The 57,671-nt window shown below is 39.9% G+C and carries 59 protein-coding genes and 1 tRNA gene (2 of these 60 cut by a window edge); 18 read left to right on the top strand and 42 right to left on the bottom strand.

Annotated elements, in window-relative coordinates; all coding sequences use genetic code 11:
• The 11 genes from H5186_RS14720 to H5186_RS14670 all read right to left on the bottom strand — a co-directional run.
• Positions 1–1,868, bottom strand: partial view of an SLBB domain-containing protein gene (locus H5186_RS14720; protein WP_182718096.1) — the 5' portion only. It extends 217 nt beyond the left edge of the window; the window shows 1,868 of its 2,085 coding nt (coding positions 1–1,868); it begins with the start codon at positions 1,866–1,868; its stop codon lies off the left edge, out of view.
• 4 nt (positions 1,869–1,872) lie between these two features.
• On the bottom strand, positions 1,873–2,727 hold the full coding sequence (locus H5186_RS14715) for an OmpA family protein (RefSeq protein WP_182718095.1): 855 nt from the start codon (positions 2,725–2,727) through the stop codon (positions 1,873–1,875).
• A 20-nt stretch (positions 2,728–2,747) separates the two neighbouring features.
• Entirely contained in the window at positions 2,748–3,056 is a 309-nt protein-coding gene (locus H5186_RS14710; protein WP_149980667.1) for an STAS domain-containing protein, read from the bottom strand.
• A gap of 166 nt (positions 3,057–3,222) precedes the next feature.
• Positions 3,223–5,022, bottom strand: a complete 1,800-nt coding sequence (locus H5186_RS14705; RefSeq protein ID WP_182718094.1) for a sugar transferase — start codon at positions 5,020–5,022, stop codon at positions 3,223–3,225.
• A 10-nt stretch (positions 5,023–5,032) separates the two neighbouring features.
• Complete coding sequence (locus tag H5186_RS14700) at positions 5,033–6,109, bottom strand: glycosyltransferase (protein WP_182732252.1); 1,077 nt, start codon at positions 6,107–6,109, stop codon at positions 5,033–5,035.
• A gap of 1 nt (position 6,110) precedes the next feature.
• Positions 6,111–7,604, bottom strand: a complete 1,494-nt coding sequence (locus tag H5186_RS14695) for a GNVR domain-containing protein (protein WP_182718092.1) — start codon at positions 7,602–7,604, stop codon at positions 6,111–6,113.
• Between the two features lie 131 nt (positions 7,605–7,735).
• Positions 7,736–8,872, bottom strand: coding sequence for a glycosyltransferase (locus H5186_RS14690; protein WP_182794619.1), 1,137 nt, complete (start codon positions 8,870–8,872; stop codon positions 7,736–7,738).
• Between the two features lie 4 nt (positions 8,873–8,876).
• On the bottom strand, positions 8,877–9,581 hold the full coding sequence (locus tag H5186_RS14685; RefSeq protein ID WP_182718090.1) for an acyltransferase: 705 nt from the start codon (positions 9,579–9,581) through the stop codon (positions 8,877–8,879).
• A gap of 4 nt (positions 9,582–9,585) precedes the next feature.
• Positions 9,586–10,938: an O-antigen ligase gene (locus tag H5186_RS14680; protein WP_182718089.1), complete on the bottom strand. Its 1,353-nt coding sequence runs from the start codon at positions 10,936–10,938 to the stop codon at positions 9,586–9,588.
• Positions 10,931–12,343: a lipopolysaccharide biosynthesis protein gene (locus H5186_RS14675; RefSeq protein ID WP_182794618.1), complete on the bottom strand. Its 1,413-nt coding sequence runs from the start codon at positions 12,341–12,343 to the stop codon at positions 10,931–10,933. Before H5186_RS14675 ends, H5186_RS14680 begins: the two co-directional genes overlap by 8 nt.
• 9 nt (positions 12,344–12,352) lie before the next feature.
• A complete protein-coding gene (locus H5186_RS14670; RefSeq protein ID WP_149980659.1) occupies positions 12,353–13,504 on the bottom strand; it encodes a glycosyltransferase in 1,152 nt (383 codons plus the stop codon).
• Between the two features lie 210 nt (positions 13,505–13,714).
• On the opposite strand from H5186_RS14670, the gene H5186_RS14665 reads away from it, so the two are divergent.
• The gene (locus tag H5186_RS14665) at positions 13,715–14,641 is read left to right on the top strand and encodes a glycosyltransferase family 2 protein (protein ID WP_182718087.1); all 927 of its coding nucleotides are present in this window, start codon (positions 13,715–13,717) and stop codon (positions 14,639–14,641) included.
• 81 nt (positions 14,642–14,722) lie between these two features.
• On the opposite strand, the gene H5186_RS14660 is transcribed toward H5186_RS14665, so the two are convergent.
• The 3 genes from H5186_RS14660 to H5186_RS14650 all read right to left on the bottom strand — a co-directional run bounded on the left by H5186_RS14660 (position 14,723) and on the right by H5186_RS14650 (position 18,434).
• Positions 14,723–15,685: an endonuclease/exonuclease/phosphatase family protein gene (locus H5186_RS14660; protein WP_259398782.1), complete on the bottom strand. Its 963-nt coding sequence runs from the start codon at positions 15,683–15,685 to the stop codon at positions 14,723–14,725.
• Positions 15,686–15,774: 89 nt separating this feature from the next.
• Complete coding sequence (locus H5186_RS14655; RefSeq protein ID WP_182739705.1) at positions 15,775–16,239, bottom strand: hypothetical protein; 465 nt, start codon at positions 16,237–16,239, stop codon at positions 15,775–15,777.
• Positions 16,239–18,434, bottom strand: a complete 2,196-nt coding sequence (locus tag H5186_RS14650; protein WP_182718085.1) for an LruC domain-containing protein — start codon at positions 18,432–18,434, stop codon at positions 16,239–16,241. Before H5186_RS14650 ends, H5186_RS14655 begins: the two co-directional genes overlap by 1 nt.
• A 342-nt stretch (positions 18,435–18,776) precedes the next feature.
• On the opposite strand from H5186_RS14650, the gene gmk reads away from it, so the two are divergent.
• The 5 genes from gmk to H5186_RS14625 all read left to right on the top strand — a co-directional run bounded on the left by gmk (position 18,777) and on the right by H5186_RS14625 (position 24,187).
• Positions 18,777–19,397 carry a guanylate kinase gene (gmk, locus tag H5186_RS14645; RefSeq protein WP_182739703.1) on the top strand — a complete coding sequence of 207 codons (621 nt, stop codon included), beginning with the start codon at positions 18,777–18,779 and terminating at the stop codon, positions 19,395–19,397.
• A 117-nt stretch (positions 19,398–19,514) separates the two neighbouring features.
• Complete coding sequence (gene rpoZ / locus H5186_RS14640; protein WP_064667923.1) at positions 19,515–19,790, top strand: DNA-directed RNA polymerase subunit omega; 276 nt, start codon at positions 19,515–19,517, stop codon at positions 19,788–19,790.
• 128 nt (positions 19,791–19,918) lie between these two features.
• Positions 19,919–22,024, top strand: coding sequence for a bifunctional GTP diphosphokinase/guanosine-3',5'-bis pyrophosphate 3'-pyrophosphohydrolase (gene spoT, locus H5186_RS14635; protein ID WP_182718083.1), 2,106 nt, complete (start codon positions 19,919–19,921; stop codon positions 22,022–22,024).
• Between the two features lie 12 nt (positions 22,025–22,036).
• Complete coding sequence (locus tag H5186_RS14630; RefSeq protein ID WP_145237101.1) at positions 22,037–22,429, top strand: RidA family protein; 393 nt, start codon at positions 22,037–22,039, stop codon at positions 22,427–22,429.
• A 153-nt stretch (positions 22,430–22,582) separates the two neighbouring features.
• A complete protein-coding gene (locus H5186_RS14625; RefSeq protein WP_149980653.1) occupies positions 22,583–24,187 on the top strand; it encodes a DUF342 domain-containing protein in 1,605 nt (534 codons plus the stop codon).
• Positions 24,188–24,238: 51 nt separating this feature from the next.
• Here H5186_RS14625 and asnA read toward each other — a convergent pair whose 3' ends face one another.
• A complete protein-coding gene (gene asnA / locus H5186_RS14620; protein WP_145237095.1) occupies positions 24,239–25,234 on the bottom strand; it encodes an aspartate--ammonia ligase in 996 nt (331 codons plus the stop codon).
• Positions 25,235–25,432: 198 nt separating this feature from the next.
• On the opposite strand from asnA, the gene asnC reads away from it, so the two are divergent.
• Genes asnC through recG form a run of 3 tightly spaced genes read left to right on the top strand, consistent with a single transcriptional unit; the run spans position 25,433 to position 28,774 of the window.
• The gene (gene asnC / locus H5186_RS14615) at positions 25,433–25,891 is read left to right on the top strand and encodes a transcriptional regulator AsnC (protein ID WP_145237092.1); all 459 of its coding nucleotides are present in this window, start codon (positions 25,433–25,435) and stop codon (positions 25,889–25,891) included.
• A gap of 54 nt (positions 25,892–25,945) precedes the next feature.
• Positions 25,946–26,632 (top strand): tRNA (guanosine(18)-2'-O)-methyltransferase TrmH, encoded by a 687-nt coding sequence (gene trmH / locus H5186_RS14610; protein WP_182732244.1) that lies wholly within the window; start codon positions 25,946–25,948, stop codon positions 26,630–26,632.
• 60 nt (positions 26,633–26,692) lie between these two features.
• Positions 26,693–28,774, top strand: coding sequence for an ATP-dependent DNA helicase RecG (recG, locus tag H5186_RS14605; RefSeq protein ID WP_182718081.1), 2,082 nt, complete (start codon positions 26,693–26,695; stop codon positions 28,772–28,774).
• Positions 28,775–28,824: 50 nt separating this feature from the next.
• On the opposite strand, the gene H5186_RS14600 is transcribed toward recG, so the two are convergent.
• Both H5186_RS14600 and H5186_RS14595 read right to left on the bottom strand, forming a co-directional pair.
• The gene (locus H5186_RS14600) at positions 28,825–29,742 is read right to left on the bottom strand and encodes a porin (RefSeq protein ID WP_149980650.1); all 918 of its coding nucleotides are present in this window, start codon (positions 29,740–29,742) and stop codon (positions 28,825–28,827) included.
• A gap of 159 nt (positions 29,743–29,901) precedes the next feature.
• Positions 29,902–30,777, bottom strand: coding sequence for a LysR family transcriptional regulator (locus H5186_RS14595; RefSeq protein ID WP_149980649.1), 876 nt, complete (start codon positions 30,775–30,777; stop codon positions 29,902–29,904).
• 91 nt (positions 30,778–30,868) lie between these two features.
• Between H5186_RS14595 and H5186_RS14590 the strand changes: the two genes are divergently transcribed.
• Positions 30,869–31,243 (top strand): DUF413 domain-containing protein, encoded by a 375-nt coding sequence (locus H5186_RS14590; protein ID WP_145237075.1) that lies wholly within the window; start codon positions 30,869–30,871, stop codon positions 31,241–31,243.
• Positions 31,244–31,332: 89 nt separating this feature from the next.
• Entirely contained in the window at positions 31,333–32,568 is a 1,236-nt protein-coding gene (locus H5186_RS14585) for a response regulator (protein WP_182784534.1), read from the top strand.
• Here H5186_RS14585 and rarD read toward each other — a convergent pair.
• Together rarD and H5186_RS14575 are read right to left on the bottom strand one after the other, a co-directional pair.
• On the bottom strand, positions 32,565–33,488 hold the full coding sequence (gene rarD, locus H5186_RS14580; RefSeq protein ID WP_182794617.1) for an EamA family transporter RarD: 924 nt from the start codon (positions 33,486–33,488) through the stop codon (positions 32,565–32,567). The two genes, H5186_RS14585 and rarD, sit on opposite strands and share 4 nt — an antisense overlap.
• A 52-nt stretch (positions 33,489–33,540) precedes the next feature.
• Entirely contained in the window at positions 33,541–33,996 is a 456-nt protein-coding gene (locus tag H5186_RS14575; protein ID WP_182794616.1) for a thioesterase family protein, read from the bottom strand.
• Between the two features lie 110 nt (positions 33,997–34,106).
• On the opposite strand from H5186_RS14575, the gene recQ reads away from it, so the two are divergent.
• The 4 genes from recQ (at position 34,107) to H5186_RS14555 (ending at position 38,640) form a co-directional block, all read left to right on the top strand.
• Positions 34,107–35,930, top strand: coding sequence for a DNA helicase RecQ (gene recQ, locus H5186_RS14570; RefSeq protein WP_182718107.1), 1,824 nt, complete (start codon positions 34,107–34,109; stop codon positions 35,928–35,930).
• A gap of 15 nt (positions 35,931–35,945) precedes the next feature.
• Positions 35,946–36,245 carry a DUF3630 family protein gene (locus H5186_RS14565; protein ID WP_182718077.1) on the top strand — a complete coding sequence of 100 codons (300 nt, stop codon included), beginning with the start codon at positions 35,946–35,948 and terminating at the stop codon, positions 36,243–36,245.
• A gap of 66 nt (positions 36,246–36,311) precedes the next feature.
• Positions 36,312–38,021, top strand: a complete 1,710-nt coding sequence (locus H5186_RS14560; RefSeq protein WP_182718076.1) for a POTRA domain-containing protein — start codon at positions 36,312–36,314, stop codon at positions 38,019–38,021.
• A 52-nt stretch (positions 38,022–38,073) separates the two neighbouring features.
• Positions 38,074–38,640 (top strand): mechanosensitive ion channel domain-containing protein, encoded by a 567-nt coding sequence (locus H5186_RS14555; protein ID WP_149980644.1) that lies wholly within the window; start codon positions 38,074–38,076, stop codon positions 38,638–38,640.
• Positions 38,641–38,712: 72 nt separating this feature from the next.
• Here the strand turns inward: H5186_RS14555 and H5186_RS14550 are convergent, their stop codons facing one another.
• Genes H5186_RS14550 through H5186_RS14540 form a run of 3 tightly spaced genes read right to left on the bottom strand, consistent with a single transcriptional unit; the run spans position 38,713 to position 41,102 of the window.
• A complete protein-coding gene (locus H5186_RS14550) occupies positions 38,713–39,771 on the bottom strand; it encodes a succinylglutamate desuccinylase/aspartoacylase family protein (protein WP_145237048.1) in 1,059 nt (352 codons plus the stop codon).
• Positions 39,758–40,663: a 30S ribosomal protein S6--L-glutamate ligase gene (gene rimK / locus H5186_RS14545; protein WP_145237045.1), complete on the bottom strand. Its 906-nt coding sequence runs from the start codon at positions 40,661–40,663 to the stop codon at positions 39,758–39,760. The genes H5186_RS14550 and rimK overlap by 14 nt, the downstream gene beginning before the upstream one ends.
• Positions 40,664–40,673: 10 nt before the next feature.
• On the bottom strand, positions 40,674–41,102 hold the full coding sequence (locus H5186_RS14540) for an ATP-dependent zinc protease (RefSeq protein ID WP_145237042.1): 429 nt from the start codon (positions 41,100–41,102) through the stop codon (positions 40,674–40,676).
• Between the two features lie 149 nt (positions 41,103–41,251).
• Here H5186_RS14540 and H5186_RS14535 point away from each other — a divergent pair, with 149 nt between their 5' ends.
• Positions 41,252–42,223, top strand: a complete 972-nt coding sequence (locus tag H5186_RS14535) for a zinc transporter ZntB (RefSeq protein ID WP_145237039.1) — start codon at positions 41,252–41,254, stop codon at positions 42,221–42,223.
• A gap of 6 nt (positions 42,224–42,229) precedes the next feature.
• Here the strand turns inward: H5186_RS14535 and H5186_RS14530 are convergent, their stop codons facing one another.
• Complete coding sequence (locus H5186_RS14530; protein WP_182784532.1) at positions 42,230–44,335, bottom strand: ATP-binding protein; 2,106 nt, start codon at positions 44,333–44,335, stop codon at positions 42,230–42,232.
• A gap of 353 nt (positions 44,336–44,688) precedes the next feature.
• Positions 44,689–44,763 (bottom strand) — tRNA-Arg (locus tag H5186_RS14525).
• 256 nt (positions 44,764–45,019) lie between these two features.
• On the opposite strand from H5186_RS14525, the gene H5186_RS14520 reads away from it, so the two are divergent.
• Positions 45,020–45,202, top strand: a complete 183-nt coding sequence (locus H5186_RS14520) for a helix-turn-helix domain-containing protein (protein WP_145237033.1) — start codon at positions 45,020–45,022, stop codon at positions 45,200–45,202.
• On the opposite strand, the gene H5186_RS14515 is transcribed toward H5186_RS14520, so the two are convergent.
• The 3 genes from H5186_RS14515 to H5186_RS14505 are packed head-to-tail and all read right to left on the bottom strand — an operon-like array spanning position 45,199 to position 46,914.
• A complete protein-coding gene (locus tag H5186_RS14515) occupies positions 45,199–46,005 on the bottom strand; it encodes a phosphotransferase (protein WP_182784530.1) in 807 nt (268 codons plus the stop codon). The two genes, H5186_RS14520 and H5186_RS14515, sit on opposite strands and share 4 nt — an antisense overlap.
• 8 nt (positions 46,006–46,013) lie before the next feature.
• Complete coding sequence (gene pnuC / locus H5186_RS14510; RefSeq protein ID WP_149980641.1) at positions 46,014–46,637, bottom strand: nicotinamide riboside transporter PnuC; 624 nt, start codon at positions 46,635–46,637, stop codon at positions 46,014–46,016.
• A gap of 25 nt (positions 46,638–46,662) precedes the next feature.
• Entirely contained in the window at positions 46,663–46,914 is a 252-nt protein-coding gene (locus tag H5186_RS14505) for a hypothetical protein (RefSeq protein WP_145237024.1), read from the bottom strand.
• A gap of 131 nt (positions 46,915–47,045) precedes the next feature.
• Between H5186_RS14505 and H5186_RS14500 the strand changes: the two genes are divergently transcribed.
• On the top strand, positions 47,046–47,285 hold the full coding sequence (locus H5186_RS14500) for a DUF2960 domain-containing protein (protein ID WP_145237021.1): 240 nt from the start codon (positions 47,046–47,048) through the stop codon (positions 47,283–47,285).
• Between the two features lie 9 nt (positions 47,286–47,294).
• Here H5186_RS14500 and alr read toward each other — a convergent pair whose 3' ends face one another.
• The 15 genes from alr to rlmB form a co-directional block, all read right to left on the bottom strand.
• Complete coding sequence (alr, locus tag H5186_RS14495; RefSeq protein ID WP_182784528.1) at positions 47,295–48,374, bottom strand: alanine racemase; 1,080 nt, start codon at positions 48,372–48,374, stop codon at positions 47,295–47,297.
• Positions 48,374–49,753 carry a replicative DNA helicase gene (gene dnaB / locus H5186_RS14490; protein ID WP_145237015.1) on the bottom strand — a complete coding sequence of 460 codons (1,380 nt, stop codon included), beginning with the start codon at positions 49,751–49,753 and terminating at the stop codon, positions 48,374–48,376. The genes alr and dnaB overlap by 1 nt, the downstream gene beginning before the upstream one ends.
• 100 nt (positions 49,754–49,853) lie before the next feature.
• A complete protein-coding gene (locus H5186_RS14485) occupies positions 49,854–50,798 on the bottom strand; it encodes a DUF4097 family beta strand repeat-containing protein (protein WP_182718071.1) in 945 nt (314 codons plus the stop codon).
• An 11-nt stretch (positions 50,799–50,809) separates the two neighbouring features.
• Positions 50,810–51,292, bottom strand: a complete 483-nt coding sequence (locus H5186_RS14480) for a hypothetical protein (protein ID WP_182718070.1) — start codon at positions 51,290–51,292, stop codon at positions 50,810–50,812.
• Positions 51,279–51,830 carry an RNA polymerase sigma factor gene (locus H5186_RS14475; protein WP_182718069.1) on the bottom strand — a complete coding sequence of 184 codons (552 nt, stop codon included), beginning with the start codon at positions 51,828–51,830 and terminating at the stop codon, positions 51,279–51,281. Before H5186_RS14475 ends, H5186_RS14480 begins: the two co-directional genes overlap by 14 nt.
• Before the next feature lie 191 nt (positions 51,831–52,021).
• The gene (locus tag H5186_RS14470) at positions 52,022–53,854 is read right to left on the bottom strand and encodes a hypothetical protein (RefSeq protein WP_182784526.1); all 1,833 of its coding nucleotides are present in this window, start codon (positions 53,852–53,854) and stop codon (positions 52,022–52,024) included.
• Positions 53,854–54,378 carry a PilW family protein gene (locus tag H5186_RS14465; RefSeq protein WP_182784524.1) on the bottom strand — a complete coding sequence of 175 codons (525 nt, stop codon included), beginning with the start codon at positions 54,376–54,378 and terminating at the stop codon, positions 53,854–53,856. Before H5186_RS14465 ends, H5186_RS14470 begins: the two co-directional genes overlap by 1 nt.
• A complete protein-coding gene (locus H5186_RS14460) occupies positions 54,378–54,791 on the bottom strand; it encodes a prepilin-type N-terminal cleavage/methylation domain-containing protein (protein ID WP_145236995.1) in 414 nt (137 codons plus the stop codon). Before H5186_RS14460 ends, H5186_RS14465 begins: the two co-directional genes overlap by 1 nt.
• A complete protein-coding gene (locus H5186_RS14455; protein ID WP_145236992.1) occupies positions 54,791–55,240 on the bottom strand; it encodes a GspH/FimT family pseudopilin in 450 nt (149 codons plus the stop codon). Before H5186_RS14455 ends, H5186_RS14460 begins: the two co-directional genes overlap by 1 nt.
• A 2-nt stretch (positions 55,241–55,242) precedes the next feature.
• Complete coding sequence (locus tag H5186_RS14450) at positions 55,243–55,668, bottom strand: type IV pilin protein (protein ID WP_182784538.1); 426 nt, start codon at positions 55,666–55,668, stop codon at positions 55,243–55,245.
• A 289-nt stretch (positions 55,669–55,957) separates the two neighbouring features.
• The gene (rplI, locus tag H5186_RS14445; protein WP_145236982.1) at positions 55,958–56,410 is read right to left on the bottom strand and encodes a 50S ribosomal protein L9; all 453 of its coding nucleotides are present in this window, start codon (positions 56,408–56,410) and stop codon (positions 55,958–55,960) included.
• 36 nt (positions 56,411–56,446) lie between these two features.
• Positions 56,447–56,674 carry a 30S ribosomal protein S18 gene (rpsR, locus tag H5186_RS14440; RefSeq protein ID WP_002962753.1) on the bottom strand — a complete coding sequence of 76 codons (228 nt, stop codon included), beginning with the start codon at positions 56,672–56,674 and terminating at the stop codon, positions 56,447–56,449.
• 12 nt (positions 56,675–56,686) lie between these two features.
• Positions 56,687–57,004: a primosomal replication protein N gene (gene priB / locus H5186_RS14435; RefSeq protein ID WP_145236977.1), complete on the bottom strand. Its 318-nt coding sequence runs from the start codon at positions 57,002–57,004 to the stop codon at positions 56,687–56,689.
• Between the two features lie 54 nt (positions 57,005–57,058).
• Complete coding sequence (gene rpsF / locus H5186_RS14430; RefSeq protein WP_145236974.1) at positions 57,059–57,400, bottom strand: 30S ribosomal protein S6; 342 nt, start codon at positions 57,398–57,400, stop codon at positions 57,059–57,061.
• Positions 57,401–57,653: 253 nt separating this feature from the next.
• Positions 57,654–57,671 carry the end of a 23S rRNA (guanosine(2251)-2'-O)-methyltransferase RlmB gene (rlmB, locus tag H5186_RS14425; RefSeq protein ID WP_182794615.1) on the bottom strand. The gene runs 729 nt beyond the window's last position, so 18 of the gene's 747 nt are visible here — the last part of the coding sequence; its start codon lies off the right edge, out of view; the stop codon is at positions 57,654–57,656.

Below are 57,671 nucleotides of genomic sequence, written 5' to 3'. Positions count from 1 at the left end.
ATGAGTGCGGAACTTGATGGCCCACCCGCTTCAGCTAATACATCTAAAATAGACATAGTGTCATCAAAGTTATAGCGACCCGGCTTTTGCACTGCCCCCATAATACGAACCACTCTCTCTTTAGGTGTACGTAACCAGTCTTTATCTTTTTCAGGAATAAAAATAGTGTCTCCGGGCAACACATGTGGAAAGAGAGTTTCATCTCCGGTTTCAAAATACAGAGCTAAATCAAGCTTGCTAACCTTGGCACTATTACCATTACGGTGCGTTACTCTTATGTTGCGAATATCAGCATTGCCATTAGGGCCATCTGCAGCGGCTAAAATATCAATAAAATGCATATTATCATTAAACGCGTAGCGCCCAGGAGAGCCCACTTGACCCATAATATAAATAGACTTACTCGACGCTTGGCGTATCCATTGTGATTTATTATCGCCAGGGTCAACTGGCAACTCCTCTACAATCACTGTATCGCCTGCGATCAAATTTGGTAGCGCTGTTTTTCCATCAGTAATAGTGTACTTTTCGAGGTCGAAACGCTGAGTGACATCACCATTACGTAATATTTTAATATCATTAATATTGGCCCCTTTGGTTGGCCCGCCCGCATGAGCTAATAAATCGGTAAAATCCATTTCATCACTCCATTCATAACGTCCGGGAGATTGAATGGCACCAATAATTTTAATCGCACGTTTAGTCGGAATTTTTAACCAGCTTTTTTCGTTTACATCTGTTTTTTCGGGCACGAAAATAACATCACCAGGATTTAAATCAGGTACTTTTGTCGTAATGCTACCTTCACTGTAACCTTGTAAATCAAATAAAATACTTTCACCTTGCGGGGTTAATATTTTTATCTGTCGCGTTTCTGCAAAGCGTGTTGGCCCCCCTGCATTAGCTAAAATATCTAGAAAATTGGTACTATCTGCAGCCTCGTAAGCTCCAGGCTTTTGCACTTCCCCCATGATATAAACAGTCCGAGAAGTGGTGTTTACATCATCGACCATTATTGGCACATATATGGTTGAACCAGCTTTGAGAAGCGGCATATTCTTATCAGTGGGTTTATCTAAATATGCTTTTAAATCAAATATCACTGGGGACTTATCGACAATGACTCTAATTTTAGTCACATCAGCATAGCGTGTTACTCCCTCGGCACGCATTAATGCATCTAAGATGGTCATATTTTCTTTAAACGAAAAGCTACCAGGATTATGTACTTCGCCCAAAATTGTAATAGCGCTATTGTCACTGGCATCTCCCGTTGCGCTAAGTGTTTGTGCATCAAAGTCTATTTGTACATTACCAAGTAAAGGAGATACCGGTACAAACACCGTATCTTCACTTTTAAGGGTTGGAAGTAAGCTAATATTACCTGTATCTAAATAGGCTTTGTAATTAAACTCAATCACCTCATCGCCTCGTCTTATTTGCAAACGATCGAGCTGAGCGCCAGGCTTTAAACCATTCGCTTTAGCTATTACCATTTGAATATTACCATCATCAGGAATACTGACTTGGGAAGGCGTAATGACATAACCCATCACATTAATAAATATATCTCGGCTGCGGATCTCCACATAAAAGTCATCTATCGCAACAAACAACTCAGCCAAAACCGGTTTTAACTCAAGTTCGATTTGCGCCACTGTTTTATTGGCAACATTAAATTGCCCTACTTCAGGTATGTTGATCTGGCCTTTTTTATCTACTTCAAACGTGCCATCAAATTCAACCTCGCCAGGCACATATAAAAAGAGTTTATTACCCGCTTGCACAATTGAGTTATCCGCTTCATTTGCCGCAAAGCTGTTGGTCGCTAAAAAAAACAAAACAAATATTGTGAAAAAATATTTCATTATTTTACTCCTTTTTGCTTTGTATTATTTTAGTCCAGTTCATCAGCGCTTTAGCTTTATTGCTTTCTAAGCCTTGCGTGTTTGCGTCTAGAATTATTGCTTCAACTCTGCGGTCTGAATGACGTGTACTCTCAGTTTCTGCGGCATCACTGTAAGACTGCAAACTTCCTTGCGTTAGGGTTGTAATATTTTGCTGTGGCACGCCATAAACGCCAAGCCAATGCTTCACCGTATCGGCACGCTTAAGTGCCAACTCATAATTACTCCCTGAATCTCCAACCGCGTCAGTGTGACCCACAAGTAAAATATTAATACTGCCTAGTTGCTTCGCTAAATCTGCAGCTTGAGCAACTCGTACGGCATATTTAGGGGTTATTTCAAACGCATTAAATGCAAATTGATTATCGCTATTCAATAGCTGTGCAATTTGTTTTTTGATACTAAATGACGCAGGTTGCTCATTAGTCGTAGAGGCACAATCCGTAACTTTTCTAACCGTATCAAAGTGATTCGTTAACTGATTAAGCCCATGATAATGAATCAGTAAATCATGCTCAGCATCTTCCCACATTTGTCCAGCGATTAATCTACGAATACGATTTTCATAAATTTGTGCTTTTAATAGTTGCGCAGGCATACAAGCTTTAATATCTTGCGATTTTAATAACTCAAGTTTAAGTACAAGGTGTTCAAATTCACTCTTAACAACGTCCTCGGGCTGAGTGAAGTTTTCATCGTACTGCTCATCGGCTAATGGATAGTTTTGATACTTTTCAGCTAAGCCACCTTGGCCGTCATCAGGCCAAGAAGCACAGCCGCCTAAAAACATTATAATAACAATTACTATGCGTGCCTTCATTGTACTCTCCCTGATACCTTTTATATTGAGTCAATAAATGGAATGGTTTTATCGACTCTTAATAAGTTCATTAGCTTAAACGGCTGCCCCGTTACATTAAGTAAAGATAGCTTATTACTTTGTTTTTCAATTCTTTTGTATAGAAAAACAATAGCACCTATTCCTGAAGAGTCGATAAATTCGGTCTTAGTAAAATCGAGAATCACGAAGTGTGTGCCTTGCTCGACTAGCTGTTCAAACTGATCTTTTAACTCATCGACAGCAAAGCCGGAGAAATCATTAGGAAGTACGACAACTGTTTGTTCTACTTTATTGGCTAAATTTTTCATCTGAATCACCTATTAAAATATAAATACAAATAGACTATTACAAGAAGAATGCCAGAATTAACAAACTGATATTTAAGGGTTTTAAATTATTTGATACTATTTTTTAGAGGAGGGATGCATAATGCAATTGCTTTTTGAGTGCACAATTGCATTATGCGAAACAACGTTACTGACCTTTACCAGTGAATATAACAGCCAACGTTTTAAAGAAAATAGTAAACTCCATATAACACCAACTGCGTGCAGATGAAGTACTTAGCATATAGGCGTAATCCCAGCCTATTTTGTTGCGCGCATCGTCAATGCTCTCATCGTAACCATTCATTACCTGCGCGAGTCCCGATATACCGGGCTTGATCCCATAAGTACGCTGACAAAAGTACGGGATGTCTTTCTCAAGCTTTGAATAAAACACTGGTCGCTCAGGCCGTGGGCCAATAAGAGACATTTCACCGATCAATACATTCCAAAGTTGTGGTAATTCGTCCAAGCGTGTTTTGCGAATAAATCGTCCAACTGCAGTTATACGAGGATCATCTTTACTTGCCCACACCGCGCCATTTTTTGCTTCTGCATCAACAACCATAGAGCGAAATTTTAAAACATTGAATAAAGCGACAAAATCATCATCACTTTGTCCCACTCTCAGCTGTTTAAATAACACAGGGCCCTTTGAAGTCAGTTTAATCACTAATGCAACAGCTAACATAACTGGTGAAAGTAATATTAATCCAACCGCAGAGCCAACTACATCAATAGTGCGCTTAATGGTTTTGATGAATATTTTGTTTGATTCTTGGGTTTGATGAACGCGCTGCCAATGCTGGTTATAATCACCACGCTCAAACTTAACAATCCCCCACAGAGCCATAAAATAAGCGCTGATAATATAATTTACACTATCTACAATTGGTAACTTAGCCCTGATATTAAAAGCTTTTTTTGCTACTCCTAAGCCATGAGTACAGACTATCGCAACACATACCACTTTAGGTATTAACAAGCTTGAAGATAGTGCAAGTGAAAAAAGTAACGCGTAAATCAGCAGCAGAATAATTGGCATGACCCCACGCAATACTTTATGTGAAAAATAGTTAAAACTTACCCAGCCTAATTTCGGATTTAATAATTCAAACAACATTTTTATTTGCTGCCAGTTACCCGCACCTAATCTTACTCTTCTGGCATAATCATGACTTTGTTCATCACATTCACGCTCAACGATATTTATTTCACTGTTTACAACGGCTTTCCCACCTTGGTTTAACGCTTTCATAGAGATAATAAAATCGTCATTTATGGTGTTTTCATCTAATAAAGCCGCATGAGCTGAGCGTATAGCAAACATAGCACCTGGCACGCCAATAACAGCCCCTAAAGACGACTCCATACTCTTTACTTTGTTTTGATATTGCCAGTACTGTTGCTGCTCAGCAGTGGCTAAATCATCTAAAATATATACGCCGGTGATAACATTAATATTAGGATCTTTAAAATCGGCATCAATTTTATTGAGCACATCAATACTCAGTAGCGCACTAACATCGGTAAAGAGTAAAACATCATAATTTGGCTTACTCAGCTTTATCAGTTCATTGATGCCAAATGATTTGCCTTTATTCACTTTACTAAAATGCAAATGACAAACTACATTTTGCTTTGCAAGATGCGACTGCGCTAGCATCGCTTCGTCATAAGTTTTATCGGTGCAGCCATCAAGATAAACATGAATGGTGTATAGCTCAGTGCTATATAACATTGAGCCTAAGTTATAAAGCTTCTCTGCTATGTGTTCTTGTTCGTTATAAGCACACATTAAAATACCAAAGTGAGTACTGGGTTGAGTATTTTCAGTCATCTCAATCGGTTTACTGTTACTAAATAGCTTTAATAACAGTAAGTAACCAACATGATGATATAAAGCCAGTGTAATTAAAACAGCCAATGTGATCAGTAGAAAAGTCATTGCATTCCCCTTATGAAGCTAAGCCATTATAGAAGTGGTCATACGCTTCACTCATTTTGTTTGCATCTGCAATTGAGAGAATATGCTCTCGAATACACAGCCCATATTTCATGTCTAATGCTTTCAATAGCGCAATTTTTAGGCCAAAAGAGTCATTTGGCTTGACTAATATGCCTTGCTCTTCTGTAACGACCTCGCTGATACCGCCAACATCAGTCGCCACAATTACTTTGCCACACGCCATTGACTCTAAAATTGATAAGGGCAGTCCTTCTCTTTGTGAATAAAGACACATAACGTTAATAGCTGAGTAAAATAGCTGCATATGCTGTACATTTCCTAAAAAATGCACTCGTTCTACCACCCCAAGCGATACTGCCGCACTGAGTAACGAAAAGCGTAAGCTACCATTACCAGCAAACACTAATTCGATGTCTTTAGGCAGCAAAGGCAGTAGTTTAATGAGATCCAAATGCCCTTTCCCCGGCTCTAATCGTGCAGAGCAACCAATTAACTTTTTATCAGCAGGAAGATCAAGTTTGAGCCTTGCGGTTGCTTCATTGATGTGATTAAACTGCTGTAAGTCGATACCGTTCAGAATGGTTTTATCTGCCGTGATCGCTGTTTCATTATAAAATTCATTCGCGACCACTTGTGCATCTGCAACCCAGTGAATTTTAGTTAACTTATTAAGTGTTTTGGTAATTAAACGCTGTTTAAAGCTCTTTAAATACCAAGCATCATGAATAGTTGAGACATGCTTTACCTGAGTATTTGTAAGACAAGCTAGACTCGCGTACAACATGGGACCAATGTGATGACTATGAATCACTTTAATCTCGTGTGTTTTAATTATTTCAGTGAGCTTTTTGATAATACTTAGATCAAACCTAGGCGCTTTATCTAAGCTAATCAGTTTTTGTTCAAATAAAGCTAAAGCAGGCCACTCACTAACTGCTTCTTGCTCATTGCCCTCTAGCGAAACAATAATACTGGTGCTTGCGAATTGGCTTTTTTGCATTAAGGTCACAGCCATTTTTTCAAGGCCACCTATTTTAAAGTGCTGAACTAAATGTAGGACGTTCATGCTAACTCCCCTTATTAATAAAGTGCATTGATGGGCTAGCAGGAACATGTAATGAACCTTTGCCAACAATAGGTAAAATAGTAACTACTTCCAAAGCAGATAGTTTTTCAATGGTTTGAATATCTTTTAAGTGACTATCAAATAATGTCGCTACAAATACACAGGTGGTGCTTGTAAATATGCCTAAAACAATCCCCAAAATAATCGCCACTACTAAAGAGGTATTGATTGGCTGGGTTGGGCTGTAAGCTCGTTCTATGGTTTTTACTTTGTCAGGCCCTTCATATTTAACTAATTTACCCGTTACTTTTGCCATTTCGTAACGTCCCAGCATATCTTTATAAAGTGATTGCTTAACGTCGTAATCCCGCTCTAGCTTTCTTAATTGTTTCTCTATATCGCTTGTAACTAATAACCTTTCACTCACCGTATTAACTTGCTGCTCCAACATGGCAAACTCTTGTTGATGTTGGAGCACAGTGTTTTTTGCTTCTTCTAATGCAAGTATCTGTGAAACAAGCACATTACTTTCATTGTCTTTGCCATCAGGAAGTGTATTGGCCATTTGCCAAAGTTGATCTATGTTTGTTGCATCTAGATTTTTGCCACTTTCTATTAAAGCCTGTTGGCGAGCTCGAATACTCAGCAGTTCACGTTTTTTCGACACGACTTTACTGTGCTTTTCGGTATAACGGGTTTTTAAAAAGCTCAACTGTGATTCGGCATTAATGATTTTTTCTTCTATGCGTCCTAAAATTGGGTTTGCTTGGCCCATTTTTGTTGTTAGCGCTTCAAGCTTGGCTTTTGCACCTGATAAGACGATAGACTTTTGTTGTTGATCACTCAGTAACTTATCGAACGTTTGTCTATTGCTATGTAAAACAGCAGGTAAAGTGTTGCTATTTTTAGCTTTAAAATTAGCTAGCGACTCTTCAGAAACCTCGAGTTCTTCTCGTAAACTGACTAACTGTTGATAAAAAAATTGCTCAGACGTATCAAGCGAGGCCTTGGTTGGTGCTAATAAACTCTCTATAAATTTCTCAACCACTTTTTCTAATACTGCTTTCATTTGAGTTTGGTCATGCCAAGTAAAGTTAACTCGCACCAATTCATCACCAACCAGTGATAAAGAAAGCGCTTGTGAGAGTTCTTGATGAATTTTTTCAATAGCAGCAGGGCTTGCATCTTTAGCAACTAAGTTTGTTTCTTTAGCAACAGCTATCAACACTTTTCGACTTATTACAAGCGTGCGTAATGCAGCCATACGATTTGATAAATCAAACGAAAAAGACAAGTCATCTAAATATGGGTTTAGTAATGCAGATTCTTCTATTAAGATTGTTGCATGGTTTGTGTACTGCTTTTGCGCAGTTGCAGCGAGTAAAATAACCACAACAGGTACGATGAACAGAGGCAAAACAAATAGTTTCGCCCTTGTATAAACTGCATACAAAGCTAAATAAAGTAACCTTTTTATTTGCTCTCTAACTAACATAATCCCTACCTATTAATTTGCATATTGCAATGCGAAATTTAACGGCTATTTGCATAATAAAAATTTACACTGTAAATAGCCTAGTTTAATAAGGTAGTTGCACAGGGCGCGCCAAGATTACATTTTAATGCTCAATGTGGAGGATTTAGTCGCAGCAGGTCTTCGTTAACAATAAGCGCCTTTGCCTGCCAGCTGTGCGCTTTTGCTAGATTCTTTTGTACGCTGTTTAATAATGTTAATTGTGGCTGAGTTAACGAAAGCGCCTCATCGACCTTGTTAATAAAATCATGACTAGAGTGAGCAATAAAAATATGCGGCGTATAATTACTAACTGCAGGAAAATCAGTTGCGACAATCGGTTTACCTGTCGCTAAATATTCTTTAAGTTTTAGCGGATCGCACGCTCTGATTTGCTCATTATTCACAAAAGGTAAAATCGACACATCCCAATGAGCAGAAAACGATACTAAACGGTCGTGGCTAACTGCGCCAATATGCGTAACATTTTTAAACTGCAATAGCTGTGTAACAGGAGTCACAATATCTCCGATAAGCACGAGTTGATAATGCGGCCTTGCAGCCACCAAGGCGGTTAATAACGCAATATCTAACCAAGCATTAATACTGCCGTAAAAGCCAATAATAGGCTCTTTTATAGTTTGTATTTCATCGGCTTTTTCAACGTCGCTTGTAAATAGCTCATAACTTACGCCGTGGGTCAGCATTTTTGTTTTTGTAGCGGGCATCTTTGCCAGCAATAACTCACTGATCACATAGATAAGATCTGCGCTATTAATAAGCTGCTGCTCAAAGGGGGCAACGAGTTTAGCATCAACCCCTGCCAACGCAGAAAAATCATCGCCGCAATAATAAATTAATTTATCAGTGGTTTTTTTATCAAATAAATAGTGTGCAGTTGGCACACTTAACCAATACATAATCGGCTCACTACAAGTTAAGGGTGCAAGGTAACGAGAAAAAATCCAGCGGTTAAAACATCGAATGAGTCGATTATCGTGCCAAGGTAATACAGGCAGCTTATAAATAGTCATATTGTTGGGTGTGGCTATTGCAGCAGTTTTAGACTGTCGAAATAACTGCTTTAACTTGCTGAGCATACGTTTAATATCATGAAATTTAGCGCTTGGTTTTCGCATACCAATGGAGTTTATCCAATGTACTTCATGCTGCTTAGCAAGCTCTGAAAATAAATGTTGAGTACTGCTTGGATGACTCGCCCAGTCTTCACCAAATACAATAAATTTCATACACTTACTCCTTAATTTTTTTAACTACTTTGGCAGGGTTTCCCGCAGCAATAGTAAAATCAGGAATATCTTTAGTAACCACACTTCCCGCACCAATTATCGCTCCCTCACCGATTGTGACACCGCCCAGTACAGTCACTCCAGTGCCCAGCCAAGCACCGCGTTTTATTATAATGTCACCAATTTGAGATTCATCATCGCTTTCAGAGTTAGCGCGGCGATCACAGTCAATTGGATGCCCAGGAAAACCGGCTAAAAAAACTCGTCCTGCCAGCCTGACATCGTCTTCAAGAATAATGGTGCGCCCTACAGAAAAAGCATTTTGCCAACCAATGTCAACATTATTGCCAATACTTAGTAGCGGCTCTCGCTCATTACTCACCCGCCCACATAAGGTGCTGATCCCTGAAATTCTCACATCGTCTTTGCATTCAATTTTTAACTTGCCAAGTATTTGCGGCATACCTGAATATAAATATAAGCGCTTTTTACTGCCCTTAATTTGGCTTTTAAATAAAGGTGTATAATAAAAAATCCGAACTAGCTCATGGCATAACTCTTTTATAAAATAATGCAAATAGTAAAGTGAAGCATGTAGCACAGGGATTACGATGATTTGCGGATTGCGAAGCGACTTTGCAAATTGAAACAACCATGTCGCTAATGGATTATTACTATTTTTTAGCCAAAGTTTAAGCTGTATCAACATATTGTTATTCCTTATTACTTTCTATAGTAAGCTTTTCTAGTGCAATAGTCAGAGCCAGAATAATATACAGTGGCCATGTAAAAGCTTGAGTTAAAAAAGTGCCAGCAACCATAAAGCCAATTAAACCGGCCTTTAATGCGTTAGCGTTCACCATCACTTCAGGATTAAAACTACGTTTATTAATACAATAAACCCGCGACAGACTTCGATAAATACTGGCTATCACGAGTAAAAAAATACAAAAGCCAACAAAGCCAGTTTCACCTAACACCTGAAACCATGTGCTATGTACTGCATGATTCTTGCCATCCCAATGAGGACTGTAAAAATAGTAATTTACAAAAAAATTATTAACTCCAACGCCAGTTAATGGATTAGACAACGCCATATTGATTGCAGCCTGCCAAGCATAGAGCCTACCCATAGCTGATTCATCGACACCTCCTTCTGCCGCACCACCACTTTGTCGGTCAGAAATACCAGCAAAAATCATCATGGCAAGCATCGCGACACCACCGCACATAGCCACTACGAAGGGATTTTTGACTTTTTGATATAAAAAGAAACTTAAAATAGCGGCTATTCCTAATAAACCACCACGACTTTGAGTGGCAATAACACCGGAAATAGCCAAGATCAAACCAACTCCGGCAAAAGTACGTCGATACTTATTACTATTTGTATCAAAAAGTTCAGCTGCTAAAAATGAAACAGGAAACATCAACACCAAAGATAAATCATTGGGATCACCTAATTGCGAGCGATATTCCCGTGAAATAGTCACTCTAGTTCCTTCAACTAACCCCACACCATTTATTTTGTTATTCAACGCCACTAAAGCGATAGTGACACCTGAGATCATAATACCCAGCCTAATGTAACTAAAATGCGAAAACCGCGTTAACCACCAGCTAATAGCAAATACCATAATAAATACTTTAACCAACACACCAGACCAATACTCAATAGCAACGCCTCTATTTGAAGCTGAAAATACGCATACCGTGAGCCAAGCGAACCAAATTACAAAAATAAGATGCGTAGAGCTCCAATGTGGTTTTAAAGTTTTAGATACAAATAAATGCCATGCAATGGCCAGTAAAGATGCTAAAGCAAGTAATTTAGGAATTTTAAGCGGCATTAGAAAAACAAACGCCTCGTGGATTCTAAAATAGCTAAACAAAATAAATAATATAATAAACACGGTGCTAATACGTATCGCCAAAAAACCCGCAAACGGTAATAGCAACAAGGCAAAAGCGGCTATGGGGCCAAATAGCGAATACAAACCTAAAATGAGCACAGTAATCACCAAGCCATTTATTAAGTGGCAATGCGCTTTATACCAATTAACCATGTGCTTTCCTTGTTACATACTGATTCAGTATTGCCATTATTCTGTTTTGATACTTATTAAATAAAACGCCTATTAAGCAAACTAAAGCCGCGATTTGCCAAATTACATAATGAGTAATTTCACTTACGCCCAGAGCAAAAATACTAATAAAACAGAGCCAGCTAGGTACTAATCGCTGAATACTAAATGCCAGATTTTCGAGCTTTTGGCTAACAACAACAAACAACACTGTTTTAAGAGTTTGTGCAAATACTAAGCTGACCACTGCGCCAAGCACTCCCCATTTAGGCACTAGAATACCCAATGCTATTAGTACGCAAGCTGCACTAACAGCATTAATAATAGTGACAAATAGTGCGTTAAAATGAATATAACAACCAATATTGAGTAGATCGCTGTGATGCCTAAGTACAACAATAAATATTAAACTGGGTAAAAGCCAAGAATTTAGTAAGTAACCTTGTGGTAAAACCAAGATAAATAAATGAGGCGCAACAATAAGCATTACTGCACACAACGCAATTGCGATTTCTAAACTTAGCTCACATAAAGAAACATAACGAGTGCGACAAGAAGTTAATTCATTAAAACGACGAGAAAACCACCACATTCTGATCGGTTCAAAGGTAAACGAAGTCATAACTGCAAATTGCATTGCCACATAATATTGGGCAAGCTTTTCTTTTCCGACACTGGCTGCAATAAACCAGTTTTCAGCGCCATTATTTGCATACACAAACAGCGATGAAGCAATAATACTTAATAAAAACAAACTATTTTTATAACTTATATTCCAAGGAACATAGTTAAAACTAATCGTAATTGTGCGGCCAATGACGCATAACGAAATCATCAGCACAATAAAGCTCGACACAGCACCCGACACCATAACCCCCGTTACTCCATAGCCAAGGTAAAGTAATATAATGGTGAGTAGCGTTTGCCCCACTCCTTGTAAAATAGCTAAAAAGCAGAACTGCTTAGCCATTTCGTAATATCTTAAAAAGCAAAACACAATGGATAGCACAGCTGAAAATGCTAAATTAACCGCTAATAACTGCAGATCAAGTTTATTAATGGAGATGGGTAATAACACACTAAATGAGCTGGTAAATAACACCATAATAACAACAAACAACGCACTCAAAACGCTACATAAAATAATCGCGTCTCTAAACAAAGCTTGTTTATAAACCGCATTTTTCATTTGTTGCTTGAACAATAATTCGGGTAACCCTAAACACAACAACAAAGACATAATAGCGGAAATAGAAACTAAAAAGTTTAGTTCACCAAATTGAGCTTGGCTTAAAAGACGAGTAGATATAGGCAACAAAGCAAAGCCAAGCCCCTTAAGTAACAAGGTTGATAGTCCAAAATAGGCGATTTGCTTTAATCCATTCATCTTTATTCCTTAAGAGTTTTGCACCCAAGATGACAATTTTTTAGCTTGTGAGCTGGCGTTAAACTTATTTGCAACTAAGCGTTTGGCGTTAATTCCTTTGGCGTATCTCTCATAGGGATTTAATTCACAAAACTCCGTTAAAATTTTCTCCAACCCTGAAATACTCGACGGCTCACACTTAAAGCCCACCGAGTCATTAACAATTTCTTTGGCTCCCATTAATTGAGTTGTGAGCACTGGAATACCACTAGCCATAGCCTCTTTTAAAACCACCGGACCAGTATCTCTATCTCCGTTACTTGAAATGCAAAATGGCGCAACTAACGCAGAGTAATTACTGGTGTTTTTTGATAGCCACAGTGGCGTTTGCTTGCCTAAAAATCTAACTTCTTTTTCAATGCCTAACTTTTCACATAAAAACTTTAGGTCGTTCATCAAAGGGCCTTCACCAACAACATCTAAAAATATTGAGTATTTTTTATTTAATTTTTTTATTGCGGGTAGTAAAAATTGTAGTCCCTTTTTTTCAACTAAACGGCCAATAAATAATAGTTTCACAGACTCATTAAGTCGGTTAGGCGTTGCGTTAAATAAACTTAGATCAACTCCACAATGCAGCAACTCAACTTTACCCGCTTTGTATTTACCTAACTTTTCAGCCATATCTTTGCACACGGCCACGGAGAAATTACACAATGAGAGTTTCAGCCTAAGATCAGTATCATTAACGTATACGTCATGCCCGTGGCCAATCGAGGAGATACTAATGCCTGCAATTTTGCTGGCTATAATTGAGTACGCCAGAGGCGCATGCATAAAGTGGCAGTGTATGTGGGAAATACCATGTTGTTTGATTATGTCAGCAATATTTAATCCGTAGCCAAGCAGTGAAGTGACCGAGATTGAGGTAAACCTTGTTGCTGTTAATGCCGCTTTAAATGCTGCCAGCGGTTTTTTCATGGCAAACTTGGCCGCATATAACAACGATTTTTCAATAGTAATGACGTTTACACTGCTATCAAGATTGGTACAACTATTTAAATTTGCAAAGGTGATAACACTGACCTTGTGCCCAGCTCTTACTAATGCGTTTATCTCAGTTACCACAAAGGTTTCTGAGGGGATATGGAAACTCGGTACCACAATGCCAATATGTTTCATGCTCAACACTCCAAATATAACTTATGGTTATTTCGCAAGAAGCATGCCCAGTTAAAACACACCAAAAACATGATTAAAAAGTCAATTTGCGAACATCTGTTGCAAAATGCAAAGCATTAGACAAAAACCCCCTCGCAAACCTATTAAAATAATTGGCGCTGAACTTGCGTAGTACTTAGTTAGTTAATTTATAAAACTAGGATGCGGATCATGAGTATAGAAATAAGCGTTATTATCCCTAACTACAATTGTAAACAATATTTAGCCAAAGCCATTAGTAGTGTTGTTAAACAAAAAAACGTGAATTTAGAAATTATTGTGGTTGATGATGGTTCAACAGATGGTAGTGTTGAGTGGTTAAAAACCGCCCAAACAACAATTCCCCAGTTAATTGTTATAGAGCAAGAAAACACTGGCGTTGTCAATGTAAGAAATCGCGCTATTGCCGCAGCAAAAGGTGATTACATTGCTTTTTTAGACGCTGATGATTACTGGAGTGATGATAAGTTATACGAACAATTAAGCTATATGAAAGAGCACTCAGAGTGCGTTTTAAGTTTCACAAACTATATGCATATTAACGAAGAATATGAACCCATTGTCGATTGTTTTTCTTTTTGGCCTGAATTTTCAAAATTTGTTGATAAAAATAATATGGGTTATCAAAATTTAAAATGCCCAATGGATTTACTGATTTTTGCTAATGTAATTGGCACATCTTCGGTTGTGGTTAAGCGTTCAGCGATTAATTATATTGGCCGATTTGATAACCAATTAAATAGCGCTAGCGACTGGGATTGCTGGTTAAAACTTGCAAGGATCGGTGATGTTGCGTTTTCACCGCGTATCGCAATGGATTACTTGATGAGAGCGGGTTCTATTACTGCAAACCGTAAAAACAGACTCAATGCAATGAAAGAAATTGTCTCGCGTTGTAAACATGATGCTGGCTTTATGGCAAAAATAAAAGCACAAGCACGCATTTTAGAATGCTATGGTGAGTACTATCGAGAAATAGGTTCTAAATTTAAAGCCCTATCGATTGCAACTGCTGCATTCACACTTTTTCCACATAGGCGAAACCTACGTCATTTACTACATGACTTAAAAATGACCTTTGCCATTACAGTAAAATAAATCCGCATTGGTTTATTTAATCAAATAGCATGTGGTTAATCCTGCATGCTATTTTTATTAACTAACTAAGCTGAACTTTGGTTAATCATGAAGGCTCAAACTGTAACTAAGCATCTTATGATCACTTCCTGCAAAATTACTCACTATTAAGCTGTTTAACGTAAATTGCTCGTCAAAAACACAGTGATCTATGGGTAACCCGGTTAGCAGTGTCGGCTTAATATTTAAGGGCATAAAACTGCTATAAGGATTTGCTCCATAACAACTTTGTGTACTTTGCCAACTAAAATAACGTGACCAAGGGACAATATTTAAATCACCTGCAATTAGCCATAGTGTTTGCTCTTGTATTGTTGCTGCATGCAGCGCCGCGAGTAAAATATTTCTATTTTCCCAGTGCTGCTTGGTTCTTGGTGATGGTGGGTGGGCAATATACGTAGTGATAACTTCATTATTAAATAACAAGCGCAGTTTAATGTAACCTAACCTATCCCCTTGAAGTTTTACTTGTTGTCTATAAATTATAGGGAAACGCGAAATAACAACGATGCCGTAAGGGATCCCCTCTACTTCACGATAACCAAATAAACTAGCCTTGGTTAAAAAACGAGAGAGCAAATGCCGATTTAAATCACTAAACTCTTGCAGAATTAATACATCCCAAGATTGTTTTTGTAAGCTAACTAAGTGCGATTCAATAAACGGGTTACTATAATTTAAGTTTATTTGTTTTATCAAAATCGCATTTTTGGTTTGCTCACTTGGTAACGAATGCAATGGTAATAATGAACTCAAACTTATCAAGCATATAATTGATAGCGCCCCACCTAAATATGTTGCTTTTATAATTAAAAGCAACATGGCAAAGCATAAGGCAATAACTAGTAATGGCATACGCAATGATACTAAAAGATCAGCGTAATAATATTGCGAAGGATTATAGGCAATCGCAATTAGCATAAACGCAGCTGCTGCGACAAAAAATTTTACTAGCCTCTTTTTTTGCAAAAGATCGCCATTGTTATCATTAAGAAACTTCAACATAAATCACTACCCTAACTAGTATAAAGAATATACCTAGGTGTATTCTTTAGCTTGATCACTTTACCGTTACTGCTTGCCTTTGACTTTTACTACCTTATTTCAAACATCTGATGTTCTGCTTGTGTATCAAACTGCCATGCAAATGAAAGGGGTTGAGTGCTGGTATCGTAAAACCAAATTTCTGCAATCAGTTCGATATCTTGTCTACTCATTGCAAGCGTAGTTTTTATAGAGCCTTGCGATAAAGGAGCTCTAACTAAGCAGTTTCCATAATCAGCACGTAGGCTATTGGCCTTTTTTTGGCAAATATTTAAGTAAGCTCTTACGTCACCTATAGAGAGATCTACATCAATCTTTAGTTTAAATTTCGTTGATAAATCAAAACGATCATCTATCACTAAACTGGCCATTCCGGCTGAGTCGGTGGTGATAGGAACGACACTCGATGGTAGTGATTCAACAGCTGCAGGTACTGCCGCAGTACTTTCGCTTTCACCACCACCACACGCAACTAAAAATGATGATAAGCATAAAATTACAGTTAACTTTTTCATTACTGTTCCCCTCTAACTGCCACATTATTGCTGTTGTAGCGATTGAACCATTGTGGATTTTGCTTTCCTGACGACTGAGCAAAATTAGCAAAGCTATCGTAGGCATCGGTTATATCTACACCTTCAAGTGGATGTAACCATTGCACTCCTACTTCAATCGCCCATGGTAGGCCGTTTTCAGTTAAGAAAAACAAACCACTTTCTTGCTGGCTCACATCATCTGCACCACTGAGATCAAACAAAGTCGCGTCAAATACTTCTGTGGGCGCTTGATTTTTCATGTGTACTTCCCAGCTGCGCGCATTTTTACCAACTAAAAAATCGCCATGATAAAAGCCCTCTGTAGCAAAAATAAAAGGGTCTAATAATGTTCCGGGGGATAATATTTTCGCTTTAGGGACTTTTAATGGGATAGTCATACTAAAAGTTACTTTGCTGTTAACGTCGCAATTGCTTTCCGTTCTAAAATACTCGCACCCTGATTGCTTATTCACATGCAGCCAAGTGTCTTGCATAAAAATTAAAATAGCCTGCTCTGTGTTTGCTTCCAAAAATGAGCCTGTTTGTAGTTCGCCATTAATCACAAACCGAATATTATCGGCATCGACTTCTCTACTTAAAATTGAGTAAGTTGTATTATTTACCGTCTCTTTAAGGCTTACCGCAAAGCCATTATGATAGGTTGCTCCTACACCAATTAACTGGCCATCAATTTTATAACCAACAACATTAGTGCCCTCAATGAGCTGAGTAGTACGGTAATTTACGACCACGTCATTAAAGTCATAATCACCTGCAAACGGCCATTTATCTTCATAAGCAAGTGTCACCCAATCGTTTTCTCCTGGGTATACAGCACTAGCAAATGTTGTTATTTCATAATCTTCCACCTCACCACCTAAAACACCTCCAGTGGCAGTAATAAGCGAAGCTTCCGAGCCATCAGTTACCCTAAAACGAGCCCATGTCTGCCCAGCTTTAACATTACTAGGTACATTAATTAAAATACTGTTATCGCCTTGATTAAGTTGATATTTAGTTATTATGCGCTCACTTTCACTAAAGCCGCCATTTTGATCCCAATCAAACCATGCATATAAAAAGCTACTCGCAGAGGCGTTTACAATAATTTGGCTATCTTGACCCGCCGATATTGCCGTCACAAAGCTCACCCCATCATCTGATGCATCAACTGGGTTGTTGATTAAGTCGGCATCAGTATTGATATTTTCACCATCGACTGTATCGCCTAAATAAATCAGGTTACTGCCAGTGCTGTTAGGATCGAATAAATGCCTGGCTCCGCTTTGCTCTAAACTGGTGTTATAAGGTAGAGGAGCATCACCAAAATCAATCGAACTATCTGTTACCTCAACTTCGGCAATAGCACAACGAGCCCCATCGTTCTGACTTGACTTAGGGCCCGATGTAAACACATTAGCAACAGGCGTATAACCAACAACAGGACTAATACTTAAATCAACTTTGTGAATTTTTCCGCTTTTATTATTACTAAAATAAAACTGACCATTGATATCAAAATAGGCAGCACCAAATGCGCCCGTATCATCACCAATATCAACTTGAGTAATAAACTTGGTAGTATTTTCTGCAACGTTAATTTCATGCAAATCACCATTTGATTCAACTGCGTATAACAGGTTACTTTGCGGATGAAATGCAAAATCAAATATACCTAAGTTCCATGTGTCGGTTGCAGGTAGTAGCCGAGCAGTTATGGGGGCATCTAGATCATCCTCTAGATTGATTTCATATAAACCAAAATTGGGAGTATATACATAATACATCGCACTTTGATTTGCTTGCTCACCAGTCACTTGAATATCACCTACATAAAAATTAGTATCGGGTAGGCCAGTAACATTTAACCGCTTCATTTCGTAGTTGCTACCAATTTGCACCACGCTTTTAGGCGATTGTCGGCTAAAACCGTATAAGTATTGGTCTTTGTAATTAAAACCGACGGCATTCACACTTTCATTATTTGCCTCGCTAGCAAACGTCAAAGCCGATGATAAAATCGTAGGTTTAGCCGACACTAAATCTATACCGTAAAGCTGTGCCTTTGCATCCTGCATCAAAAATGCCTGACTAGGGCAATTATCGAATGGCTGGCTAAATACAGCACAAGGAAGTGAAACTAAACACGCTATGGCTAAATGGGTTAATCTCATTAGTAAGCCCTCAATCATTAAGTAACTGTACCAATGCAGGCATCATTCCAAAAAATAAAGCATTGAAATAAAACAAAATAAAATAAAGTTGAAGATGAAAGATGCAACTTGCAACGACCATTTTTGCATTATGCAACTAAGTACAAATAATCGTTAAAATGCGGGAGTTTTTTAAACAGTCATCATTGCCGTAACAAAAATACGGTTATTAATACGTTAAAATTTAATCACCTCACTAGGATACTTTCGGCAGTTGAGTAAACTTCACTAAATAAAGTACAATACCAAAATTAAGGCGGAGCTTATTAGCAGCTCTAGTCGGTTTATTTTAGGTAAAAACCCATGGCACACTCTCGCGGAAACTTATTTATTTTATCGGCACCATCTGGTGCGGGTAAATCCAGCTTAATCAATGCATTGTTAACTAAGTATAATGATATGAAAGTATCTGTATCGCATACTACTCGCTCGCCTCGTCCGGGCGAAGCAAATGGCGTGCATTACCACTTTGTAAATGTTGATGAATTCAAATCATTAATTGAAAAGAATGATTTTTTTGAATGGGCGCAAGTGTTCGATAATTACTACGGTACATCAAAGCAAGCAATTGAAGAGCAGCTTGCAGCAGGTATTGATGTATTTTTAGATATTGATTGGCAAGGTGCACGTCAAGTTCGTGATCTGGTCGCTGATGTTGAAACCATTTTTATCCTACCACCGTCAAAATTTGAGCTTGAAGCGCGCTTAAATAATCGCGGCCAAGATTCACAAGAAATCATTGCTGGTCGCATGGCAAAAGCACAATCTGAAACGTCTCATTACAATGAATATGACTATGTCGTGGTTAACGATGATTTTGCAACTGCGCTGAAGGAAATTGAGACGATCGTATTGGCAAAACGCTTATCGCTACAAAGCCAAGCTATTCGCCATCAAGATTTACTCGTAGACTTACTGCGTTAAATCCTAATTTGGGTTCAGTAAGTATTTTATTTGTTTAAATTAACCACAAGCTATTGGCGAATCTGACTCGGTGCAGTAAACTACGTCTTTGCTTAAAAATTTATTTGGAGTGCTAAGATGGCTCGCGTAACTGTTGAAGATGCAGTAGATGCAATTGGTAATCGTTTTGATTTAATTTTAGTTGCGGCCCGTCGTGCCCGTCAAATCGCGGTCGGTGGTAAAAAGCCACTGGTTGATCCTGAAAACGATAAACCAACGGTTGTTGCTTTACGTGAAATTGAACTTGGTTTAGTAGATAGCTCATCAATGGATCTTATTGATCGTGAAGAGCAACAACATCAAGAGGCGGCTGAAATGGCTGCAGTTGCAGCTATTGTAGGCGGCAACCAATAATCTGACTTCCTTGTCTGATTTAGCCAACGGTATAGTATTTCTATTCTAGCCGTTGGCAATCCCTTCTTTTCATCGTATATTCTTAACATACCGTTACCTATTTGCTTCACGAGAACATTGGAGTGTGAATGTATCTTTTTGAAGGTCTAAAAAAGAAAATATCAGAATACTTACCTGCTGCTGATGTAGAGCTGGTACAAAAAGCCTATGTGGTAGCCCGAGAGGCCCATGAGGGTCAAACTCGCTCAAGTGGCGAACCTTACATTACTCACCCTGTTGAAGTAAGCCAAATTCTGGCTGGTATGCATTTAGATCACGAAACGTTAATGGCTGCATTAATGCATGATGTGATTGAAGACACCGACTTTAGCCAACAAGATTTAGCCGAAATTTTTGGCGAGACAGTCGCAGAATTAGTTGAGGGCGTAAGCAAACTTGATAAGCTCAGCTTTAAAGATAAAAAAGAATTCCAAGCTGAAAACTATCGAAAAATGATTATGGCAATGACACAAGATATTCGTGTTATTTTAATCAAACTTGCTGATCGTACTCATAATATGCGCACTCTTGGAGCATTACGTCCTGACAAACGTCGACGTATTGCCCGCGAAACGTTAGAGATTTATGCGCCGATTGCTAATCGTTTAGGTATTCACGATATTAAAAATGAGTTAGAGGATTTAGGTTTTCAAGCCCTCTACCCGATGCGTCATCGCGCTTTAAAGTCAGAAGTTGCCAAAGCGCGCGGCAATCGCAAAGAAGTCATTTCAAATATCCAAACCGAGATAACAGCACGCCTTGAAGAAGCTGGCATTACAGCCACTGTTTCTGGGCGCGAAAAACATTTATATAGTATTTATAAAAAAATGCTTAATAAAGAGTTACTGTTTAATGAAGTCATGGATATCTACGCATTTAGAATTGCAGTTGATTCAATGGATATCTGCTATCGGGTACTTGGCGTTGCCCATAATTTATATAAACCAATCGAAACTCGCTTTAAAGATTATATAGCAGTACCTAAAACTAATGGTTATCAATCGTTGCATACCTCATTAGTTGGTCCTCATGGGATCCCTGTTGAGATCCAGATCCGTACTCACGATATGGATCACATGGCAGATAAAGGAGTTGCTGCTCATTGGATGTATAAAAAATCCGGTGATAACGCAGGCCACACTGCACAACAACGGGCACGTCAGTGGATGCAAAGTTTGTTGGAATTACAACAAAGCGCAGGCTCATCATTTGAATTTGTTGAAAACGTTAAAACAGAGCTATTCCCAGAAGAAATTTACGTGTTCACTCCTGATGGTCGCATAGTCGAGTTACCTATGGGTGCAACCGCCGTTGATTTTGCATACGCGGTCCATACCGATGTTGGTAATACCTGTGTGGGTGCACGCGTTAACCGTAAACCTCATCCGTTAAGTAAAGCATTAGATACGGGTCAAACAGTTGAAGTGATTACCAGCTCAGGTGCGCACCCTAACGCAACGTGGTTAAACTTTATTGTTACCGGTAAAGCACGTTTAGGAATTCGCAATTACCTGAGGAGCCAACATCATGAAGAAGCTTTATTACTTGGCCGTCGCTTACTCGACTCTGCTTTAGGTGAAACGAAGTTCGATGATCTGCCTGACGAAAATATTAGTCGCGTATTAGCAGAACATGAACTCAATACTGTATTAGAGCTATTAGTTGAAATTGGCTGCGGTAATTTAATGAGCATGCTGATCGCACGCCGCTTACTGCAAAATGACAATGATGATTTAGGCGATATGACTAAAAATGCTAAAGCGACCATTATTGGTACTGAAGGCATGCTAGTTAATTATTCTAAATGTTGTCGACCAGTGCCAGGGGATGCTATCACCGCACATATAAGCCAAGGTAAAGGCATCACGGTTCACCGCCAAGAATGTAAAAATATTCGTGGCTGGGAAACTGAACGCTCCAAGTACTTGGTTGTTAAATGGGATGATAATCCAGAAAAAGAATATATTGCAGCACTGCGTGTAGAAATCATAAACCACCAAGGCGCACTCGCAAAACTAACCAATGTAATTGCTACAACCCAAGCAAACATAGTGGAAATTGCCACAGATGAAAAAGAAAGTAATTTATACGTGATAGATTTAGGGATCACCGTGAAAAACCGTGTCCATGTTGCAAATATCATGCGCCGCATTCGCGTAATGCCTGATGTGCAAAAAGTCTATCGTAAAAAATAACATAGGAAAATCATGAATAAAGCATTTATTTCTACGGATCTAGCACCTGCTGCCATCGGCACTTATAGCCAAGCAGTAAAAGTTGGTACAGCAGTTTACTTATCGGGTCAAATTCCATTAGTTCCCGCAACGATGGAAGTGATCTCTGAAGATTTCGCAGAACAAACACATCAAGTATTTAAAAATATTAGTGCGGTATGTGAAGAAGCCGGTGGCAACATCCAAGACTTGGTAAAAGTTAATATCTATTTAACTGATCTATCTAACTTTGCGACGGTAAATGAAGTAATGAGCCAATACTTCAAAGCACCTTATCCTGCCCGAGCAGCAATTGGCGTGCGCGCATTACCAAAAAACGTGCAAGTTGAAATTGACGGTATTATGGAATTGCCTTCAACAAATTAAGCTTACAGCAATACACCTAAGTATTTATACTTAGGTGTATTAACTCATCAGTCCCCTTTTCCTCGATCTTCTTGACAGTTATTCAAATCTCTAGCACTCTATCTTTATATAATTATAAAAACCTTTAACTTAAGTGTTGTAAAAGGATGATCCGTGTTTAAGCTTGCTCATAACGGTAATGTACTACTCGATGTTATAGAACATTCGCCGCCTAGTGCCGCTTTTGTTATTGAGGCTCTAGAAAAATCAACATTCTGTGAATGTCGCATAGACTATGATGCTATCAATGCTTTTTTTAAAGAGCCTAGTAGCGAACGTAGTTTAGTGGTTGCCAGTAAGCATGACGCCACACTAACTGTTACACTCAGTGATGATAAAATGTTAGCAACAGGCGAACTCACACTCGCACAAGGTGGCAAAGTTTTGGCCCTTGATCAAGCGAAACAGCAGCTGATCAAAGCTGGGGTTGCTCGGGGCTACAAACAAGCATTTTTAGAGCAGCTGCTACAAAAACAATTTGAATTACCCGCTGGCACTACCGTTAAAGGTATCCTCGCTAAAGGTCGCTTACCAGAAGACGGCAAATCATCAAAATTACTTCCTCAAGTATTAACTTTAAAAGAGCGTTTGCATACCCCGAAACTGCGCGAAGATGGCACTGTCGATATGCGCGACTTTGGCAAGTTAGCAAGTGTTGAACCCGGTACATTATTAGTTCGACAGCAACCCGCAACCCCTGGTAAAGAAGGTTTTACCGTAAAAGGCGATGTCCTTCCGGCAAAAGCTGGAGAAAGTAGCCCACTAGTTGCTGGTGAGGGCAGTGAAATATCAAAAACTAATCCTCTTGAATTAATCTCAAGTATTGCGGGCGTACCAGTCGAAATTCAAAATGGTATGCGCGTTGATGATATTTTTACGATTGGCGATGTCACAGTTAAAAGCGGCCATATAAACTTTGATGGCAGCATTATTGTCACTCATAATATAGAGCCTGGCATGAAAGTAACCGCGAAAGGCGATATAACTGTGATGGGCACGGTTGAATCCGGAGAGCTGACAGCGCAAGGTAATATCACCATTAAACAAGGTGTGATTGGCCACCAGCTAGATGATAAAACGCTTTCGTGCAAAATTATTTGTAACGGTGATATTCATTTATCTCACTCCCAATATAGCTACCTTGAAGGTAATAATATTTTTATTGAGCGCCAAGCTAGCCACTGCGCAATGAAAGCGACTAAGCTTTTACAGATAGGCCAAGCAGACAATCCACAAGGGAAGTTATTTGGTGGCGAGATCCTGGATGCCGGAATGATTATCGCTGGTGAAATTGGTAATGAATCTGGCGCTAAAATGCTCATAAACATGGTTGCCTCAGGAAAGTCTGTTACTACTGAAACCGATGAATGCCTTAAAGAATTAGCTAAAACCGATGAGCAATTAGACACCCTGCAAGCAACGCTAGAAAAGGCCGATTTAGTAAAAGATTTAGATAAGAAAAAACTATTGCTCGCTAAAATAGGAGCTACTCAGCAACATTATTGCCAACAAGCAGAGCAGCTAGAAAAACGCCTAACAACGCTAGAACAAAGTCTATATGAACTACTTGATAATGCTAATTTAGCGGTCAATAAAAAATTGCATTCTGGGGTAGAAATCCACATTTTCGATAAAGTATTAAGAACAAATCGCAGCTATCCTCCTTGTAACGTAAAACTGCAAGAAGGAAAAATAGAGATTGAATTTAAAACCAGTTGATCGCAAGCAGATAGAGACTAACAGCAGATAATCTCTATTCTCTCGTCTACGTTATAAAATACCAGCCACTTGTTGTTTTAACTCCTCCGGCCATACACTTACTTGTACTTGACCGATGTGAGGTTTTTGTAATAACAACATCGCCAATCGAGATTGACCAATGCCACCACCTATTGTCTGTGGTAATTGTTTAGCTAGTAGTTGCTTATGCCAATCAAATTCTAAACGAGCTTGGTCACCGGTAATTGCAAGCTGTGCAACTAATGCTTCTGGTGATACGCGAATACCCATTGATGAAATTTCAAAAGCATCTTCAAGCACAGGGTTCCACAGTAAAATATCACCATTTAAGCCACTGTATTGCTCGCAAGTCTGAGTCGACCAATCATCGTAGTCAGGTGCGCGTACATCATGAATCTTACCATCGGCTAATGCCCCACCAATGCCTATCAAAAACACCGCACCATATTCTTGTGTAATCGCTTTTTCGCGCTGCTTGGCGGTAAAATCAGGGTACATTTGACGTAACTGTTCACTGTGTACAAAAGTAATATCAGCGGGTAAAAATGGTGATATACCAAATTCATCAGCAACAAATTGCTCGGTTGCTTTTAAGCCTTTATACAAGGCTTGTACTGTTTCTTTTAACTTATCAAGAGAGCGCTCAGAACTGGCACAAATTACTTTCTCCCAATCCCACTGATCAACATAAACAGAATGGATGGGGCTTAATGACTCTTCATCCGGGCGCAACGCTTTCATATGTGTGTATAAACCTTCACCAATTGCAAAGCCGTGCTCAGCTAGTGTTTTTCGCTTCCATTTTGCCAAAGAGTGAACCACTTCAAATTGACTCGCTGGAATAGTTTTAACTTTTACCGCAACCGCATTTTCAGTGCCACTTAGGTTATCTTGGATACCATCGCCTACTTTAGCCAAAATAGGCGCTTGTACTTCAATTAACCCTAGCTGTTGTTCTAGCTGGTGTGAAAAATACTGTTTAACTTTACTAATTTGCAGCTGTTGCTGGACAAAGTGTGAACTCATAATAATTGGCCTCATTCCCAGTTATTGTTACTTGCATAAATGCATGATTGCACTATGAGCAACCATGTCGTTAAAGCAATCCTCAATCATTTTGCACTTTAATTCAATAACCAATAACAAAAACACCTTTACCATATTAATTTGATTAATTTAGTGGTATAAAAAATGATGATTCAACAATTTAAAGATGATATTTATATGGAAAATTATCAAATCGATAATCTTGATAAACAGATCCTCCACGCATTAATGGATAATGCCCGCACAGCCTATGCAGAATTAGCCAAACGGTTCGCCGTTAGCGCAGGTACAATTCATGTACGGATTGAAAAAATGAAACAAGCCGGGATCATTACAGGCACCCAAGTTAGCGTCAATGCCAAGCAGTTAGGCTACGATGTATGTTGTTTTATTGGCATCAACCTCAATAATGCTCGAGACTACCCACAAACCTTATTGCACCTAAAGGAACTTGAAGAAGTCGTTGAGGCTTATTACACAACCGGTAACTACAGTATTTTTATTAAGGTAATGACCCGTTCAATTGATCATTTACAAGATGTATTGATCAATAAGATTCAAGCTATCGAAGCTATTCAGTCAACCGAAACGCTAATATCACTGCAAAACCCAATTAGCCGCTCAGTAATGCCTTAAGACGGTAATTCCCGTATAATAGCGGCAATTTTATGAGTTAAGACAAGGCTAAAAATGGAAAACACCCGCTATCATCGCATTAAACACGTACTAGATCGTCGTCAAACCGATTTAACCGTGTGCTTAGAAGATGTGCACAAACACCATAACTTGTCTGCAATTGTTCGCAGCGCTGATGCTGTGGGTTGCCATAATGTTCATGCAGTATGGCCACAAAACCAAAAATGGCTCACCAATAATACCTCTGGGGGCAGTAAAAATTGGATCGCAACTCACTTACATAAAGATATCGACAGCGCTGTGGCTATGATGCGCCTGCATAATCCGCAAGTACAAATACTCGCTACTAACTTATGCCCTGATGCTGTTGACTACCGTGAGATTGATTATACTCTGCCAACAGCCATTATTGTCGGCCAAGAAAAAACCGGGATCTCTCCACAAGCACTTGCCCACGCAGATAAAAACATTATTATTCCAATGCAAGGTATGGCGCAGTCTCTGAATGTGTCTGTGGCCGCTGCACTGATATTATTTGAGGCACAAAACCAACGTCTGCAAGCCGGCTTATATGAGCGCACTATGCTGGATGAGAGCATAAAACATAAGATGCTATTTGAAGGTTGCCATCCAATCATTGCACAAAAATGCAAAGAAAAATCGCAACCCTATCCAGCCCTCGATGAAAATGGTGAAATCATCGCTGATGATGAGTTTTGGCACAAATTAAAACATGCTTGATGACAAGCCTGTTCGCACGTAAACTAAAAAGTATCTAAAAATGAAAGATTTGAGCGTATTGTGTCAAAGCCAACTTTAAGCCGCTACCCAATCACTGACCTCAAAGGCGTTGGTCCAAAGATGGCCGAGCGGCTAAAAAAACTCGGCATTAGCACAGTGCAAGATATGCTCTTTCATCTACCGCTTCGATATGAAGACCGCACCCGTATTTATGCTATCAGTGATTTAGCTGTGCATAGTCATGTCAGTATTGAAGCCACCATAGAAACCAGCCAAATTACCTTTGGTAAACGTAAAATGCTCGTTTGCCAAGTTAACGATGGTACTGGACGACTCACCCTGCGATTTTTTAATTTTACTGCAGCACAAAAGAATACCTTAAGTAGCGGTAAGGTGATCCGCTGTTTTGGCGAGGTACGACGTGGCAGAGTGGGTTATGAAATGACTCATCCTGAATACAGCCTCAGCGATACACCGAGCGAACAACCAACAGCAACCACACTAACGCCTGTTTACTCGACAACGGAAGGGTTAAAACAACTGTCGATCCGTGCATTAAGTGATCAGGCGATTGCATTACTTGAAAAATATCAGGTAGAAGAGTTATTGCCAGTGCAATTCCAACACGCTGGTATGGATTTAACTCAAGCACTGCTACTTTTACATCGCCCCGCTAATGATGTAGATATCACCGCATTAGAGCAAGGCCTGCACCCGGCTCAACAACGTTTAGTGTTTGAAGAGTTACTGGCGCAAAATTTGAGCTTATTAAAATTACGTCAACAAGGACAGCAAGTAAAAGCAGTTGCTCTGAACCCTATTAATCATCTGGAGCATGATTTTTTAGCGCAGCTCCCCTTTGCTCCAACCAACGCGCAAAACAAAGTCGTCGCTGAAATAAAAAACGATTTGCAGTCTCCTTATCCAATGATGCGCTTAGTACAAGGCGATGTTGGCTCAGGTAAAACCCTAGTTGCGGCACTGAGCGCCTTAACAGCTATCGCACAGGGCTATCAGGTGGCACTAATGGCACCCACCGAAATTCTGTCAGAACAACATGGCATTACTTTCGAAAATTGGTTTACGGCTTTAGGTATAACTACAGCATGGCTCGGTGGTAAAACCAAAGGAAAAGAACGCAGCGCAACGCTTGAAAAAATAGCATCAGGTGAAGCGCAAATGATTGTTGGGACTCATGCGTTATTTCAAGAACAAGTAACATTTAATAACCTAGTGCTTATTATTATTGATGAACAACACCGCTTTGGCGTCCATCAGCGCTTATCGCTACGAGAAAAAGGCCGTTTTGGTGATTGCTATCCCCATCAACTAGTTATGACAGCAACACCGATCCCACGTACACTGGCGATGACAGCTTATGCCGATTTAGAAACGTCCGTGATTGATGAGTTGCCACCAGGACGTACCCCAATTAAAACCATTGCACTACCTGATACGCGTCGTGATGAAATTATTGCTCGTGTAAAAACAGCCTGTACCGAGCAAGGTCGTCAAGTATATTGGGTATGCACCTTAATTGATGAATCGGAAGCATTGCAATGCCAAGCAGCAGAAGATAGCGCACTGCAATTAACTCATGCACTGCCAGAGTTAACTATAGGATTAGTTCATGGCCGTATGAAAGCAGCAGAAAAGCAAGCCATTATGAGCGAGTTCAAAGCTGGAAAGATTCATATATTAGTGGCGACAACGGTCATTGAAGTCGGTGTAGATGTGCCGAATGCCAGTTTGATCATCATTGAAAATCCTGAACGGCTTGGCCTTGCACAATTACATCAGTTACGTGGTCGAGTTGGTCGTGGTGCAATCGCATCCCATTGTGTGCTTTTATACCACGCACCGCTGTCTCATACTGCACAAAAACGTTTGGCTGTTCTAAGAGATAGCAATGACGGTTTTGTAATTGCTGAACGTGATTTGGAAATTCGTGGTCCAGGTGAAGTGCTCGGCACAAAACAAACAGGTTTAGCGGAATTTAAAATTGCTGACTTAACCAGAGATAAGCACACACTCAACTTAGTCAGACCTATCGCACTACAAATGCTCCGCCAGTATCCTGAACAAGTAGAACAACTAATCAATCGCTGGCTTGCGGGTAAATCAGTGTATGCACAAGCTTAATAGTAAAAAGCCTTACTGTAATAAGTAAGGCTTTTTCAACAGTCTAAAGACTAAAACTTGTATTCCATGCCAACACCTAAGTAATCTTGATCAACATTGCTGTCCATATCAAAATTAGTGTAGAAGGCAAATAACGTGGTGTTTTTGCTCAAGGAGTGATCAACACCTGCAGAGATGGCAGACTTTTTATCACCCGCATCAAAATCCATTACTTGGTATTGAACTTTAAATGTATTGCTATCAAGAGTGTAAGCCGCATTAACTAAATAACCATCGGCATCACCGCTACCATCCACTTTTTCTTGGCTTTGGTACATTGCACCTAATTTAAAATCAGCTACCTTCCCTTGCACGGTAGCGCGTACAACATCATAACCATTAACTTCACTGTCGGCAGCAACTGATGCATAAACATTGCTTTTCTTCAGTCCAGCATCGCCATAAGTAAGTGCTAATGAATAACCGCTATCGCCATCACTGTCTTTTTCTGCAACGTAAGTTGCAAGCACTTTAAAGCCACTTAAATCCTTTGATGAATAAGTAACTGTATCACTAAGACGGTTTTCACCTTTAAATAAATTTTTGATATCACCTTCAAGGTTATCAAATAAATCCAACTTTCCTTGTGATTGCTTTAAAGCAGTATCATTACGGCCAATCACTAATTGACCAAATCCACCTTTTAAACCAACGTATTGATTACGTGATGTAACCGTGTCTTTTGAATCATCAGAAACATTAACTTGAAATTCGAACTTATAAATAGCTTCTAAGCCATCACTGATGTTTTCAGAACCTTTAAAACCAATTCGCGATGCATTGCTTTTAATTTCGCTGAATGACCCTTCACCGTCATCCGAAGATTGCACAGAGACATTTGCTTTACCATACACATCAACATCAGCAAACGCAGAAAAAGATAAACCACTTAACACAGCTAGTAATAAACTCGACTTTGCAAATTTCATATTATTTCCTCAATAAACGCAACAGACTAATTTTTAATTCGCTGCATTTTGCCTGCGGTAAATGACAGAAATATTACAACAGAAACATTTTTGACTCATATTATTCATAAAAAGGAACAACAAAAGACATCAAATCAACATAAAACTGTCATATATAGCTTACTTAGCACTAAATTCACTGCTTATTGTTGGTGTTAATTCCAGTAATAAATTAACCAACGTCTCAAGCAAGGGTTTTTGTTCATTATCTCTGTGATAAGCGACAAAAATATCCCGAGAAGTATGTTCCACATCAGACACTCGATGTAGCTCCCCTTTATCTATATGGCTTTTCGCTAAAACTTCAGGAATAAATGCACTACCTCCACATTGTAGTATCAAATCTAATGCAATGCGTCCTGTGCTGGTGCGAAAATATGGTGGAGTGTGACCAGTAAATTGCCGTGCATGCCAAAGAGAGAAGGTAGTTCCCCAGTCAACATAGACATATTGATTATCAAAAAAGTTTTCATTCGCAGCTCCTTCAAATGCACTGATAGGTATAATTGGCAAGGTGCAAATACGCTCAACTACTAATTCATCCACTTTTGGTGGATCAAATAAAATCGCTAGATCTAAGGTGCGCTCTAATAGTAACCGTGTGCTTTCTTGCTGTGCTTTAACTTCAGCCACCAGCGATACCCCTGGCATTGCAGAGACAATATTAGTGATACCAAACTGTAAAAAAGCATCCCAAATATTAGGCGTCCCTGCTAAACTCACTTGCTTATGCATATTATCCGCAAGAGCAACATCGACTTTAGCCCGTTGCATACCAGTAATAATCATTTGCGCATGGGGTAATAAGCGCTCCCCTGGTGCAGTCAATTGGATGTTATTACGTTGGCGGATAAATAAATTAACCCCTAGTCCTTGTTCTAATTGACGAATTCGAAAACTCACCGCAGACTGCGTAATGTAAAGGTTTTCAGCCGCTTTACCAAAGTGACGAGTACGTACCACTTCGACAAAGGTTTTCAATAAATCTATATCCAATTATTTATCCTCACGATAAAAATTTTTTGTTTAATAAATTGCGCAACTTGATCCATACTCCAGCTTGAAAATAGGGTATGAGGAAACAGCCATGAGCAATGATATTTCACTACTTCGCCAAGCATTTGTAAGCCAACGTCAGTTTTATGATGATCAAAACTTTCCGCGCGGATTCGGCCGCAGCGGTAATTTTACCTTACTAGAAGCCAGTATCCTTGAACAACACGGTGTTGTTCTAAAAGGGTTATATAATAAAACCCTTGAACCACAAAATGAAATCCAAGAACAATTTTTTGCCGTTGTCTCTGGTAATCAAGAACCAACCAACGCAATTGAACGTGCGTGGATTAAATACCTAAAGCTAACGACGTGTAAAGCAAAGTTTCATACTCTGTTTGGGCGTTCTAAAATTTCAAGTCCTGCACCACAAAATCCAGACTACTATTCGGAGTCTGATAGTTTATAAAAGTAATGGTGTTATTTGCTTTTTCGTGTTTTAACAGTTACAACTTGTATAACTGAACAAACTTGGCCATGCCAAAAACAAGGTGTTACGTGACACGAAAAATACTCATCATTGAAGATACGCCAACTATAGCGCGAGTGCAAAAGCACATTGCAATTAAAGTTGGCTATGATGCAGATATAGCCTGTTCCTTAGCGCAAGCAAAAGAGTTAATTAGTAAAAATAACTATTTTTGCGCTGTAGTAGACTTTATTCTACCTGACGCACCACAAGGCGAGGCTGTACCCTGCACTATTGAAGCTCAAATTCCTACTATAGTAATGACCGGCAATATAGATGCAAAGACCCGTGATACCGTCGAAAAATATCCAATAATTGATTACATCACTAAAGAGAACAAGCAAGCCTACCATTATTTAGAAAAGCAACTACAGCGCTTACCTCGCAACGAAAACGTTAAAGTCTTAGTCGTCGATGACTCACCATCAGCACGACTACATATATGCAGCTTGCTTAAACGTCATAAATATCAAATATTACAAGCCTGTGATGGCATTGAAGCACTTGCAGTGCTCGAACAAACACCTGATATAGCAGTTATAATTGCAGATAACGAAATGCCTAACATGAATGGTGATGAGTTATGTGGTGAAATTCGTCGCTTATACAGTAATGATGAAAAAGCAATAATCGGTATTTCCGGCTCAAATGCAGCGCATCTTTCGGCGCGTTTTTTGAAAAATGGCGCAAACGACTATTTACGTAAACCATTTAATAACGAGGAATTTTATTGCCGTTTGAGCCAGAACGTTGACATGCTGGAACAAATTGCCACCATTCGCTTACAAGCGAACACTGACTATTTAACTAAACTACCTAATCGTCGCTACTTCTTTGAAGAGACCACAAAATCATTAAAACAACTGCAGAAAAAAGAGTTAATTCCCTCTTTGGCGATGCTCGATATTGACCATTTCAAAGCAATCAATGATACCTATGGCCACGATGCTGGTGATGAAGTACTAAAAGGACTTTCAATTTGTTTTGCAAAATACTTTACAAAAGACTTGGCGGCTCGTTTAGGCGGTGAAGAGTTTGCTGTGTATTTTAATGACACAAATAAAGATGAAGTATTAAAACGTCTGGATAATTTTCGTCACTTTGTTGAGCTCAATAGCCCTGAATTTAGCAAAGAAAAAATTCAATTTACGCTCTCTATTGGTTACGCACACGGGCCTGTTTATCAAATTGATGAATTATTAAAACAGGCCGATATTAAGCTTTATGAAGCCAAAGAAACTGGCCGCAATAAAGTCATTGCTTAAACAGGCTTAGTGGGTGCAGGGATATTTTCACGTTTACGCTTTTGTGATTGTCGATAGGAATCCCAACTAAAGATAGCCAGCGCACTCCAAATACAAGCAAATGTTACTATTCGTTCAGGACTAAATACTTCACCATAAAATACCACCGCCAACACAAACATTAAACTTGGCCCAATATATTGGAAAAACCCTAAGGTAGTATACTGCAATCGCTTGGCAGCACCTGTAAAGCAAAGTAGTGGCAGTGTGGTAATAACGCCTGCACTGATCAACAATACATTAGTATGCCAATCATTCGCTACGAAATCAGAGCTATTCGATGGCGCCATTAACCACCAATATACTAAAGCAACTGGCAATAATATTAATGCCTCTAGTAGTAACCCCGGCAATGATTCGATAGGTAACTTTTTACGAAGTAAGCCATACACCGCAAATGACCCTGCTAATGAAAGTGCGACCACCGGAAATGAGCCAAAACTAATAACTTGGATCACCACACCAAATAACGCCAGAGCAACCGCTAGCGCTTGCCATTTGCGTAGTTTTTCACTTAAAAAAAGCATACCTAGCAGTACGTTTAATAACGGATTGATATAATAACCAAGACTTGCATCAAGCATATGATCATTATTAACCGCCCAAATAAATAGCCCCCAGTTAAAGCCAAGTAAGGTGGCCGTAATAACCAGCATAGCAATGAGTTTAGGGTGTTTAAGTACATGCTGTACTTTATGCCATTGCTTCATTACTGCAACAATGATGACGATGAATAATACCGACCAAACCACACGATGCATCAGTATTTCAAAAGCTGATATATGCTGTAGTAATTTAAAATAAATAGGTGCTAAGCCCCACATAAAAAAAGCCATACAGGCTAAGATAACACCTTTACGCTGTTCAGGATTAGTTGGCATAGATTGTTTCTGATGTAGTTTAATGGCGGCTAGTTTACCTGCCAGCTACGCTTTATCCAACTAAATAAGTTGCCGTACCAAAAGCTATTTGAATGCCTTGTTCATTATGGAGCTCCATCCGGCATACACATACTTTATTACCGGAGCGAATTAGCTTAGCACTAGCGGTAAATTCAAGCCCTTTGCCTGGACGCAAGTAATCAGTGCGCAAATCGATGGTGCCGAGTGTCGCTAGCTTGGTTTGAATATTAACTATATTAAGCTCAGTGAGCTTATCTATCATCGCCGCCGCCGCTAGCATCCCCCCCACATTATCAAGCACCGCAGAGATCACCCCACCGTGGAGAATTTTTTGAGCAGGATTACCAATAAAGACATCCTGCCAAGGAAAGCTTATTTGCGCTTGTTCCGCATCTAGTGATTTAACTTTTATTTGTAAAAACTGGTTAAACGGCATTTGCTCTACAAAAACTTTAGCAACTTGGTCAATTAATTGGGCTTTATTCATTATTATTATCCGCGACTTTATAACTGGTAAGATGAGTAAAGCACAACTAAAAAGAAAGTGCGATAAAAAGCACCTATGCAAGGTCGTCTAAAAGCTCTAAAATGTCCGCGATGAATACACCAAATCCCACAGCAAGCACCGTAGTGCGCAGTCCCGCAGCTATACTCAAACAAGTGTTTGGTTATAGCGAATTTCGTGATGGCCAAGAAACGGTGATCAATGCAGCCCTTAACGGCCAAGATTCGCTAGTATTGCTGCCAACTGGCGGCGGCAAATCAGTATGCTACCAAGTGCCCGCGCTTGCCTTAAGCGGTCTGACAGTCGTTATTTCGCCATTAATTTCCCTTATGCAAGATCAAGTATCACAATTGCAAGCGCTCGGGGTGAAAGCGGCGTATATCAATAACAGTTTAAACCGCGACGAACAGCAGCAAATATATCAACAACTGCACAATGGTTTGCTTAAGCTACTGTATGTTGCACCTGAAAAAGTGCTGCAACATGAATTTAAAGAGCGCTTAAGTCACCTTAATATTAGTTTATTTGCGATTGACGAAGCTCACTGTGTATCACATTGGGGTCATGATTTTCGCCCTCACTACTGCCGCTTAAGCGAACTAAAACAACGCTTTGCAGATGTGCCTATGATGGCGCTCACAGCGACAGCTGATAAAGCCACGCGGTTTGATATCGTCCAGCAGCTTGGTTTAAATGCCCCCTATATACACACTGGTAGTTTCGATCGACCAAATATTCGTTACACCATTGAAGAAAAATTCAAACCGCTGGCGCAATTACTTCGCTACTTAAAAGAACAACAAAGTCAAAGTGGTATTATTTATTGCACCAGTCGAAAACGAGTTGATGAAATAGCTGAAAAGATCGCTGATGCTGGAATGAACGCAGCGGCTTACCATGCAGGTATGAGTAACGAGCAACGCCAATTTGTACAAACCGGTTTCGCCCGTGACGATATTCAAATAGTGGTGGCTACTGTTGCCTTTGGCATGGGCATTAATAAACCCAACGTCCGTTTTGTACTGCATTATGATATTCCCAAAAGTATCGAGTCTTACTATCAAGAAACTGGCCGTGCTGGCCGTGATGGCTTGGCCGCTGAAGCTATTATGTATTTTGATCCGGCCGATATTGGCCGTGTTAGGCGATTTTTTGAAGACATTGAAGATGAACAACGTCGTCGTGTCGAAGAGCAACGCTTTAACGCCATGGCCAGCTTCGCAGAAGCACAAACATGTCGTCGACAAATACTTCTTAACTACTTTAGTGAATATCAACGCGAACCTTGCGGCAACTGCGATATTTGCCTAAATCCACCAAAAAGTTTTGATGGTACTTTAGTGGCACAACAAGCCCTTTCGTGTGTGTATCGTGCCGAACAACGGTTTGGTTTAGGCTACATAGTTGAGCTACTGCGCGGAGCAAATACCAGCCGCATTAGGGATAACAATCACCACCAACTCAGCACTTATGGCATAGGTAAAGACCACAGTAGTGAATTTTGGCTCAGTATTTTACGCCAACTGATTCACCAAGGCTTACTGAGTCAAGATATCACCCAAGGCTCAGCACTGCGCTTAACCGAAGGTGCTCGCGCTATTTTGAAAGGTCAATACGCGCTGCAAATGGCTGAACCACGTCTGCAAGCGAAGCACGTATACCAAGACAAGCTCGCTCAGTTTAATTACGATAAAAAGCTATTTGCCAAACTACGTGCCTTACGTAAAGAGCTTGCCGATGCGGATGATGTGCCACCATATGTGGTGTTTAACGATAAAACCCTCGCAGAAATGGCGCAACTAATGCCAACCAATGACAGTGAATTTCTCAAAGTGTCAGGAGTTGGCTTTACTAAACTCAATAAGTACGGCAGCCCTTTTTTACACGCCATACGCGACTACTTAGCCCAGTCTTAAATAAAGAGAAAATTGATGACTCAGCTGCAACTAGATAATCAACATAATGCCATTATTATTATCCCCAGCGAAATGCCCAACGATGATGATTTCGAGCTTTGGGCGCAGTTATTTTTACATGGCCCAGAAATAGTAATTGGTGAATTTGCAGCGGGAGCGGATCGCCACCAATGTCGCTTTACGTATGCACAGCAAAGCTTTAATTTAAACTTTGAACACTACAGTAACAGTATTTGGGTTAATGGCGAAGGCATTGAAGCTGAGCATTTATTAGCAGCCTTAGCACACTATTTTCTTACACTATTGCAACAATGAGGTAGACTTATACACAAACTTAGTGTGTAGTGGGTTAACGGTAAAAACCCATAATAAAGGATTTCAATGGTTGTAAATAACGCTTATGCATTTTTATTGTTTAGCTGTTGCAGCACTTTGCTCTATTCATCCTATGGCTTAGCGCAATCATCTGGTGACGAACAGCAAAGTTGCAGTAATCAACGCACAATTACACCCACTGAAAAAAATCTCCGTCGCCAACTTGATGTCGATGAGACACTGCCAGAAAAAACCAACAAAGCCAAAATTGCCCAGGTCGAACTTGATCAACTCAACGTCTTCAATACCAATTTAGAAGCAGAAAATAACGCATTATTTCGCTTTGCCAATCGTGTTCATATGACCACTGAGCCAGACGTTATAAAAAATATTTTATTGTTCGAACCTGGTGATCACTATGAGCCGAAAAAACTCGCCGAATCAGAGCGCTTATTACGTCGTCAAGGTTATCTATACGATGCCAGAATAAAAGCAGAAACTAACTGCGATGGTGACATTAATGTAAAAGTGATCACCCGCGATTTATGGACGTTACTACCAGAAATTAGCTTCAGCCGCAGTGGTGGCGAAAATAAATCGAGCATTGGGTTTCGCGAATCCAATTTATTTGGCTGGGGTAAACGTTTGTCACTTGCTCGCACTACCGATGCAGAACGTAATGGTTACCTGTTTGTTTATGATGATCCTAATATACTTTCTAGCCGCTACCGTGGTCGTATAGAATACTCAGATAACGACGATGGTAAACGCCATTTACTCGAGCTTAGCTACCCTTTTTACTCTATTGATACGCCTTACAGCTATGGCTTATTAAGCTACTCTGATCAACGAATTGAATCTCTCTATAAACGAGGTGAAGTATTCAGTCAATTTATCCAGAAAACAGACTATAATCGCATTCACTTTGGCCACTCTAAACAGCTTGCTAATAATTGGACTCAACGCATTAGCGTCGGTTATACCCATGAACAGCAAGCTTTTGAGAGCACAGTAAATACCGTCACACCATTGGCTGAAAAACGGGAGCTAAGCTATCCATATATCAGTGGTCATTGGTTTGAAGATCACTACATAAAAGTGCGTAATTTCGACAGTATTTATCGTACTGAAGATTTAAATCTTGGTTGGAATGTGCAAGGTTTATTAGGCTATGCAAGTGAAGAGTTAAGCAATGACGATAGCCGCGCTATTTACTCTTTTGATGCGAAAAAAGCTCATTTTAGTGGCGATAATACCCTTTGGCGCTTTCATGCTAGCCTAGATGGTAATTGGAACGAACAACAAAGCAAAGTAGAGAACTTACTCGCGAGCACTCAAGTGCAGTATTATTTAAACACCAGTTTTGAACAATCGTGGTATGCCAAAATACGCTTAGACTATGCTAAAAACCTAACTCCCGACAAACAGCTAATCTTAGGCGGCGAAAATGGCCTACGTGGCTATCCGCTAGACTACCAACAAGGCGATCGTAGTTTTTTAGTTAATCTTGAAAAACGCTATTATTGGGAATACGACCTGCTTCAGCTGTTTAAAGTTGGTGGAGCTGCATTTTTTGATATTGGTCGCGCTTGGTTTAATGACCAAAATAACGGTAAAAATGGCCAAGTATTGAAAAATATAGGTATCGGGTTACGGCTCGCTCCAAGCAGAGCAAATGCAGGGACTGTGATCCATTTAGATATCGCCGCTCCACTTGATAAAAGTGATGATGTTGATTCTATTCAATGGCTAGTCACTGTAAAAAATTCCTTTTAAAGTGTGCTAAAAACGCTAAACTAGTTGCTCCTAAACCGCATTTGGATTGATTGTGGAACTGTTAGATATTCTTAGCACGCAGTATAAACTCATCGTCACTTTAGTCGCTCTGTTACTTTTTCCTGTACTATTAAAACTGACTAAAAAATTACTCGAAAAAACTATTAAGGGCAAAGTCGATATTCACCGTAAATATCGTGCCGAACTATTACTGAAAATTATTCTCGCATTTGTAATGCTGTGCTTAGTGTTAGTTTTTTGGGGTATTGAATTACGGGGTTTACTGGTACTTGGCTCATCTTTGTTTGCCATGCTAGGTGTTGCACTATTTGCAGCTTGGTCGCTATTGAGCAATCTGACCTCGTTTTTGCTAATGTTTATTCAAAATGACTGTCGTGTTGGTTATTGGGTTAGAGTTATTGACGGCGCGAACTTTGTTGAGGGGCGTATTGTCGAGATGGGCTTGATGAATGTGGTATTAGAACATGTTGATGGGCACCGAGTTATTTATCCTAATAACCTATTTGTTACTCGTCCGGTGATGGTTTTAAATAAAGAGCCGAAACCTACTAAAGCAATCGCGGTTAAGCGCGCTATTGGACCTAAAAAGCTGCAATAAACGAAAAGCACATAACAAAAAGCCGTTTAAGAATATCCTTAAACGGCTTTTTTGATCAGTTACAATCAGCAATTAATTATTTAATTCCGCTGTTTTTAACTCATCTTCAATATCACTTATTTCATCAATAAAGGTTTCAAGCTGTTGTTCTACCAAGCTGTTTGCGTGAGCAAAATATGCTAAATGAAACACTGCATCACCTTCATTAACCAGTGGCATAGTTTGTTGACCAATCACTATACCACTTCTTGGCGCTAATAATTCCAGCTCAGAATCACCGAGCGGGCTACTGATATAAGCTAATATTTGCCCTTTCATTACTCGCTCACCCAATGATACTTGCGCACGCACAATGCCATCGACTTCAGCACGCACCCAACTGGTAGAGCTGGCAATAATTGGCTCAGGTAACTTCTTAGCGCGCTTGCCACGGATCATTTTTAAATGACGCATGACATAATCAACGCCTTGCATACCAGCCGCTATTGCAATTGGATCAAACCGCAGCGCTTCTCCAGCTTCGTATGTAATCACCGGAATACCTAAGTTCGCGGCCTCACTTCGCAGTGAACCATTACGAAGTGACGCATCAATAACGGCTGGTGTACCAAATGCATTCGCCATTTGTGCCGTTGCTTCATCACTCAAATCTGCGCGAATTTGCGGTAAATTGGTGCGATGTATTGCGCCAGTATGTAAATCAATAATATGCGTACAATGAATGGCCACTTGCGAAAAGAACATATGTGCCATACGTCCAGCAAGCGATCCACGAATAGAACCTGGAAAGCTGCGATTCATATCACGGCGATCAGGTAAATAACGTGACTTATGAATAAAACCAAATACGTTAACAATCGGCACAGCAATCAGCGTACCACGCAGCTGGTTAGCATCTATTTTTGCTAATAATTGGCGTACGACCTCTACGCCATTGAGTTCATCACCATGAATAGCCGCACAGACCATTAAAACAGGCCCTGCTTGAACTCCATTCACTACCTCTATTGGGATATTCAACGGCGAATGGGTGTACAGCTTAGCTGCTTCTAGGGCCAGCGTCTTACGCTCACCGACACCCACCGTTTCACCTAATAAAGTAAACGCACTATTGATTCTAACCTTTGCCACGCGTTGCGGTCCTTTTGGTTGCAGCGGTTTTTTCGATAAATTCGATCACCATACCTGCAATATCTTTTCCTGTTGCTACTTCGATACCTTCAAGACCTGGTGAAGAGTTAACTTCCATTACCAAAGGTCCGCGAGATGAACGAAGTAAATCAACCCCAGCTACGTTCAAGCCCATTGCTTTAGCTGCAGCTACTGCTGTTCTACGTTCTTCTGGCGTAATACGCACTAATGTTGCACTGCCACCGCGGTGTAAATTAGAACGGAACTCACCATCTTGTGCTTGACGCTTCATTGCGGCAATCACTTTGTCACCAAGTACGAAACAGCGGATATCTGCACCACCAGCTTCTTTAATATACTCTTGTACCATGATATTAGCTTTTAAGCCCATAAAGGCTTCAATAACACTCTCAGCAGCTTTACGTGTTTCAGCTAACACCACACCAATGCCTTGAGTACCCTCTAACAGCTTAATAACTACAGGTGCACCGCCAACCATTTCAAGTAAGTCTTTAACGTCATCTGGCTTGCTGGCAAAACCGGTTACCGGCATACCAACGCCTTTACGTGATAACAACTGTAACGAACGTAATTTATCTCGCGAACGTGAAATAGCAACTGATTCATTAACAGGAAATACATTCATCATTTCAAACTGACGCAGTACTGCACAACCATAAAAAGTAACTGAAGCACCAATACGCGGGATTATGGTATCAAAATCTTTTAAATTTTCACCGCGATAATGGATCTCTGGTTGCTCAGAGTTAATGTTCATGTAACAACGTAATGCATCGATCACTTTTACTTCATGACCACGCATCTCAGCTGCTTCAATTAAACGACGCGTTGAATATAAATTCTTGTTACGAGATAAAATACCAATTTTCATAGTTAAAACCTTAACTATCTAATAAATGAGATAAAGCCGGATCAACGACTATACGATTTTCCATGGCTGTGCGCCCTAATAACATTCTAAACTTCATACTCGCTCGGCTGGTCAAAGTGACTTCTATTGGCCAACTTTTATCACCAGCGCAGAGCTTAGTCTCAATAAAATACCGCAACTCACGCTGCCCACTTGAGCTGGTTACATATTTCATCTTTTTTACTTTAGCATCACACTCAATTTGAGTGTGCTCATCTTCTTGCAAAGGCTGAGCAATAAATTTAACCCACTTTTCGCCTTCTCGCTCATATTCTTCAATATTAAGAGCATGAATACATGACGTACGGGCGCCCGTATCAATCTTAGCCTTAATTTGATTAATGCCAAGCTCAGGTAAACTTAACCACTCACGCCAACCAACAATTATCTTTGCCGTCATAAATGTGCCCTTTAATAAAAAACTGTCTTATACGCTACACGGATAAAAACACAAATGAAATAATTTTATCCAAATGATAAGCTAATTTAATTGACCTAAGTCACTCAATAGTCAACTATATTAACATACAGGATTAATGAGAATTTACTATGTTCAATGGTTTACTACACGCACTTATACTTGATGAACAAGGCGGCGCACGCACAATTGATAATAGCGCAGACCTACATAACTGGCAGCCTGAGCAAGGTAAATTGTGGGTTCATCTTGATTATAGCCAAAGTGAAGCCATAGATTGGTTACAAAACAGTGAATTGTTGACTGATTATGAACTTGCATCATTAACAGCCGATGAAACACGCCCTCGTATCACCAAAGTAACTAACGGTTGTATGTTGTTTTTACGAGGCGTGAATTTAAATCCTGCACAAAGCCCTGAAGACATGGTCTCAATTCGTTTATTTATCAATGAAAATGTAGTGGTCACTACCCGAAAACGCCGTTTACTTTCAGTCCAAGATATTTTAGCTGCACTGGAAGAAAAAACTGGGCCAGTTAGCATTTCTGAATTAGTTTGCCAACTTACACAAAATCTTACCTCACGTATGCAAGGGGTAATTGATGGTTTAGATGACACTCTCGATATTTTTGAAGATGAAATTGACGAGCCGACCAAGCGCTTTGATAACCAAGGACTGTCGCAGTTACGCCGTCAATCAATTGGTTTAAAACGCTACTTAAGGCCACAAAAAGAAGCGCTCAGTACTTTAATGGCAAACAAATACAGCTGGCTTAGTGAAAACGACAAAGCCAAGTTAAACGAAACCACCAATCTACTGATCCGCTTTATTGAAGAATTAGATAGCTCTATTGAACGTGCGCAAATTATTCAACAAACCATTACTAATCAGGTTTCCGAACAATTAAATCAGCGTATGTATGTGATGTCGGTGGTTGCGGCACTGTTTTTACCGCTAGGATTTTTAACCGGTTTACTTGGCGTAAATGTAGGCGGTATCCCTGGTACAGAGAGCCCTTACGCATTTAGTTTTTTTGTTATATTTTTAGTCGTGATCACCGGTGCCATCGGCGTTTACTTCAAAAATAAAAAATGGCTTTAAAAATACTCACGGTTGTTCAACTACATTGATTGGTATAGTAATGATAAAAGTAGTGCCAGCACCTAATTGACTCTGGCACTCTATCGTACCGGCTAGTTTATGTATCACTAAATTATAAACAATGTGCAACCCCAAACCTAAGCTCAGTTGTGCGTTATTCGTAGAAAAGAACGGGTCAAATACTTGCTTGCGGACATCTTCTGGCATGCCTTTACCATTATCGCTGATTATCAGCTGAAGTTGTTCATCATGTTTACTCACTGTAATGTTCACCTCCCCAGGCGTTAAATCATCAAAAGCGTAAACTAAGGCATTTTCCACTAGCTGCCCTAAAATTTGCGAGAATGCACTTGGTGAGGCAAAAAAACGAATTTCTTGCTGGTATTGGCATTTAACTTTATGAGGCGTTTGGTCAACACGTGAGTGGATTGACAGCAGAATATTATCGATATACTCACCTAAGTTAAACCAGCGATTTTCCTGTGTATCGTTGTCTACCGCAACTTGTTTAAAGTTATTGATTAGATTGGTAGCTCTGTGGAGATTCACGCTCAATAACTCTGTGCTTTGTATTATATGAGCATAGGCCTGATTAAACTCCTCTCTCGACATGTTACCCGCAGCCGCTTTGCCATGAATAGTTTTCGAGGTGCTTTCCAGTACTGATGCAGCCGTGACGCAAATGCCCAATGGGGTATTTATTTGATGAGCAACTCCAGCAACTAATCGTCCTAACGACGCATGCTTTTCATTTTCAATTAACTGTTGCTGAGTACGTTTTAGCTGTTCCAGCGATAATGTTGCTTCTTTGGTCTTAGTCTCAAGCTCAGCAGTACGCAGAGCCACTTTACGCTCAAGTACCGCATTTAACTGTTTTACTTGTTGCTGTGAAGACATCAACTTGGTATTCGCATCTTCAATCTCAGTGACGTAGCTTTTTACTTGTAAGTACACATCATTTAAAGCAGTAATAATTGGGGTAAACTCATTGCGTTTAGCATACTCAACTGGCAGTAGATTAACTTGCTTATTACTACCATAACGAATAGAGCTTTTTATGATATTTAATACCTGATCAAAAGGGCTAAACAAAGCTTTGAGGATAAAAATCATCAGTATAATAAAGCACAGCCCTATGCCACTGCCTGTGATTAAAGCCCAAGAAGACACTTTATCAACTTGTTTACTTAAATCATTTTTAGGAACTAATGAGCCAAAGATAAAACCGCTCTCACTAAGCTGATAAAAAATATACTTATCTTCAATTGCTAGCTGCTCAAACCCAAAGCTATTGACCTTACTTAACCGACTTTGAGCTACTAATGTTGCCGCCCAAGGAAAGTCATCGGTCAACTGCTGTACCGTTTGAGGCTTGTCTGTAAAGCCAATAATTAACTCAGAATCCCGGTGAAATAAAAATGATTGTGCATTTTCGGTCACTTTAATGCTGACTAAAAACTCACTTAACTCAGCTAAAGACCAGTCGAGCGTCGCCATACCAATCGGACTGCGGTTATCGTCAAGCATCACCGCATCTATAGTCATCATCAACGAGAATGAGCCTGCATCATCGTAATAAGGGTTAGTCCAAAATATTGGACGATAGCTGGATTGGTTTAATCCCCACCCTTGCTGTTCAGCAAGCTGGTACCAATCCTGAGAAAAATAATCGTACTGTGGTTTATTGAGATCCCACGTAAATTGCAGCTGTTTATTTTCTTTATATACATATGGGCCAAAATAACGATACTGCTCATCCAGTACCTGGGGTTGATACCAAAGCCCTCCTCCCATGGCTTGTTCAAAACTGGCAAACTTATTTTGTAACGTGCGCTGAGCCAGTTCCTTGATATCAGCCATGGGAGTAGATTTTTGATGACGCAGAAAGTATAACTGTTCACCGCTTAGAGCCAGATCGATCGCATGCCCTTGCATTTGTTCTGTAAGATGATTGATTCGGGAAATAGTGCCATTGAACACAGCTTGAATTTCATTTTGCTTAAATTCATCCAAAGATTCTTTGTAAATTAGCGTGTTGAATAACTGTAGGGTTGAATAAGCCAATATCTCAAACAAAATGACAAACACCAGAATACGGGTTTTAATATTCATTCAATCTCCAGAGTACTCTTTGCTAAAGAGCTCATTTAACACAACACTCACAGGCATTGCCTAATAACAACTGTGCTCGACTTACTTAGTATACAAAATGACATGAAACGGTAATCCCACCATTTTTATTGGAGGCGAGCTGTAGTGCATAATACAATTCCCTAAGATAATGAATTATGAGTATAGTCCAGTTGTCAGTTTTACCATTTGTGTAATTTAATTAATTCTAAATATTGGTAGGGGGTTATTTACATCATAAGTACTAAAAGAGTGTGATTGAGGGCAAACACTGTGGAGTAAGATAGAGAGTTATTATTGATTGCCTTTGATGAAAGGCTGGGCATTATTGCAAATGGCGCTCTCGGTAGGGATCGAACCTACAACTCAGCCTCCGGAGGGCCACGTGATATCCATTTCACCACGAGAGCACATTTGTGCCACCACACCAACTCGCGATATCAGTGCTTAGGCCGAGCAATAATAAAGGCATATGCAATTAAATGCTAGCTTCTATCGCTTAGATGCTTAATAATTCAGCAAATTATAATAAATTACTTCACAAGCAAGCAAAAAACAGCTATTAAATTATACTTAATAAAAATCACTAACCATTTTGCAACATATAAATGCCCGTTTAACGACTTTTTAAGGCGCTTGTAAAAGGTTTAACATGAGGAAGTATCTATGAGTTTAATGTCAACCGAGCAAGTAGCGGAGTTTTTAGGGGTTAAAGTTGAACGTGTAAAGCGTCTTGCCCGGGAAAGTTTATTAATATCGAAATCTGTTGATGAAAACGGCGAACCACTATTTGATGCAGATGAAGTTGCAAAATACAAAGAACTTGCGGCGCGTTTTGGTGGTCTTTAACGATGATCCATTGAGCTAATCAAACAATCCAACTGCGTACGCAACTCAGTCACTTTATTATCGACTGAGCGTGCGCTATACCAACAAATACACAACACTAAAAACACCAACTGATAGCATTCAAGCTTTTGCAGTGAATAGTGAAATTTTTGAATAGCAGGCAATTGCTGTTGGTAGTTTGAAAGTAAGCTATTTTTTTGCTTATCATTCAACGCAAAGCTAACAGTTAGTGCTGCTAAATCGAAGTATACGTCATTACTTTTAGCGTACTCAAAGTCAATTAAAAACATGCCTTGGCTATTCACAATAATGTTTTCTTTTACTAAATCATTATGGCAAAAACCTTCATCACGGGGTAATAACGCGATTTGCTTTAATGCATCCTCAACGCTTGCTTGATATTGCTGATATAAGCGAGTTTTTTTATAAAAATCCAGCTCATACTTTATATCCATCGCCTCAGTAACAACATCATGGCAATGAAAAGCAATCAACTTTTGCAGCAACTCTAAAGTGAAATCCCCTTGTGCAATATCCCCCTCTAGGTATTCAAAAATCGCCAGCTTGTTAACTTCGTCAGTCCACAGTGGTTTGGGGCATACCTGCTGCTGCGCAAATACAGTTTGTGCTGCCAAGCCCTGCACTGGCCAATGCTCGCGATAGCACTTTAATAAAAAAGCCTGCTGTGCAGTACGCACTAAAAAGTTATCGTTACTTAAACCGCTAAATAGCCGCTCATTGCTCAATACCTTTAGTTGTGGATCAAAAGCGGCAAAAATGCCGCTAATTTCTTTACCTGTCATACTGCTTCTTATAATTGCGCCAAAGGCTTAGCTTGATTTTGCTCGTACTCTTCATACCAGGTTTTAAACCCCCATGCTGCCATTATGGTGTAAAAAATAAACAGCGCTAATGTTGGGTAGTAGCCTTTCTCGTAATACAAGTACATCGAAGCCGCATCAATAACAATCCAATACAGCCAATTTTCCAGTACTTTTTTTGCGACTAAATACGTTGTAACAACAGCAAAACAGGTTGTAAAACTATCTAAATAAGCAAAGTCTGCATGGGTATGATTGTTCATCACATAACCAAATATTAATGCCACAATCGAAGTCGCAATAATGATGAATAAGTGTTGATGCAAGCGCCATGAGGTGATCACTAATTGATGTTTATTAGCGTCGCCTTTTCGCCATATTACCCATCCATAAACCGCCATATACATATAGTAAAAATGCAATAGCGATTCCATTAATAAAGCACCATTCCAATACATTATGGTATAAATAAGGGTGCTAAAAAATGCTGCAGGCCAACACCACAGGTTTTCTTTTATTGCTAATAGCAAATATGCCATAGAGAGCGCCACTGCGATATATTCCCAGTGCGACATTGCAGTAAACCCTGCGAGAGTTTCTGTAATAAATTCCATAATTGATCCACTAAGGCTTTAGCTGCTATTGGGGAGAGAGATCACCATTGAGGAATTTACAAACAAAAATAGCTTTGCCAAACTCTTCGTATGAACGCTTTATCTCAGTACTAAGCACAGACATTACTAAATCGTAATCACCAAAAATTTGCGTCGACAAGGTATTTGTTATTACTTTTAAATCGTCATATTCATTTAAGCGATCAATAAACCCCTTAATAAATGGGATATAATCTTGATGAAGTGGGTACTTACTGATCTCTACAGATAATTTCATGACAATTCCTTGGTTTATTTAAAAATATGGCCGTTATTGTAACTTGAGCTAAGCTACAAGTCATTCAAAGGTAGAGCGGATGTCGAAGAAGGTGTAAAATTAACGCAATTAAATTATTTTATGAGTGACTCATGGCACGACGCATTACGTACAAATTTAAAAATCAGCCTCGCGAAATTAATTTTGCAAAAGATAAATATCGCGATATGTATCAGGCTATTGCTGCGGCTGAAGGGATTGATTTAACAAATTATTTAAAGATGGAACAGCAAATTGCTATGACTTCAAAAGGCTCAGCGGCAGTGCGTAATTTTCGTGATGAAGAGTTTGCTCGCATGGGTTTTAGCGATGTGTATTTTATCAAAGAGTAACGCTTAGCATTACTCTAAATATTCATAGCTTACCCGTGGGGTAATATTACAGACTAACTCGTAAGGGATTGTCGTGGCACATTGGGCGATTTCTTCAACGGGTAATTCTGGGCCCCACATCACCACCTCATCGCCGACTTTGATGTCATCAGCATTTTCACCAATATCAACACTGATCATATCCATAGAGATGTTGCCAGCAATACCATAACGTTTGCCAGCAATCACTACAGGTGTGCCATGTCTAGCATGGCGCGGATAACCATCACCATAGCCCATGGCAACCACTGCAAGCTTAGTCGGCTGAGCACTTTGCCAACAGCCACCATAACCAACACCTTGCGCGGCATCAACATCGCGAATTGCAATGACCTTAGTGGTTAAGCGCATCACTGGCTTCAGCTGATGGTCTTTGCCAGAAGTGTTAAGCATTGGTGATACACCATACATCATCAAGCCTGGACGTACCCAGTCGCCATGACCTGCAGGCCAAGCTATAATACCAGCCGAATTTGCTAAACAATGTGCTTGTTGTTTGCCTTGCACTAATGAATCAAACAAAGCAATTTGCTCAGCTGTTTTGGGATCATTAACATCATCGGCACTGGAAAAATGCGTCATTAAATTGATTGTATCTTTAGCGTTATTCGTCGCTTGCAAGCGCTGATAAAAATCATTCAACTGCGTTGGTGCAATCCCTAAACGATGCATACCGGTATTGATTTTTAACCAGCAACTGATTGGTTCATCGAGCTTTGCATTTTCAAGTGCCCTGAGCTGATTTTCATCATGGATAATGGTTTGAAAGTTATTGGCTAATAAAATCGGCAAATCATCTTGATGGAAAAAACCTTCCAGCAACACAATAGGCTTGGTCAGCCCACCCGCCCGCAGTGCGAGCGCTTCATCTATTCGTGCCACAGCAAATGCGTCGGCATCATTAAGGTGCTGCGCTATTTTTACTAAACCATGACCATAAGCATTGGCTTTTAATACCGCCATAACTTTACTATTAGGCGCAAACTGTCGCACTTGCGCTAAATTATGAGCAAGTGCTTGTAAGTTAATTTCGGCAATAGCTAAACGCATTAGTAATCATCATCTACAGCAGGTCCGGCGTAATTATCAAAACGCGAGAACTGACCTTGGAAAGTTAAACGTACTTTACCAATGGGACCATTACGTTGTTTACCTATGATAATTTCAGCAATCCCTTTCTCAGTACTGTCTTCGTTATATACTTCGTCGCGGTAGATAAACATGATTAAATCGGCATCCTGCTCGATAGAGCCTGATTCACGTAAGTCGGAGTTAATTGGGCGTTTATCGGCACGCTGCTCTAGAGTACGGTTTAGCTGCGACAGTGCTACGACTGGGCATTGGAGTTCTTTTGCTAATGATTTAAGTGACCGTGAGATTTCAGCAATTTCTAAAGTACGGTTATCAGAGAGGCTGGGAACGCGCATTAGCTGCAAGTAATCGACCATGATCATACTTATCCCACCGTGATCACGAGCAATACGACGCGCACGTGAGCGAACATCTGTTGGAGTTAGACCTGATGCATCATCAACATACATCTTTCCTTTTTCCATCAGTAGCCCCATGGTTGATGAAAGACGCGCCCAATCGTCATCATCCAATTGACCGGTGCGCACTTTGGTCTGATTAATTCGACCAAGGGATGCCAACATCCTCATCATAATCTGCTCCGAGGGCATTTCTAATGAGTAAATAAGCACAGGCTTATCTTGTGTCATTGCGGCATGTTCAGCTAAGTTCATCGCAAATGTGGTTTTACCCATCGACGGACGGGCGGCCACAATGATTAAATCTGATGGCTGCAAACCAGTGGTCATTTTATCTAGATCGGCATAACCGGTACTTACCCCCGTCACACCATCTTGTGGCGACTGATACAACTCTTCGATTTTATCGACTGTTTTTTCTAAGATGCTGTGAATACTTTGCGGACCATCGTTACTTTTTGTCCGCTGCTCAGCAATTTTAAACACTTTACTCTCTGCAAAGTCGAGTAAATCGTGGCTGGTGCGCCCTTCCGGATTGAAACCTGCTTCGGCTATTTCATTGGCAACGCCAATCATTTCACGTACCACAGCACGTTCGCGTACGATATTCGCATAGGCGTCGATGTTCGCCGCACTTGGCGTATTTTTAGCAATTTCAGCTAAATAAGCAAAACCACCGATACCACTGAGTAAATTCTTTTTCTCTAAGCTCTCTGATATGGTGATCAAATCGATTGGATCGCCTATTTCAGCAAGCTCGACCATGGCTTCAAAAATAAGCTTATGGGTACGTGTATAGAAATCTTGCGAAACGACCAACTCGGCAACACGGTCAAAGGCTTGATTATCAAGCATTAAGCCACCTAAAACAGATTGCTCTGCTTCAATGGAATGAGGAGGAACTTTAAGAGTGTCGACTTGTTTATCTGGTTTAGCCATAACTTCGCAATACTAACAATGAATGGCCTCTATTCTATCTACTTGGCTACGTTGTGCAAAGAGCAAAGCAGGATTTCTTTTCCTACTTTGCTACGGGAGATTACTTTTGCTTACGTAATTCTATGCGCCCACTGATAGTGTCTATTTCAATATCAGCATCACCACCATTAACCGCAAACTCCAATTCACTTGATGGCCCATATTTCGCTTTTTTAACTTTATCGTCACTCAACTCATTAATAATTTTACCATTGGCATGCGCTTCAATTTCAAACCGCGCAGAAACATCCGTCGGGAAGTAAAAATCGGCATCGCCACTAACAGATTCATAAGTAATTTGCGCACCTTTTAGTAACTCATTAATATGTATTTCACTCTCACCATTTACCGTGCTAATACGTAAGCTTTTTAATGCCTGAAAAGCAAAGTCGATATCGCCATTAACATTCTCTAAGCGAACTTCTTGAGCTGCTGTTTTGGATTTAATATCACCATTGACAGCAGTAAAGCGCAGCGTGCCTTGTGAGTCTTTGTCATTAATTTCGCCGTTTACGGTTTCATAGCGTATATCACCTTTTAAGCCTATCGCACTGACATCACCATTAACGGTATCCACAGTAATATTGCCACTGATGTTTTGTAAGTTAATATCACCATTAACGACATCAATATCAGCCCCGGCGATCAAATTTTTAGCACTGATAGTGGCGTTAACACCGGTAAATTCAAGTTCGCTGCTATTTGGCATATAAATAACTAATTGAGAACCATCGCCACTATTCCAACCGTTATTATTGTTACGCGGCATTTTAACGATAAATTCGATACGATCTCCTGCCACTTCTAAACGATACCCTTGTGCTTTATCATCAAGCTCACCGGTGATCTGTAATTGTGATTTATCCCAGCCCTCAATACGTACATCACCGCGTTGGTTATCTATAAAAATACGCTTATTAGCGGGCACCTCAATTTGTTCATTGATTTTCTCACCAGCAGAGGCGAAAAACGGCAATAAAGTTAGTGCTAATAGTAATGTTTTCATGGTTGATACTCCTAAATTTGTTGCCACTTCGGTGCATGCACCTTATTGATTAGATCTAATTGCTGCTGATAAACCTGTGCGAGCATTTTTAATAACGCTGGATTCTCAGGCTCATTGTCGAGGGCTTGCTTTATTGCCCGCTCAGCGTCCTCTAATTCTGTTAATTGCTGTTGCCAGTTATCTGTCAATGCAGGCTGATTTTGATATTGCACCAACAAGGTTTGTTTTTGCTGGGTAAAATAGTCACTCATCACCACACTTGTCGCAGGCTCAGAGCCGGAAAACAGCAACTGCACGGTTAATAAAGCCGCCACTGAGCATGCTGCCACACCCGCTAATTTAGGCCACAGCGCAGCTTTACCTTGCGCCTGAGGAGCATGCGTTAATGCTTTTTCGATACCTGGCCATAAATCTTTTTGTGGTGAGATCTCTAACTCAGTGTTATTGATTGACTCAGCTAAAAATGTTTCAAAATTAGGCTTACTCATTTTCATACCACTCTTTTAATAACTGACGGGCGCGATGAAATTGCGACTTACTAGAACCCACTGCCATTCCTAACATAGTGGCAATCTCTTCATGGCGATAACCTTCAATGGCGTGCAGCACAAATACCATACGAGCTCGCTCAGGTAGTCGTAATACTAACTTGTCGAGTCCATTTAGACCTTGGCAATCTGTTGCGCTTTGTTCATCCATACCGCTTTGCTCGAAGCTCACTACTTTTTGCAACCAATTCTTATGTTTACGTAAATAGCTAATCGCAATATTACTGGTGACACTGTGCAGCCAAGTTGAAAACTGTGACTGCCCTTCAAAGCTAGCGATTTTATGCCACAGCTGCACAAATACTTCTTGAGTTGCATCTTCGGCATGTTCGCGATCTGCGAGTAACCGTAAGCACAATCCATAAACCCGCTTTACATGTAATTCATAAAGTGCAGCATAAGCATTTTGATCACCGCTTTTTACACGGGTAATAAGTGCATCTTCGCTTAGCTGTGTAAAAGCATGTTTTGCATCTATCAACATCGTTGATGTTGTCCCTTTATGATTATTATTATGAAATGAGTATACCTAAGCACTCAGGAAATACGATCTTTCAGAATTTTAAGTTTCTTGAATAGTTAGACGTGAGATGTAAGTGAAAAGGTTTAAATGACATGAAATTATTTTTAACAAAAAACGGCTAACTTATCAGCTAGCCGTTTTATCAAGTGGTTTTATAACGTTGCTTCTGGGGGATCTTCTTCGGGCCCTTCAGTGGTTTTTTCCGGTACTTTATATGACCAGCCAAGGAAAACTAATTTGCCGTCAAACGCGCTGCCCCCACCACTACTTATATTTGCTAGATTTGAATCATGGTGAATACCACCTTTGCCAGACGCTGAAACCGTTTTGCCCCGAATTGAGCCACTGAAACCACCATTAGCGACGACTTTAACATCAGTCTTTGGCGCATAGATGGCTGCATACAAATTAGCATCAGCATCAATATCAATACCATTGGCTTGTTCATTGCTGGAATAAATACTGAATACCGGTTTACCAGTTTTGGTTAACCCATGCTTCATTGTGATCGACCCTGGAGACGCTTTCAATTTTACTTTACCGTTGACATAAAGGCTTAAGCTGCTGCCTTGTGCTATATGGATCTCTGAAGCGCCTTCCATCATGAAGTGACCATTTACTATCAAGGTTACATCACCACCCGCGACTTTTAAAATGCCATTATTTAATGAGAAGTTACCTGCTTTTAATACTTTTACATCAACAACGTTCTCAATTGTGTTTAACGTATAATTAAGTGTCGCAGGACGTGCGCCTAACCACTTTTCCCATACATAATCACCTTGATTTTCAATCTTAGACTGAGCTATCTCAGGCGTTAACTCGTAGATAACACGTGTTTCTGGCTTATCAGAGACTAGTGTTGAACTACCGTGTTTCACAATAATATTTTCGCCGCTAGGATCAACCAGACCATCAACAACCGTTGTTATATTTATTGAATCGCACTGTGTTTGCCCTGCTGTAAAATTATCAGGATCTTGAAAAGGTACCAACTCAACATTTGGTGATACATTATAACGTGGATCTGAATAAGGAATACCACCTTGTTCAAGGTGTGGTGCTAAATCTTTTGCGTTTAATTTGCCGCCATATAAAACGTCTAAGCCGTCATTATTTCTATTTTCTAGCACAGTACTCGCACTGTTATTAGGGAAGTTAAGATCTTTATTTGCTCGAACTACGCCTAATATTTTTCCTTGCCTCCAGGTAACCCCTCCCGCCGATAAAACATCTCCGCCTACAGCTGTATCAAGTGGAAAACCATCGGGTAAAACAGGATCAGTCGATACTGTAAAGTTCGAATCGATTGTAATATGGTTATTTGCACGCAATGTGCCTGTGATTGGAGATGAGCCGGAAAAAGTAATACTGCCAGTCGCATGAACACTTCCCCAAATAGTTGAAGCACCTGATAATGTAACATCCTTATCTTTATAAACCGTGCCTATGACAGCGCCAGCCTCAGCCTTGTCAGGATCGTAATCCCCTTTACTTGAGTCATAGCTATCAATTCGACCACTGGCACTGAGTGACACCCCTTCACAGCCCACAATTGCGTTCTTAAAAACAGAGCCTCCTTTACCTGGCGTAAATCCAAACCGTGCGACTAAATTACTTTGTGCATCACCACCATAACGCTCACCCAAGCTGATGATTTCCAGCTCTCCAGCAGCATTTTTACTAATACTGGCATTATAAGTTGCATCTTCGCCAATTAAGCCGCGGCCTGATGCTGTGCCTGTCGCTGCGATCAAGCCATCGATATCTAAGGTTTTATCATCTGAAAAAGCTTGCTGTAATAACTTAGCTTCTTCGAAAACACCTTTTTCAGCGAGTAAACGGCTATTTATTTTCTTTTGAAAATTGCCACTCATACGCTCTTGAATAATATTTTCACGCAATGAATTAAGTACCACAATACTCGCCATACTGGTGAGGATAAGTACTGTTACAAGCGTAAAACCACTTTGTTTTTTAGCCATTACACACCACCAAAAGCATTGTTTAAAATAACATTAGAGACCGCAATATCAATGGCAATAGTGTCTCCAAATTGCGCAGGTAAATTCTCTGGGCCAACATGAATAGTGACAATGTTATTATCAATTGCAAAACTCAACTGGGCGACTCCCGTCAATAACCGCTCTGCTGGAGCTGCTCCTAATGTACACATTAAATTATTGCCTACTAGGCTATAAACTTCATTTATATCAGCTGTTGATACACTGCCATTACAGGTGATAACCCCAGCTGGCTGAGTAACAGTAATTGCCGAGCCATCTGCTGCAACCAAAGGTGCGCTTGGTGTTTGTTTAATGCTACGCGTAAAAACCTTACTTGTGTAACGTATTACTTCTTGCGCATTTTCAAGCTCTTTACTAACTGAAATAGTGCCTTTAATAGCTGAGTATGAAAGGCTAACTCCAGCTAGTAGGAATGAACCAGCGGCTAGAGCCACCATCAGTTCTACAAGGGTATAACCTCGCGGACGATAAATTGCCATCATCAAATACACCCAACTGGTAGCTCAGGGTAACTAGCATTTAAGGTAATTTGATTTTCTAATTGAGCAGGGTCTTGTTGCTTGATCCGCTCATCAGCCCATGAAACTGTGATTTGCATATCATGCGCATACGCCGCAGGTAAGCTCAGCTGATAATCATCGATTTGCGGGTCTAAAGAGGCACGAAAGTTAGCATCCGTGAATAAAGCCGGATTCGTCGTTTGTAACTCACACAAGCGAGGCCAAATACGCTCTAACGTATTTTGCCCTTGCACCAGCGATACAGTGTAATTAAAACTGTTGGTAGCATATTGTAGCGATTTGAGCTGAGCTGCTGCCAACCCAAGTAAAGCAATACCGGCGATAACAACCGACAGCATCACTTCTAATAATGAAAAGCCACTTTGTTTAATCATTATGCACATGCTACTGATTTTTCAGCTAACCAATTTTGGCCACTTTTTAAAATGCACAAGTAATAATCTACTGTTTTATCATTGTCATCTTTAATTAAAATTTCGCTCGCCGCAGATATTTCGCCACTTGACCACACGGTACGATCAACTAAACCAACCGTTACACCATGATGTTGGATGACGAATTCTTTTAATACTGTATCAACACCATCAACAGCTGCTGTTACCTGCCATTTATCGCCACTTACCACTAGTTTAATCTCACGATCACGTTTTACCGCCTCACTGCGCGCATATTTATACACACTATTGAGCTGATTTGCGGTGGTAATAACCCGATCTTGCATGATTTGCTGGCTAAAAGAAGGAAACGCTAATACCGCCATAATCGCAACGATCCCAACCACAATCATCAACTCCACTAATGTAAAACCGGCTGTTCTAGTCATTGTTACTCCCAGCAACTATTAGCATCAGCTGATTGTGTGCCATCATGCTTAATCACTAATGCACCACAGCGATCTCCTGATTGGGCAGAACCGATTTTTGGGGTTGCAGTTAATGTAAATGCACGACTTTTAAAATTAGCATCCGCTGCAGCACCACTAACACGGTTTAGCGCTTTATAAGTAAAAGTATAAAAATCTGTATTTGTTGCCGTATCAAAAGCGTTTGGATAACCACCATTACGTGAATAAATACGCTCTAATACTGCACCATGTTGCAACATAACTTGTTGAATATCGGCACGGCGACTACGCTCCATATGCTCAATATATGAAGGCATAGCTACACTGTATAAAATACCTAGAATAGCTACGACTATTAATAACTCGATTAATGTGAAACCAGAAAAAAGCTTCGTACTTCTCATCATCTGCTCTTTCAATTTTTACATCCTTAACACTATGCTCAGTGCACAAACAATATACATTGACAGCGCTGTCACTGTCAACAATCTGTAATCTAATTACAATGTCGCTACATTTTAATAGGTATAAATAATTAGTTTTTACTTTAGATCAAACAATACCAGATAAAAAACCTAAAAAAGGGACTTTAATCAATATTTATGTTGAAAATGATATGCTAACTAGTGATATGGATGATAATAATAAACAAAAAAGCCGTGCTTTTCAGCACGGCTTTTTTCGCTTAATTAAAAATTAAGCTTCAGCGATTACGATTACTTTGATAGTAGCCGTTACTTCTGAATGAACTGCGATTGATACGTCAAATTCGCCAGTCTCACGGATAGTACCTAGAGGTAAACGAACTTCTGACTTAGCAACTTCAACACCAACAGCTGAGATAGCGTCAGCGATGTCGCGAGTACCGATAGAACCGAATAACTTACCTTCGTCACCGGCTTTAGATACTAATGTAACTTCAGCTAATGCTTCAAGCTTATCAGCGCGTGCTTGTGCAGCAACAAGCTGGTCAGCGATTTTCGCTTCAAGCTCAGCACGACGTGCGTCAAAAGTTTCAACGTTAGCTTTAGTTGCAGGAACTGCCTTACCTTGTGGGAAAAGGAAGTTACGTGCGAAGCCAGATTTAACTACAACCTGGTCACCTAGGCCACCTAGGTTAGCGATCTTATCTAGTAGAATAACTTGCATGTTTCTACACCTTTTAAAAACGTGTTAATCCGCTGCTTACTTATGTAAGTCAGTGTATGGAAGAAGGGCTAAGTAGCGAGCACGCTTGATAGCAGTTGCTAGCTGGCGCTGGTATTTAGCGCTAGTACCTGTAATACGGCTAGGTACGATTTTGCCACTTTCTGTAACATAGTTTCTAAGAGTAGCTAGATCTTTATAATCGATTTGTTGTACGCCTTCCGCTTTAAAGCGGCAGAACTTACGACGTCTGAAATAACGTGCCATGAGATAAATTCCTCAAATAATTCTTTCTATATGCTGAGCATGCAAAACCAATTGGCTAAGGCCGTTACGACCTTCGTGACGATTTAAAAAACCGCTCACTTGCAATGCCTGCCCAACGTGCAAATGTTGAGTCTGTTGTTGCATTTGCTTACCACTAGCAACCACTTGAAGCCGAACATAACTATTACGGTTAAGGTCTGCTTCAACTTGCATTGATTTGTGTTCTACAACAAAAATACAATGCGGGATACCAGCAGGGCTTTGGCTAAACTTAGGTGTTTTACAAACAACCCCAGAAATAACCAGCTGATTCATAAAAGGACTGACCATATGGTTTACCTTAAAATTCTCGCTGATCAAGCGCCATGCTTGGACTCAAAACAATTAAGCAGCTGGTGCTTCTTTCTTCTCTTCTCTTACAAGAGGAGATGCTTCAGTTACAGCGTCTTTAGTACGCATAACTAAGTTACGAAGCACTGCATCGTTGTAGCGGAAAGTAGTTTCTAGCTCGCTGATTACTTCAGTAGGTGCTTCAACGTTCATAAGAACATAATGAGCTTTATGAAGCTTGTTGATTGGGTATGCCAGTTGACGGCGGCCCCAGTCTTCAAGACGGTGGATAACACCACCAGCTTCAGTGATAGAACCAGTATAACGTTCGATCATACCAGAAACTTGCTCACTCTGATCTGGGTGAACCATGAATACGATTTCGTAATGACGCATGGATATTCCTTACGGTTAATAGAGCCTTCTACCGTTTCAGCCGGTCGGTTTAAGGCAAGGAATTAATATTAAATAGGCCGAAATGAGCGCGCATTTTACGCTTAGTCGGAAAATTAAGCAAGTAGGTTTTTTAGCTTTAAGTGGTAAGTTGAAAATCAGCTATCAGCTCAAAAAGAAAAACCATGCTTGTTAACTCAAGCATGGTTTCAAATTTTATCTCTAAACTGACGGCTACAAGCTTAAAGCTTTTCTTTTATGGCTGTGTCGCATT

Origin of the sequence: Pseudoalteromonas sp. SG41-2, from assembly GCF_014164535.1 — a bacterium.
GTDB lineage: Bacteria > Pseudomonadota > Gammaproteobacteria > Enterobacterales > Alteromonadaceae > Pseudoalteromonas > Pseudoalteromonas rhizosphaerae.
Note: the sequence above shows the minus strand (reverse complement) of the source record. Positions and strands in the feature narration are given on the sequence as shown.

What these genes read in the sequence shown, in the direction of transcription:
- H5186_RS14455 (WP_145236992.1), bottom strand. Translation starts at nt 55,240, where the DNA reads ATGACTAGAACAGCCGGTTTTACATTAGTGGAGTTGATGATTGTGGTT.
- H5186_RS14630 (WP_145237101.1), top strand. Translation starts at nt 22,037, where the DNA reads ATGAATAAAGCATTTATTTCTACGGATCTAGCACCTGCTGCCATCGGC.
- spoT (WP_182718083.1), top strand. Translation starts at nt 19,919, where the DNA reads ATGTATCTTTTTGAAGGTCTAAAAAAGAAAATATCAGAATACTTACCT.
- H5186_RS14500 (WP_145237021.1), top strand. Translation starts at nt 47,046, where the DNA reads ATGGCACGACGCATTACGTACAAATTTAAAAATCAGCCTCGCGAAATT.
- H5186_RS14680 (WP_182718089.1), bottom strand. Translation starts at nt 10,938, where the DNA reads ATGGTTAATTGGTATAAAGCGCATTGCCACTTAATAAATGGCTTGGTG.
- dnaB (WP_145237015.1), bottom strand. Translation starts at nt 49,753, where the DNA reads ATGGCTAAACCAGATAAACAAGTCGACACTCTTAAAGTTCCTCCTCAT.
- H5186_RS14600 (WP_149980650.1), bottom strand. Translation starts at nt 29,742, where the DNA reads ATGAAATTTGCAAAGTCGAGTTTATTACTAGCTGTGTTAAGTGGTTTA.
- H5186_RS14685 (WP_182718090.1), bottom strand. Translation starts at nt 9,581, where the DNA reads ATGTTGATACAGCTTAAACTTTGGCTAAAAAATAGTAATAATCCATTA.
- H5186_RS14710 (WP_149980667.1), bottom strand. Translation starts at nt 3,056, where the DNA reads ATGAAAAATTTAGCCAATAAAGTAGAACAAACAGTTGTCGTACTTCCT.
- H5186_RS14530 (WP_182784532.1), bottom strand. Translation starts at nt 44,335, where the DNA reads ATGAATATTAAAACCCGTATTCTGGTGTTTGTCATTTTGTTTGAGATA.
- rpsR (WP_002962753.1), bottom strand. Translation starts at nt 56,674, where the DNA reads ATGGCACGTTATTTCAGACGTCGTAAGTTCTGCCGCTTTAAAGCGGAA.
- H5186_RS14705 (WP_182718094.1), bottom strand. Translation starts at nt 5,022, where the DNA reads ATGACTTTTCTACTGATCACATTGGCTGTTTTAATTACACTGGCTTTA.
- H5186_RS14520 (WP_145237033.1), top strand. Translation starts at nt 45,020, where the DNA reads ATGAGTTTAATGTCAACCGAGCAAGTAGCGGAGTTTTTAGGGGTTAAA.
- H5186_RS14715 (WP_182718095.1), bottom strand. Translation starts at nt 2,727, where the DNA reads ATGAAGGCACGCATAGTAATTGTTATTATAATGTTTTTAGGCGGCTGT.
- rimK (WP_145237045.1), bottom strand. Translation starts at nt 40,663, where the DNA reads ATGAAAATTGGTATTTTATCTCGTAACAAGAATTTATATTCAACGCGT.
- rarD (WP_182794617.1), bottom strand. Translation starts at nt 33,488, where the DNA reads ATGCCAACTAATCCTGAACAGCGTAAAGGTGTTATCTTAGCCTGTATG.
- rpoZ (WP_064667923.1), top strand. Translation starts at nt 19,515, where the DNA reads ATGGCTCGCGTAACTGTTGAAGATGCAGTAGATGCAATTGGTAATCGT.
- H5186_RS14460 (WP_145236995.1), bottom strand. Translation starts at nt 54,791, where the DNA reads ATGATTAAACAAAGTGGCTTTTCATTATTAGAAGTGATGCTGTCGGTT.
- H5186_RS14670 (WP_149980659.1), bottom strand. Translation starts at nt 13,504, where the DNA reads ATGAAACATATTGGCATTGTGGTACCGAGTTTCCATATCCCCTCAGAA.
- H5186_RS14540 (WP_145237042.1), bottom strand. Translation starts at nt 41,102, where the DNA reads ATGACGGCAAAGATAATTGTTGGTTGGCGTGAGTGGTTAAGTTTACCT.
- H5186_RS14485 (WP_182718071.1), bottom strand. Translation starts at nt 50,798, where the DNA reads ATGAAAACATTACTATTAGCACTAACTTTATTGCCGTTTTTCGCCTCT.
- H5186_RS14675 (WP_182794618.1), bottom strand. Translation starts at nt 12,343, where the DNA reads ATGAATGGATTAAAGCAAATCGCCTATTTTGGACTATCAACCTTGTTA.
- H5186_RS14575 (WP_182794616.1), bottom strand. Translation starts at nt 33,996, where the DNA reads ATGAATAAAGCCCAATTAATTGACCAAGTTGCTAAAGTTTTTGTAGAG.
- H5186_RS14565 (WP_182718077.1), top strand. Translation starts at nt 35,946, where the DNA reads ATGACTCAGCTGCAACTAGATAATCAACATAATGCCATTATTATTATC.
- H5186_RS14590 (WP_145237075.1), top strand. Translation starts at nt 30,869, where the DNA reads ATGAGCAATGATATTTCACTACTTCGCCAAGCATTTGTAAGCCAACGT.
- gmk (WP_182739703.1), top strand. Translation starts at nt 18,777, where the DNA reads ATGGCACACTCTCGCGGAAACTTATTTATTTTATCGGCACCATCTGGT.
- H5186_RS14650 (WP_182718085.1), bottom strand. Translation starts at nt 18,434, where the DNA reads ATGAGATTAACCCATTTAGCCATAGCGTGTTTAGTTTCACTTCCTTGT.
- H5186_RS14470 (WP_182784526.1), bottom strand. Translation starts at nt 53,854, where the DNA reads ATGGCTAAAAAACAAAGTGGTTTTACGCTTGTAACAGTACTTATCCTC.
- trmH (WP_182732244.1), top strand. Translation starts at nt 25,946, where the DNA reads ATGGAAAACACCCGCTATCATCGCATTAAACACGTACTAGATCGTCGT.
- H5186_RS14700 (WP_182732252.1), bottom strand. Translation starts at nt 6,109, where the DNA reads ATGAACGTCCTACATTTAGTTCAGCACTTTAAAATAGGTGGCCTTGAA.
- H5186_RS14655 (WP_182739705.1), bottom strand. Translation starts at nt 16,239, where the DNA reads ATGAAAAAGTTAACTGTAATTTTATGCTTATCATCATTTTTAGTTGCG.
- asnA (WP_145237095.1), bottom strand. Translation starts at nt 25,234, where the DNA reads ATGAGTTCACACTTTGTCCAGCAACAGCTGCAAATTAGTAAAGTTAAA.
- H5186_RS14660 (WP_259398782.1), bottom strand. Translation starts at nt 15,685, where the DNA reads ATGTTGAAGTTTCTTAATGATAACAATGGCGATCTTTTGCAAAAAAAG.
- H5186_RS14465 (WP_182784524.1), bottom strand. Translation starts at nt 54,378, where the DNA reads ATGATGGCAATTTATCGTCCGCGAGGTTATACCCTTGTAGAACTGATG.
- rplI (WP_145236982.1), bottom strand. Translation starts at nt 56,410, where the DNA reads ATGCAAGTTATTCTACTAGATAAGATCGCTAACCTAGGTGGCCTAGGT.
- asnC (WP_145237092.1), top strand. Translation starts at nt 25,433, where the DNA reads ATGGAAAATTATCAAATCGATAATCTTGATAAACAGATCCTCCACGCA.
- H5186_RS14505 (WP_145237024.1), bottom strand. Translation starts at nt 46,914, where the DNA reads ATGAAATTATCTGTAGAGATCAGTAAGTACCCACTTCATCAAGATTAT.
- H5186_RS14480 (WP_182718070.1), bottom strand. Translation starts at nt 51,292, where the DNA reads ATGAAAATGAGTAAGCCTAATTTTGAAACATTTTTAGCTGAGTCAATC.
- H5186_RS14665 (WP_182718087.1), top strand. Translation starts at nt 13,715, where the DNA reads ATGAGTATAGAAATAAGCGTTATTATCCCTAACTACAATTGTAAACAA.
- recQ (WP_182718107.1), top strand. Translation starts at nt 34,107, where the DNA reads ATGAATACACCAAATCCCACAGCAAGCACCGTAGTGCGCAGTCCCGCA.
- H5186_RS14535 (WP_145237039.1), top strand. Translation starts at nt 41,252, where the DNA reads ATGTTCAATGGTTTACTACACGCACTTATACTTGATGAACAAGGCGGC.
- alr (WP_182784528.1), bottom strand. Translation starts at nt 48,374, where the DNA reads ATGCGTTTAGCTATTGCCGAAATTAACTTACAAGCACTTGCTCATAAT.
- H5186_RS14695 (WP_182718092.1), bottom strand. Translation starts at nt 7,604, where the DNA reads ATGTTAGTTAGAGAGCAAATAAAAAGGTTACTTTATTTAGCTTTGTAT.
- H5186_RS14475 (WP_182718069.1), bottom strand. Translation starts at nt 51,830, where the DNA reads ATGTTGATAGATGCAAAACATGCTTTTACACAGCTAAGCGAAGATGCA.
- priB (WP_145236977.1), bottom strand. Translation starts at nt 57,004, where the DNA reads ATGGTCAGTCCTTTTATGAATCAGCTGGTTATTTCTGGGGTTGTTTGT.
- H5186_RS14450 (WP_182784538.1), bottom strand. Translation starts at nt 55,668, where the DNA reads ATGATGAGAAGTACGAAGCTTTTTTCTGGTTTCACATTAATCGAGTTA.
- H5186_RS14560 (WP_182718076.1), top strand. Translation starts at nt 36,312, where the DNA reads ATGGTTGTAAATAACGCTTATGCATTTTTATTGTTTAGCTGTTGCAGC.
- rpsF (WP_145236974.1), bottom strand. Translation starts at nt 57,400, where the DNA reads ATGCGTCATTACGAAATCGTATTCATGGTTCACCCAGATCAGAGTGAG.
- H5186_RS14515 (WP_182784530.1), bottom strand. Translation starts at nt 46,005, where the DNA reads ATGACAGGTAAAGAAATTAGCGGCATTTTTGCCGCTTTTGATCCACAA.
- pnuC (WP_149980641.1), bottom strand. Translation starts at nt 46,637, where the DNA reads ATGGAATTTATTACAGAAACTCTCGCAGGGTTTACTGCAATGTCGCAC.
- H5186_RS14690 (WP_182794619.1), bottom strand. Translation starts at nt 8,872, where the DNA reads ATGAAATTTATTGTATTTGGTGAAGACTGGGCGAGTCATCCAAGCAGT.